The 52,482-nt window shown below is 69.1% G+C and carries 69 protein-coding genes (2 of these 69 cut by a window edge); 21 read left to right on the forward strand and 48 right to left on the reverse strand.

The features are described 5' to 3' along the window. Positions 1 to 137 carry the 5' portion of a hypothetical protein gene (locus AB0N82_RS00710; RefSeq protein WP_363386963.1) on the reverse strand. The gene continues 118 nt to the left of window position 1, outside the view, so only the first 137 of its 255 coding nucleotides appear in the window; the start codon lies at positions 135 to 137; the stop codon falls past the left edge of the window. A gap of 1 nt (position 138) precedes the next feature. After that, complete coding sequence (locus tag AB0N82_RS00715) at positions 139 to 828, reverse strand: DUF998 domain-containing protein (protein WP_363386966.1); 690 nt, start codon at positions 826 to 828, stop codon at positions 139 to 141. A 529-nt stretch (positions 829 to 1,357) separates the two neighbouring features. On the opposite strand from AB0N82_RS00715, the gene AB0N82_RS00720 reads away from it, so the two are divergent. Then, positions 1,358 to 2,737, forward strand: coding sequence for a cell division initiation protein (locus tag AB0N82_RS00720; RefSeq protein WP_363386969.1), 1,380 nt, complete (start codon positions 1,358 to 1,360; stop codon positions 2,735 to 2,737). A gap of 36 nt (positions 2,738 to 2,773) precedes the next feature. Further along, complete coding sequence (locus tag AB0N82_RS00725) at positions 2,774 to 3,712, forward strand: aldo/keto reductase (protein ID WP_363386972.1); 939 nt, start codon at positions 2,774 to 2,776, stop codon at positions 3,710 to 3,712. Positions 3,713 to 3,724: 12 nt separating this feature from the next. On the opposite strand, the gene AB0N82_RS00730 is transcribed toward AB0N82_RS00725, so the two are convergent. Continuing rightward, positions 3,725 to 4,015 (reverse strand): hypothetical protein, encoded by a 291-nt coding sequence (locus AB0N82_RS00730; protein ID WP_363386975.1) that lies wholly within the window; start codon positions 4,013 to 4,015, stop codon positions 3,725 to 3,727. A gap of 139 nt (positions 4,016 to 4,154) precedes the next feature. Between AB0N82_RS00730 and AB0N82_RS00735 the strand changes: the two genes are divergently transcribed. Then, positions 4,155 to 4,376, forward strand: a complete 222-nt coding sequence (locus AB0N82_RS00735; RefSeq protein ID WP_315993575.1) for a hypothetical protein — start codon at positions 4,155 to 4,157, stop codon at positions 4,374 to 4,376. 139 nt (positions 4,377 to 4,515) lie between these two features. On the opposite strand, the gene AB0N82_RS00740 is transcribed toward AB0N82_RS00735, so the two are convergent. Then, the gene (locus tag AB0N82_RS00740; protein ID WP_363386978.1) at positions 4,516 to 4,893 is read right to left on the reverse strand and encodes a hypothetical protein; all 378 of its coding nucleotides are present in this window, start codon (positions 4,891 to 4,893) and stop codon (positions 4,516 to 4,518) included. Positions 4,894 to 5,058: 165 nt separating this feature from the next. Between AB0N82_RS00740 and AB0N82_RS00745 the strand changes: the two genes are divergently transcribed. Genes AB0N82_RS00745 through AB0N82_RS00755 form a run of 3 tightly spaced genes read left to right on the forward strand, consistent with a single transcriptional unit; the run spans position 5,059 to position 8,234 of the window. Next, positions 5,059 to 5,541 carry a MarR family transcriptional regulator gene (locus AB0N82_RS00745; RefSeq protein ID WP_363386981.1) on the forward strand — a complete coding sequence of 161 codons (483 nt, stop codon included), beginning with the start codon at positions 5,059 to 5,061 and terminating at the stop codon, positions 5,539 to 5,541. Continuing rightward, positions 5,538 to 6,332 carry a transglutaminase family protein gene (locus AB0N82_RS00750; protein WP_315993578.1) on the forward strand — a complete coding sequence of 265 codons (795 nt, stop codon included), beginning with the start codon at positions 5,538 to 5,540 and terminating at the stop codon, positions 6,330 to 6,332. The genes AB0N82_RS00745 and AB0N82_RS00750 overlap by 4 nt, the downstream gene beginning before the upstream one ends. Positions 6,333 to 6,383: 51 nt before the next feature. Then, a complete protein-coding gene (locus AB0N82_RS00755; RefSeq protein ID WP_363386985.1) occupies positions 6,384 to 8,234 on the forward strand; it encodes a DUF2207 domain-containing protein in 1,851 nt (616 codons plus the stop codon). 9 nt (positions 8,235 to 8,243) lie between these two features. On the opposite strand, the gene AB0N82_RS00760 is transcribed toward AB0N82_RS00755, so the two are convergent. Beyond that, complete coding sequence (locus AB0N82_RS00760) at positions 8,244 to 8,936, reverse strand: alpha/beta hydrolase (RefSeq protein ID WP_363386988.1); 693 nt, start codon at positions 8,934 to 8,936, stop codon at positions 8,244 to 8,246. Between the two features lie 120 nt (positions 8,937 to 9,056). Between AB0N82_RS00760 and AB0N82_RS00765 the strand changes: the two genes are divergently transcribed. Both AB0N82_RS00765 and AB0N82_RS00770 read left to right on the forward strand, forming a co-directional pair. After that, complete coding sequence (locus AB0N82_RS00765; RefSeq protein ID WP_363386991.1) at positions 9,057 to 9,305, forward strand: hypothetical protein; 249 nt, start codon at positions 9,057 to 9,059, stop codon at positions 9,303 to 9,305. Beyond that, positions 9,302 to 10,747: a glycosyltransferase gene (locus AB0N82_RS00770; protein WP_363386994.1), complete on the forward strand. Its 1,446-nt coding sequence runs from the start codon at positions 9,302 to 9,304 to the stop codon at positions 10,745 to 10,747. Before AB0N82_RS00765 ends, AB0N82_RS00770 begins: the two co-directional genes overlap by 4 nt. A gap of 150 nt (positions 10,748 to 10,897) precedes the next feature. Here AB0N82_RS00770 and AB0N82_RS00775 read toward each other — a convergent pair whose 3' ends face one another. Beyond that, on the reverse strand, positions 10,898 to 11,113 hold the full coding sequence (locus tag AB0N82_RS00775; protein ID WP_315993583.1) for a hypothetical protein: 216 nt from the start codon (positions 11,111 to 11,113) through the stop codon (positions 10,898 to 10,900). A gap of 87 nt (positions 11,114 to 11,200) precedes the next feature. Next, entirely contained in the window at positions 11,201 to 13,810 is a 2,610-nt protein-coding gene (locus tag AB0N82_RS00780) for an MMPL family transporter (protein ID WP_363386997.1), read from the reverse strand. Between the two features lie 117 nt (positions 13,811 to 13,927). On the opposite strand from AB0N82_RS00780, the gene AB0N82_RS00785 reads away from it, so the two are divergent. The 3 genes from AB0N82_RS00785 to AB0N82_RS00795 all read left to right on the forward strand — a co-directional run bounded on the left by AB0N82_RS00785 (position 13,928) and on the right by AB0N82_RS00795 (position 16,850). Beyond that, positions 13,928 to 14,500: a TetR/AcrR family transcriptional regulator gene (locus AB0N82_RS00785; protein WP_315993585.1), complete on the forward strand. Its 573-nt coding sequence runs from the start codon at positions 13,928 to 13,930 to the stop codon at positions 14,498 to 14,500. 243 nt (positions 14,501 to 14,743) lie between these two features. Further along, complete coding sequence (locus AB0N82_RS00790; protein ID WP_315993586.1) at positions 14,744 to 15,766, forward strand: TerC/Alx family metal homeostasis membrane protein; 1,023 nt, start codon at positions 14,744 to 14,746, stop codon at positions 15,764 to 15,766. A gap of 118 nt (positions 15,767 to 15,884) precedes the next feature. Next, positions 15,885 to 16,850, forward strand: coding sequence for an LLM class F420-dependent oxidoreductase (locus tag AB0N82_RS00795; protein ID WP_315993587.1), 966 nt, complete (start codon positions 15,885 to 15,887; stop codon positions 16,848 to 16,850). 37 nt (positions 16,851 to 16,887) lie between these two features. On the opposite strand, the gene AB0N82_RS00800 is transcribed toward AB0N82_RS00795, so the two are convergent. The 4 genes from AB0N82_RS00800 to AB0N82_RS00815 form a co-directional block, all read right to left on the reverse strand. Beyond that, positions 16,888 to 17,805 carry a helix-turn-helix domain-containing protein gene (locus AB0N82_RS00800; protein WP_363387002.1) on the reverse strand — a complete coding sequence of 306 codons (918 nt, stop codon included), beginning with the start codon at positions 17,803 to 17,805 and terminating at the stop codon, positions 16,888 to 16,890. Between the two features lie 106 nt (positions 17,806 to 17,911). After that, entirely contained in the window at positions 17,912 to 18,289 is a 378-nt protein-coding gene (locus AB0N82_RS00805) for a PPOX class F420-dependent oxidoreductase (RefSeq protein WP_363387005.1), read from the reverse strand. Further along, positions 18,283 to 18,825: a 2'-5' RNA ligase family protein gene (locus AB0N82_RS00810; protein ID WP_363387008.1), complete on the reverse strand. Its 543-nt coding sequence runs from the start codon at positions 18,823 to 18,825 to the stop codon at positions 18,283 to 18,285. Before AB0N82_RS00810 ends, AB0N82_RS00805 begins: the two co-directional genes overlap by 7 nt. A 7-nt stretch (positions 18,826 to 18,832) precedes the next feature. Further along, complete coding sequence (locus AB0N82_RS00815; RefSeq protein WP_315993591.1) at positions 18,833 to 19,210, reverse strand: hypothetical protein; 378 nt, start codon at positions 19,208 to 19,210, stop codon at positions 18,833 to 18,835. A 170-nt stretch (positions 19,211 to 19,380) separates the two neighbouring features. Here AB0N82_RS00815 and AB0N82_RS00820 point away from each other — a divergent pair, with 170 nt between their 5' ends. After that, on the forward strand, positions 19,381 to 19,674 hold the full coding sequence (locus AB0N82_RS00820) for a hypothetical protein (RefSeq protein ID WP_315993592.1): 294 nt from the start codon (positions 19,381 to 19,383) through the stop codon (positions 19,672 to 19,674). A gap of 27 nt (positions 19,675 to 19,701) precedes the next feature. On the opposite strand, the gene AB0N82_RS00825 is transcribed toward AB0N82_RS00820, so the two are convergent. Further along, complete coding sequence (locus AB0N82_RS00825; protein ID WP_315993593.1) at positions 19,702 to 20,031, reverse strand: hypothetical protein; 330 nt, start codon at positions 20,029 to 20,031, stop codon at positions 19,702 to 19,704. 186 nt (positions 20,032 to 20,217) lie between these two features. Between AB0N82_RS00825 and AB0N82_RS00830 the strand changes: the two genes are divergently transcribed. Continuing rightward, the gene (locus AB0N82_RS00830; protein WP_315993594.1) at positions 20,218 to 20,673 is read left to right on the forward strand and encodes a MarR family transcriptional regulator; all 456 of its coding nucleotides are present in this window, start codon (positions 20,218 to 20,220) and stop codon (positions 20,671 to 20,673) included. 5 nt (positions 20,674 to 20,678) lie between these two features. Here the strand turns inward: AB0N82_RS00830 and AB0N82_RS00835 are convergent, their stop codons facing one another. Continuing rightward, complete coding sequence (locus tag AB0N82_RS00835; RefSeq protein ID WP_315993595.1) at positions 20,679 to 20,993, reverse strand: ATP-dependent DNA ligase; 315 nt, start codon at positions 20,991 to 20,993, stop codon at positions 20,679 to 20,681. A 76-nt stretch (positions 20,994 to 21,069) separates the two neighbouring features. Here AB0N82_RS00835 and AB0N82_RS00840 point away from each other — a divergent pair, with 76 nt between their 5' ends. After that, positions 21,070 to 22,095, forward strand: coding sequence for a glycoside hydrolase family 6 protein (locus AB0N82_RS00840; RefSeq protein WP_363387014.1), 1,026 nt, complete (start codon positions 21,070 to 21,072; stop codon positions 22,093 to 22,095). 145 nt (positions 22,096 to 22,240) lie between these two features. After that, positions 22,241 to 23,194 (forward strand): response regulator, encoded by a 954-nt coding sequence (locus AB0N82_RS00845; protein ID WP_315993597.1) that lies wholly within the window; start codon positions 22,241 to 22,243, stop codon positions 23,192 to 23,194. 91 nt (positions 23,195 to 23,285) lie between these two features. Here AB0N82_RS00845 and AB0N82_RS00850 read toward each other — a convergent pair whose 3' ends face one another. Further along, a complete protein-coding gene (locus AB0N82_RS00850; RefSeq protein ID WP_363387018.1) occupies positions 23,286 to 24,764 on the reverse strand; it encodes a glycosyltransferase family 2 protein in 1,479 nt (492 codons plus the stop codon). A 143-nt stretch (positions 24,765 to 24,907) separates the two neighbouring features. On the opposite strand from AB0N82_RS00850, the gene AB0N82_RS00855 reads away from it, so the two are divergent. Next, entirely contained in the window at positions 24,908 to 25,984 is a 1,077-nt protein-coding gene (locus AB0N82_RS00855) for a hypothetical protein (protein ID WP_363387021.1), read from the forward strand. A 19-nt stretch (positions 25,985 to 26,003) separates the two neighbouring features. On the opposite strand, the gene AB0N82_RS00860 is transcribed toward AB0N82_RS00855, so the two are convergent. Beyond that, entirely contained in the window at positions 26,004 to 26,813 is an 810-nt protein-coding gene (locus AB0N82_RS00860) for a fructose 1,6-bisphosphatase (RefSeq protein WP_363387024.1), read from the reverse strand. A 175-nt stretch (positions 26,814 to 26,988) separates the two neighbouring features. Here AB0N82_RS00860 and AB0N82_RS00865 point away from each other — a divergent pair, with 175 nt between their 5' ends. Then, positions 26,989 to 28,656: a PAS domain-containing sensor histidine kinase gene (locus AB0N82_RS00865; RefSeq protein ID WP_315993601.1), complete on the forward strand. Its 1,668-nt coding sequence runs from the start codon at positions 26,989 to 26,991 to the stop codon at positions 28,654 to 28,656. Then, positions 28,656 to 29,771 (forward strand): hypothetical protein, encoded by a 1,116-nt coding sequence (locus tag AB0N82_RS00870; protein ID WP_315993602.1) that lies wholly within the window; start codon positions 28,656 to 28,658, stop codon positions 29,769 to 29,771. The genes AB0N82_RS00865 and AB0N82_RS00870 overlap by 1 nt, the downstream gene beginning before the upstream one ends. On the opposite strand, the gene AB0N82_RS00875 is transcribed toward AB0N82_RS00870, so the two are convergent. After that, positions 29,772 to 30,410 (reverse strand): hypothetical protein, encoded by a 639-nt coding sequence (locus AB0N82_RS00875; RefSeq protein WP_315993603.1) that lies wholly within the window; start codon positions 30,408 to 30,410, stop codon positions 29,772 to 29,774. 77 nt (positions 30,411 to 30,487) lie between these two features. Here AB0N82_RS00875 and AB0N82_RS00880 point away from each other — a divergent pair, with 77 nt between their 5' ends. Continuing rightward, positions 30,488 to 32,260, forward strand: coding sequence for a DUF4012 domain-containing protein (locus AB0N82_RS00880; protein WP_363387029.1), 1,773 nt, complete (start codon positions 30,488 to 30,490; stop codon positions 32,258 to 32,260). A gap of 160 nt (positions 32,261 to 32,420) precedes the next feature. Continuing rightward, on the forward strand, positions 32,421 to 32,975 hold the full coding sequence (locus tag AB0N82_RS00885; RefSeq protein WP_363387032.1) for a hypothetical protein: 555 nt from the start codon (positions 32,421 to 32,423) through the stop codon (positions 32,973 to 32,975). A 61-nt stretch (positions 32,976 to 33,036) separates the two neighbouring features. Here the strand turns inward: AB0N82_RS00885 and AB0N82_RS00890 are convergent, their stop codons facing one another. The 32 genes from AB0N82_RS00890 to rpsJ all read right to left on the reverse strand — a co-directional run bounded on the left by AB0N82_RS00890 (position 33,037) and on the right by rpsJ (position 51,074). Next, positions 33,037 to 33,729 (reverse strand): endonuclease/exonuclease/phosphatase family protein, encoded by a 693-nt coding sequence (locus tag AB0N82_RS00890; protein WP_363387035.1) that lies wholly within the window; start codon positions 33,727 to 33,729, stop codon positions 33,037 to 33,039. A gap of 68 nt (positions 33,730 to 33,797) precedes the next feature. Beyond that, complete coding sequence (truA, locus tag AB0N82_RS00895; RefSeq protein WP_363387038.1) at positions 33,798 to 34,655, reverse strand: tRNA pseudouridine(38-40) synthase TruA; 858 nt, start codon at positions 34,653 to 34,655, stop codon at positions 33,798 to 33,800. Positions 34,656 to 34,771: 116 nt separating this feature from the next. Further along, positions 34,772 to 35,329, reverse strand: a complete 558-nt coding sequence (rplQ, locus tag AB0N82_RS00900; RefSeq protein WP_363387041.1) for a 50S ribosomal protein L17 — start codon at positions 35,327 to 35,329, stop codon at positions 34,772 to 34,774. Positions 35,330 to 35,372: 43 nt separating this feature from the next. Continuing rightward, entirely contained in the window at positions 35,373 to 36,362 is a 990-nt protein-coding gene (locus tag AB0N82_RS00905; protein WP_058230893.1) for a DNA-directed RNA polymerase subunit alpha, read from the reverse strand. A 175-nt stretch (positions 36,363 to 36,537) separates the two neighbouring features. Next, positions 36,538 to 36,936, reverse strand: coding sequence for a 30S ribosomal protein S11 (gene rpsK / locus AB0N82_RS00910; RefSeq protein WP_013583990.1), 399 nt, complete (start codon positions 36,934 to 36,936; stop codon positions 36,538 to 36,540). A gap of 36 nt (positions 36,937 to 36,972) precedes the next feature. Continuing rightward, positions 36,973 to 37,347: a 30S ribosomal protein S13 gene (gene rpsM, locus AB0N82_RS00915; RefSeq protein WP_076673723.1), complete on the reverse strand. Its 375-nt coding sequence runs from the start codon at positions 37,345 to 37,347 to the stop codon at positions 36,973 to 36,975. A 143-nt stretch (positions 37,348 to 37,490) separates the two neighbouring features. Further along, on the reverse strand, positions 37,491 to 37,607 hold the full coding sequence (rpmJ, locus tag AB0N82_RS00920) for a 50S ribosomal protein L36 (RefSeq protein ID WP_005050492.1): 117 nt from the start codon (positions 37,605 to 37,607) through the stop codon (positions 37,491 to 37,493). Positions 37,608 to 37,667: 60 nt separating this feature from the next. Next, positions 37,668 to 37,889: a translation initiation factor IF-1 gene (gene infA / locus AB0N82_RS00925; protein WP_013583992.1), complete on the reverse strand. Its 222-nt coding sequence runs from the start codon at positions 37,887 to 37,889 to the stop codon at positions 37,668 to 37,670. 140 nt (positions 37,890 to 38,029) lie between these two features. Then, a complete protein-coding gene (locus AB0N82_RS00930; protein WP_363387046.1) occupies positions 38,030 to 38,734 on the reverse strand; it encodes a thioredoxin domain-containing protein in 705 nt (234 codons plus the stop codon). Further along, positions 38,734 to 39,573, reverse strand: coding sequence for a type I methionyl aminopeptidase (gene map, locus AB0N82_RS00935; protein ID WP_315993610.1), 840 nt, complete (start codon positions 39,571 to 39,573; stop codon positions 38,734 to 38,736). Before map ends, AB0N82_RS00930 begins: the two co-directional genes overlap by 1 nt. Before the next feature lies 1 nt (position 39,574). Continuing rightward, positions 39,575 to 40,162, reverse strand: a complete 588-nt coding sequence (locus tag AB0N82_RS00940; RefSeq protein WP_363387050.1) for an adenylate kinase — start codon at positions 40,160 to 40,162, stop codon at positions 39,575 to 39,577. Then, a complete protein-coding gene (secY, locus tag AB0N82_RS00945; protein ID WP_315993612.1) occupies positions 40,159 to 41,481 on the reverse strand; it encodes a preprotein translocase subunit SecY in 1,323 nt (440 codons plus the stop codon). The genes AB0N82_RS00940 and secY overlap by 4 nt, the downstream gene beginning before the upstream one ends. A 109-nt stretch (positions 41,482 to 41,590) precedes the next feature. After that, positions 41,591 to 42,124 (reverse strand): 50S ribosomal protein L15, encoded by a 534-nt coding sequence (rplO, locus tag AB0N82_RS00950; protein ID WP_264629984.1) that lies wholly within the window; start codon positions 42,122 to 42,124, stop codon positions 41,591 to 41,593. Further along, positions 42,124 to 42,309, reverse strand: coding sequence for a 50S ribosomal protein L30 (rpmD, locus tag AB0N82_RS00955; RefSeq protein ID WP_013583998.1), 186 nt, complete (start codon positions 42,307 to 42,309; stop codon positions 42,124 to 42,126). The genes rplO and rpmD overlap by 1 nt, the downstream gene beginning before the upstream one ends. After that, entirely contained in the window at positions 42,309 to 42,965 is a 657-nt protein-coding gene (gene rpsE, locus AB0N82_RS00960) for a 30S ribosomal protein S5 (protein WP_235561317.1), read from the reverse strand. Before rpsE ends, rpmD begins: the two co-directional genes overlap by 1 nt. A gap of 20 nt (positions 42,966 to 42,985) precedes the next feature. Beyond that, positions 42,986 to 43,345 carry a 50S ribosomal protein L18 gene (gene rplR / locus AB0N82_RS00965; RefSeq protein ID WP_043361012.1) on the reverse strand — a complete coding sequence of 120 codons (360 nt, stop codon included), beginning with the start codon at positions 43,343 to 43,345 and terminating at the stop codon, positions 42,986 to 42,988. A gap of 2 nt (positions 43,346 to 43,347) precedes the next feature. Beyond that, positions 43,348 to 43,884, reverse strand: a complete 537-nt coding sequence (rplF, locus tag AB0N82_RS00970) for a 50S ribosomal protein L6 (RefSeq protein WP_136585941.1) — start codon at positions 43,882 to 43,884, stop codon at positions 43,348 to 43,350. Between the two features lie 6 nt (positions 43,885 to 43,890). Continuing rightward, a complete protein-coding gene (rpsH, locus tag AB0N82_RS00975; RefSeq protein ID WP_013584002.1) occupies positions 43,891 to 44,289 on the reverse strand; it encodes a 30S ribosomal protein S8 in 399 nt (132 codons plus the stop codon). A 92-nt stretch (positions 44,290 to 44,381) separates the two neighbouring features. Beyond that, positions 44,382 to 44,972 (reverse strand): 50S ribosomal protein L5, encoded by a 591-nt coding sequence (rplE, locus tag AB0N82_RS00980; protein ID WP_315993613.1) that lies wholly within the window; start codon positions 44,970 to 44,972, stop codon positions 44,382 to 44,384. Positions 44,973 to 44,974: 2 nt separating this feature from the next. Further along, positions 44,975 to 45,334: a 50S ribosomal protein L24 gene (gene rplX / locus AB0N82_RS00985; RefSeq protein ID WP_076673708.1), complete on the reverse strand. Its 360-nt coding sequence runs from the start codon at positions 45,332 to 45,334 to the stop codon at positions 44,975 to 44,977. A 2-nt stretch (positions 45,335 to 45,336) separates the two neighbouring features. Continuing rightward, positions 45,337 to 45,705 (reverse strand): 50S ribosomal protein L14, encoded by a 369-nt coding sequence (rplN, locus tag AB0N82_RS00990; protein WP_013584005.1) that lies wholly within the window; start codon positions 45,703 to 45,705, stop codon positions 45,337 to 45,339. 35 nt (positions 45,706 to 45,740) lie between these two features. After that, entirely contained in the window at positions 45,741 to 46,067 is a 327-nt protein-coding gene (rpsQ, locus tag AB0N82_RS00995) for a 30S ribosomal protein S17 (RefSeq protein ID WP_076673706.1), read from the reverse strand. Further along, positions 46,067 to 46,381 (reverse strand): 50S ribosomal protein L29, encoded by a 315-nt coding sequence (rpmC, locus tag AB0N82_RS01000; RefSeq protein WP_058623969.1) that lies wholly within the window; start codon positions 46,379 to 46,381, stop codon positions 46,067 to 46,069. The genes rpsQ and rpmC overlap by 1 nt, the downstream gene beginning before the upstream one ends. Then, a complete protein-coding gene (gene rplP / locus AB0N82_RS01005) occupies positions 46,381 to 46,800 on the reverse strand; it encodes a 50S ribosomal protein L16 (RefSeq protein ID WP_013584008.1) in 420 nt (139 codons plus the stop codon). The genes rpmC and rplP overlap by 1 nt, the downstream gene beginning before the upstream one ends. Next, positions 46,800 to 47,558, reverse strand: coding sequence for a 30S ribosomal protein S3 (gene rpsC / locus AB0N82_RS01010; protein WP_058230882.1), 759 nt, complete (start codon positions 47,556 to 47,558; stop codon positions 46,800 to 46,802). The genes rplP and rpsC overlap by 1 nt, the downstream gene beginning before the upstream one ends. Further along, positions 47,558 to 47,956 (reverse strand): 50S ribosomal protein L22, encoded by a 399-nt coding sequence (rplV, locus tag AB0N82_RS01015; protein WP_136585944.1) that lies wholly within the window; start codon positions 47,954 to 47,956, stop codon positions 47,558 to 47,560. Before rplV ends, rpsC begins: the two co-directional genes overlap by 1 nt. A 22-nt stretch (positions 47,957 to 47,978) precedes the next feature. Continuing rightward, a complete protein-coding gene (gene rpsS, locus AB0N82_RS01020; RefSeq protein WP_013584011.1) occupies positions 47,979 to 48,260 on the reverse strand; it encodes a 30S ribosomal protein S19 in 282 nt (93 codons plus the stop codon). 12 nt (positions 48,261 to 48,272) lie between these two features. Beyond that, positions 48,273 to 49,112 (reverse strand): 50S ribosomal protein L2, encoded by an 840-nt coding sequence (rplB, locus tag AB0N82_RS01025; RefSeq protein ID WP_013584012.1) that lies wholly within the window; start codon positions 49,110 to 49,112, stop codon positions 48,273 to 48,275. 24 nt (positions 49,113 to 49,136) lie between these two features. After that, complete coding sequence (gene rplW / locus AB0N82_RS01030; RefSeq protein WP_013584013.1) at positions 49,137 to 49,436, reverse strand: 50S ribosomal protein L23; 300 nt, start codon at positions 49,434 to 49,436, stop codon at positions 49,137 to 49,139. After that, a complete protein-coding gene (gene rplD / locus AB0N82_RS01035) occupies positions 49,433 to 50,095 on the reverse strand; it encodes a 50S ribosomal protein L4 (protein ID WP_076673700.1) in 663 nt (220 codons plus the stop codon). Before rplD ends, rplW begins: the two co-directional genes overlap by 4 nt. A gap of 2 nt (positions 50,096 to 50,097) precedes the next feature. Further along, positions 50,098 to 50,757 carry a 50S ribosomal protein L3 gene (rplC, locus tag AB0N82_RS01040; protein ID WP_076673698.1) on the reverse strand — a complete coding sequence of 220 codons (660 nt, stop codon included), beginning with the start codon at positions 50,755 to 50,757 and terminating at the stop codon, positions 50,098 to 50,100. Between the two features lie 8 nt (positions 50,758 to 50,765). Continuing rightward, positions 50,766 to 51,074 carry a 30S ribosomal protein S10 gene (rpsJ, locus tag AB0N82_RS01045; RefSeq protein ID WP_013584016.1) on the reverse strand — a complete coding sequence of 103 codons (309 nt, stop codon included), beginning with the start codon at positions 51,072 to 51,074 and terminating at the stop codon, positions 50,766 to 50,768. Between the two features lie 485 nt (positions 51,075 to 51,559). Between rpsJ and AB0N82_RS01050 the strand changes: the two genes are divergently transcribed. Next, positions 51,560 to 52,482 carry the 5' portion of a PqqD family peptide modification chaperone gene (locus AB0N82_RS01050; protein WP_363387064.1) on the forward strand. It continues 163 nt past the right edge of the window, so the window shows 923 of its 1,086 coding nt (coding positions 1–923); the start codon lies at positions 51,560 to 51,562; its stop codon lies off the right edge, out of view.

A 52,482-nucleotide genomic window follows, 5' to 3' on the forward strand; every position in this document is an offset into this window, starting at 1 on the left:
AGGGGGATTCCGGCCCCTCGCACGACCATCAGCACGACGACCAGAGCCGCGACGGGCAGGAGGACGCCCGCCGCCCGCTTCAGCTGGCGAACCGTCAGAAGACCCTTCGCCCGGCGGCGCGGCGGGCGGGACCCCACGTCAGAACCCGCGTCCATCGGGCGTCGATTTCCGCAGCTCGCTCGCGATCTGCGATCCGAACACGCCGAACCAGGCGATCGCCAATGTCGCGGCCGTGAACTCCAGGTTGCCGCCCAGCACGGTGTCGCCCCGGAACAGGGCGAGCATGGCGCCGGTGAGAGAGGTCGCTCCGACCGCGACGAGGATGAAGACGCTCGCCCCCCGCATCCACGGGCGCCGCCGCACCAGGGCGACCTGCCCCATCGCGACGATCGCGAGCAGGAAGCCGATCACGGCGAATGTGATGTGCACGAGATCCTGCGGGAGCGCTCCGGGCGTGAAGGGAACCGGACACCCCGGCGAGCAGGTGACGGCCGACGCGACACCGAAGCACAGGCCGCACAGGAGAAGAGTCGTGGCGATGGGCCACCCGACACGATAGGCGCCATCCGGGATCCGGTGGAGAGCCCGGTCGACGAGGACGGCCGCGACGGCCAGCAGCAGCAGCGCGAGGTTGAACACCGGGGCCGTCGGCATCCCGGTCGCCCCGAGCTGACTGACGTAGTGCACGCTCGGGTCCCACAGGCGGCAGACCCAGATGAGCGCCGCACTCACGAACGCAGCGGCGGCGCCGCCCGCGGCCTGGGTGACGTGTCGGCGTGCGATCGCGGTCGGGCGGATGCCGGCCAACCGGTCGACGGTCTCGGTCATCGGCTCCTCCTGGATCGGGCTCCGCCACATTACCGTTCGACCGGTCCCCCTTCCGCGGGGTGGGGGTGATGTGCGCATCATCATGGGTGATTTTCCGGGGGCGGTCCGCGGACCCGATCCCGCCCGCGTCGGATGCTGGGCGTGCGGGCAGAGCGACAGCGTCATCGTGCGAGCCGGGGGGCCGCACCGTCGGACCGTCGCTCTGCCCGCACCCCCTGCGCGCACGCCGGGCGGGCGGATCGCTCAGCGCGGCACGCGTGCAGCCCCCGCAGGCAGGCGAACCCGCGGGTGAGAAACGGACCTCTCCGACGGCGCGCATCGCCCCCGACTGGGAGGCTCGGAGAGAGCGGATGCCGAGTGGCTCTCCCCCAGAACCTCACTCTCCCGTGGCTCTGCTCGCTCACGGATGCGCGGCCCCGGTCACGGCACCCGGCCGCAGGGCCGCGCATCCTCCACCCCCTCGAATCCATGACCACCATGACCGATGAGGTCGGGTCGAGGCGCGGGTGGCGATCATCAGGAGGCACACGTGACCGAGCGACCCGACCGCAGCCCGGACGCCCTCGGCGACGACCGCCCGTCCGAAGCCGCAGCGGATGACTCCGTGCTCGACGCGCTGCTGAGGGCGGTCGAGAGCGATGCCGGTCCCGTCTTCCCCGTCGGGTTCCGCGGATACGACCGGGATTCCGTGGACGAAGCCGTTCGCGAACTCGGCGAACGCGTGCGGCGCAGTGCCGAGGAGGCGCACGATGCGCAGCTCCGGGCCGAGGCGAGGTTGGCGAAGCAACGGGCGGAGCACGATCAGGAGCTCGCGGAGGCCATCCGTCGACACACGGAGGAGAACAGCGCGCTCCGCGAGCAGGTGCGCGAGGCCTCTGCCCGCGCGGCGGCGGCGGAGACGCAGATTTCGGCGCTCTCGAGCGAATTCGCGGGCCGCCGCAGCGACGACGACCCCGAGCAGGGCCGCCAGCAGTTCGACGCGATCTTGCGCGTCGCCGAGGAGCAGGCGTCGGTCCTCGTTCAGAACGCCGTCGGGCAGGCGGAGCGGCTGCTCGCGAGCGCGCACGCCGAGGCCGCGACGATCCGCGACGACGCGGTGACCGAGCAGGCCCGCCTCCGCGCGGAGGCGCAGCACGATGCCGATCAGATCCGTCTCCGCATCGAGACCGAGGCGACCGCGCACGCGGCGCGGCTGGAGCGGGAGGCGGCTCACGCGGCCGAGCGCGTCTCGCAGGCCGAGCGAGAGGCCGTCGCGGTGCGCACCGAGTCGGAGAAGGGGGCGGCCGCGCTGCGCTCGCTCGTGTCGAGGGAGACCGCCGACCTCCGCGCCAAGGCCGAACGCGACGTGCGGGAGATGACGGCGCGGGTGCTCGAGTTCGAGGAGTCCCTCACCCGGCGGCAGGACGAGGCCCAGCAGGAGTTCCTCGTCTTGCACGACCAGGCCGTGGCCCACGCCGAGCGGATCACCTCCGACGCGAGCGAGCAGGTCGCCGCGGCGCTGGAACACGCGCGACGCATCGCGGCCCGGGCCGACGACTACGAACGTCTCGCTCGCGCGCAGGCCCAGCAGGTCGAGGCCGATGCGCAGGTGCGCGCTCGCGAGGTGCTGGATGCCTCACGCGAACGGGCGCAGACGATCGCCGACACGATCACCCAGCACGCCGCCTCGGTTCTGCGCGATGCGGAGGACCGCAAGCGCGACCTGCGCTGGCAGCAGCAGCAACTCGGTAGCTTCATGGCCGAGATGAACGAGATGCTCCGCGCGGTTCCGCGAGGCGGATCGGGCGGGCGCGACCTCGGCGACGACGACGGCACGAGTCCGTCCGGGCCCGGCGTCGCCGACGGCGATGCGGCCGACGCGCTCGACGACGCAGAGGGTCTCGCGGCATCCTCCGATCACGGAGAGTGAGCGCCGAGCCGCTCCTGCTCCCACTAGCGTGGAGCGATGCGCACCGTTCCCCTCGGCTCCTCCGGTCTCTCGGTCCCCAACGTCGTGGCGGGCATGATGCGGATCGACGACAAGAGCGACGCGGAGGTCCGCGCGCTCTACCAGGCGTCTCGTGACGCCGGCATCGACTTCTTCGACCACGCCGACATCTACGCACGGTCCCTGCACTCCGCGGAGGAGCGGTTCGCGCAGGCCCTGTCCTTGAGCGACACGGAGCGCGCCGAGATCCGCCTGCAGACCAAAGCGGGGATCGTGCGGGAAGGGCCGTACTTCGACTTCTCGTACGAGCACCTCGTGTCGTCGGTCGAGAGCTCGTTGCGGGCCCTGCGTACCGACTACGTGGACGTTCTCCTGCTGCACCGACCCGACGCGCTCGTCGAACCCGATGAGGTGGCCCGGGCGTTCGATCACCTCGAGGAATCCGGAAAGGTGCGGGCCTTCGGAGTCTCGAACCACACGCCCCGCCAGATCGACCTCCTGCGGACGGCGGTCCGCCAGCCGATCGTCGCCAACCAGATTCAATTGTCCATCGCGCACGCGCCCGTCATCACGCAGGGGCTCGCGGCGAACATGGAGAGTGCTCGGCAATCGGTCGTCCTCGACGGCGGCGGTCTCGTCGAGTATTGCCGCATCGAGGGCATCACGATCCAGGCCTGGTCTCCGCTGCAGGGGACGCGTGGAGGCGGCGGGGTGTTCCTCGGACACCCCGAGTACGACGAACTCAACGCGGTCATCGACTCTCTGGCCGCCCGATACCGCGTCACGCCCATGGCGATCGCGGTGGCATGGATCACGCGGCATCCCGCGGGGATGCAGGTCGTCCTGGGCACGACGACACCGGGGCGGGTCACCGAGGCTGCGGAGGGCTCGGACATCGAGCTCACCCGGGCGGAGTGGTACGCGCTCGTGCGTGCCGCAGGTTACGTCGTTCCCTGAGCGCGTCGCTCGTCAGTCGCCGCGACGACGGCGTCGGCCTCGGGAGATCACGACGATGGCGCCGATGACGACGATGGCCGCACCGAGAAGCGGGATCAGGACGAAGGCGAGACGCCCGGCTTCCGCCTCGGAATCCGGTTGAGCCTGCTCGGCGACGACGGCGGAGACCGAGGAGGCCGTGACCGCGACGTCGCCCTGCACGCTCGCCGACCCGGTTGGTGAGGCGAACGCGGGCATGGGTGCCAAAGCGATCGCGGTGGCGAGCACCGCCGAGGTGATCAGGGGGGATTTTCCGGTGCGCACAGCGTTCCTTCCGTCGGATCGCCCAGGCTACGCACGCTCCGGCCGGTCAGCCCGACGGTAGACGAGAGTGTCCGGGGAGGATATGGGGCACGGCCTGTCGCCTAGGCTGGCACCGACCGCTGACGAGACGAGGCCACGAATGTCGCGATCCCGACGCCCGTGGGGAGCCGTCTTCAGCGGCGTCGCGGCGGTGATCCTGGCAGCCCCGACCCTGGTCTTCCCCGCGGATTCGCCGACGGAGCCGAAACTCGGTTTCCTGGCGGTCGGAACGGTCGTGTTCGCCGTCTCCGTGGTGCGGATCCGGGCGGAAGGGATCGAACGCATCACCGCCCCGCCGGAGGAGCCCGTCACCGAGGAGTGAGCGCCTCCAGGGCGTCCGCGGTGATCACGGAGATCGGTTCGGTGGGCAGTTCCCACGAGGCGAGGGGTTCCATGCAGTTCTTCCGTTCGTGGGTGTCTGAGTTCGGGCGGCCGTCCCGGGTCGACGAGCGACGTGAAGGTCAGGCGGCGCGGGCGAGGCTTCGCGTGACCTTGTGGCCCTGAGGGGCAGTGCGAGCGGACGAGGATGCCGTCGCGGGCTCGTCGAGCGCGATGTCGAGGCTGAGCCCGCGCGAGGAGTTGGCGTCGTTCGCCAGGCGCTTCAGGAGGTTCTGGTCGAGCGCCTCGGGCTGCTCGGAGTCGAAGACGAAACGCAGCGGGATCGAGGGCTGCAGCCAGATCGTGGACCGGCCGACAGGCTGATCCGGACCGTGCACCCAGGACAACGTGAAGCTCTCCCCCCGGCGGAGCTTGGTCGCGACGACCACCTTCACGTGCGCCAGCATGCGGTCGTCGATGTCGATCGGCTCCGTCGAGGTGCCGTAGAAGAGCTTCGCCATGGTGATTCCCCTTTGCTCGTTGCTCACGGATGAACTTACTAGGTAGACTAGCGAATAGGCAAGCGAGATATTAGGAGAGCGATGACAATCGACACCCCATCGCCCCCGTCGTATTGGTACAGCGAGAGCTCGGACGACGAGCGTGGCGCACGGATGATGGAGGCGATGCGGGCATATCGTTCCGCCGAGATGGCGATGCGCCGGCGCACCCAGGAGTCCATGGCGATGGGCGAGAACGAGCTGCTCGTCCTCCGCTTCCTGACACGATCGGCCGCAGCGAACTCCGCCGTCACTCCGATCGACCTCGCCCGGCATCTCGGCGTGTCGACGGCATCCATGACCGCCCTCCTCGACCGGCTCGAGAAGTCGGGGCATCTCCAGCGCCGCCCCCACCCGTCCGATCGGCGGAAGGTCCTCGTCTCGAGCACGACCCATGCCGACGACGAGATGCGCGACACCCTGACCGGCATGCACGCGCGCATGATGCGGGCCACCCGTGGCATGACGGAGGAGGAGACGGTCGCGGTCACGGGCTTCCTCGACCGGATGCGGTGCGCCGTCGCCGACCTCTGCGGCCGAAGCGGAACGTGCTGTCCGCCGGCACGGGCTCAGCACTCCTCCCCCCTTTCGTCGGACGCTGCCGCGTGAGGACCTCCGTCGGTGTCGGGATCGTCCTGCACACCGAGGCCGAGGCGGACGTCGTCCTCTCGATCACCCCCGCGGACGGGTGGGCCCACGACGAGACCCTGACGGTCGACACGGACGGACGGGCGATCCCCGCGGTCGAGGTCGCGGACGCGCACGGTACTCGCGCGCATCGCGTCGTCCTCCCCGCGGGGCGGACCCATGTCACCTATCGCGGTTCCGTCTCCCCTCCTCGCGCGCCCGCCCCCTCCGACGAGATCGACCCCGTGCGCTACCTGCGACCCAGCCGCTACGCGCCGTCGGACGATCCGCGCCTTTCGGACCTGGCGCCCTCGCGGTCCTCCTCGGCGCGGGAGCGCGTACGCGAGATCACGCAGTGGGTTTCAGAGAGGCTCGATTACGTCTCCGGCGTCAGCGGCCCCACCGATACCGCTCTCGACACGCTCCGCGAGGGCGCCGGAGTCTGCCGCGACTACGCGCACGTGACCATCGCCCTCCTGCGCGCCGCGGGGATCCCCGCGCGACTCGTGTCCGTCTTCGCCCCGGGACTGGACCCGATGGACTTCCACGCCGTCGTCGAGGCGTTCGTCGACGGCCGGTGGGAGGTCGTCGATGCCACACGCCTCGCACCCCGTGCGCACTTCGTCCGCATCGCGACCGGTCGTGACGCCGCCGATACCGCCTTCCTCACGACTGTGTCGGGCACGGCGACGTTGGAGTCGGTCGAGGTGACGGCAGTGGCCGTCGGCGATCTCGTCCCGGACGATCCCGACGCGTCGATCCTGCTGCGCTGACTCCGTCTCGAGACGGAGGCACGGTCACGCCACCCCGGGTAGCGTCGGGGCATGGACCTCATCGTGCGGTCGCCTCGCCTGCTCCCCCGTCTCGTCGTCGGACTCGTCGGACTCGCTCTCGTGGTTCTGAGCGCGATGGCCGTTCCCGCGCCGGCGCGCGCAGACGTCGGCGACTTCATCTTCGACTCGTTCTCGGCCGACATGACGCTCTCCCGAGCCGACGACGGACACGCGGAACTCGCGGTGACCGAGACCCTGGTCGCACGTTTCCCCGACGAGGATCAGAACCGCGGCATCATCCGCTCCCTCCCCGATGACTACGACGGGGTCCCCCTGCACACGCGGGTGGTCTCGGTGACCGATGCCTCCGGCGCCCCCATCCCTTACGACGTCGAGACGGACCGGCGCGAGGTGCGGGTGCTCACGGGCGACGACTCCTTCGTGCGCGGCGTGCAGACCTACGTCATCTCGTACACCCAGCGCGACGCCATCCGTTCCTTCGCCGACACGAACGCCGACGAGTTCTACCGCGACATCAACGGCACGCAGTGGGAGCAGCCGTTCGGTGCGGTGAGCGCTCGCCTCCGGGTCGACCCCGCCCTGACGGATGCCGCCCTCGACGGCGCCGCGGCGTGTTACGTCGGGACGCAGGGATCATCGCAGACGTGCACCCTCGACCGCACGACGGACGGGGGCGGCCTCGTCTTCGAAGCGGGGGCCGAAGGGCTGGCCCCGGGAGAGAACGTCACGATCGCCGTCGGTTTCGCGCGCGGCACCTTCGTCCCGGGTGAGGTGGTCCGCACGCCGCTCGAGCAGTTCTCCGTCGATGCGGCCCCGCTCCTGGCCGGTTCGTCGCTCGGCGCCGTGGGTGTCGGCGCCCTCGGTGTGGCCGCAGCGGTCATGGCTCGGCGTCGCGGACGCGACGCCGAGGGGCGCGGCATCATCGTCGCGGAGTACGACCCGCCGGCGGGAGTCGACGTGCTGCAGGGCGCGGAACTGGTGGCGCGTCGCGGGACCGGCATCCCCGCGGCCATCGTCGACACCGCTGTGGCGGGGCACCTCCGCATCGTCGACGACGGCGACGCGCGGAGCCTCTCGCTCGAGCTCGTCACGGCCGAGGGAGCCGATGCGCTGCACGGGGCGATCCTCGGAGCCGTCTTCGGGGCGCACGCGCGCCCGGGAGCTCGCGTATCGCTGGGCCCCGAGCGTCAAGACGTCGCGAAGGCCCTGCAGCGGCTCCCCCTCGCCGCCGCGTCCGAGCTGCGCGCTCGCGGGTGGAGCGAGAAGCAGCGTCTCGGACGCTCCCTCGCCGCGGCGGGTATCGCCGTGGGCGCGTTCGTCGTCGCGGTGCTGGCCCTCATCCTCGCCGCGATGGGGACGACCCCGGCGTGGTGGCAGATCGCTGCGATCCCGGTGACGGTGGTGCTCGGCATCCTGAGTTTCACACTGCTGCGCTACCGCGATCGGATCACGGATGCCGGGGCCCCGGCGCGCGACCATCTTCGGGGGCTGCGCGAGTATCTGCAGCTCGCGGAGGCGGACCGACTGCGCGTGCTGCAGAGCCCCGAAGGGGCGGAGCGACGACGGATCGATGCGGGCGACGCGCGCCAGGTGCTGCACCTCTACGAGCGCCTTCTGCCGTGGGCGATCGTGTGGGGCGTCGAGAAGGAGTGGTCCGAGGCGCTCGACACGCGGGTCCGCGAGAGCGGCGACGACCTGCGCTGGTACCGGGGCGGCGGCGGGTTCTCCTCCGCCGCTCTGATGTCGACGATGGGGACGCTGCGCACGGCGAGCACCCCGGTCACGACGACCACGAGCGGCTCGGGGAGCTTCTCGGGCGGCTCGTTCGGGGGCGGATTCTCGGGTGGGGGCTCGGGTGGCGGCGGAGGCGGCGGACGCTGAGTCGACCGGTCACTCGGCGACGCGCACGACCTCTGCGATGACGCGCGGGTCGGCGAGCACGCGGAAGTGCCCTCCGCTGGCCAGTTCCACGTTCCGGGCACCGGCGAGCTCGCTGCCCTCGGGGATGTGCGGGTCGAAGGGGCCGTAGACCGACACGATCCTCGCGTTCGCGTCGGCCGCCGCCGCGAGCGCGCGCATGGTGGCATCCCCCGAGGCGAACGCGCGCAGCGAGGGCGTGGGCATGAGGCGGCTGTACCGAGACCCGCCGAAGGGCGTCGCGACGGCGACCATCGCCCGCACCCGAGCCCCCTCCGGGTCGAAGGCCATCAGGTGCTTGCCGATCAGTCCGCCCTTGCTGTGGGCCACGAGGACGACGTCGTGCAGGTCGCGGGACGACAGAAGAGCCGCGACGCGACCGGCCGACTCGGCGATGGGACGACGATTGTCGCCCAGCTCCGTGACCACGTGCACCGGGTGTCCGCGCTCGTGCAGGGCGCGGGCCAGCGGCTCCAGAAAGCGCCAGGTCTCGTAGATCCCGGGGAGGAGCACGAGGGGGCGGCCGGAGCCCTCGCGAAGGTCCTCATCGACTGCACGCCCCCAGGCCGCGCGCACCTGCGCTCGCACGGCGTAGGCGTAGTCCTTCGCCCACCACGAGAGGTCACGCGCTCCGGTCCGCACGGCGGTCACGGCATCCATCGGCATCCCCCCATCCTGCGGGCTCGGACGCGGGCCGTCTGCGGGGTTGCGGCGACGGTGCCGCACACCCGCACAGCGGGCGCAACCCCGGGATCTCGGCGCTCGAGGCCGCCCTAGGCTCGGGCCATGGACATCTCTGACATCCGCTGGAACGAGCCCGCACGGCAGAAGATCCTCGACGACGCCGACAACGTGCTGCGGGAGGCCGTCGTGGCGATCGCGCGCGAGAACGACGGGATCTCGTCGGACGAGGCCTTCGCGCAGATCAACGCGCGGATCAAGGACCGCTTCATCGACTACGAGCCGGGCCCGGATATTCGCACCTACGCCGACGCGATCGCCGCCGGGGAGATCCCCACCGACGACGCCGGATGACCCGCGGCACGATCCTGCCGCCCGGGCGCCAGTTCGTCCTCACCTGGGGCGTTCCGCGCGAGTACGGCGGGCTGACCGCCGCGCTGCTGCAGCGGTCCCGTCTCTTCGCCGGTCGAGGGGCGACGCCGGTGCACATCTTGACGTGCGACGACCGGGACGACCGCGACGCGGTCAGCGCCGAGCTGACCCGCCGCGACGCCCTCGGCGCCGGGGTGCGCGTCACCAACCTGTGGGATTGGCTGCGCGAGAACGAGCTGCGCGGGCGTCCGGTCTCGAGCGGCGCCGGATTCTCGCCTCTCCCCTCCGACGCGGAGGAGGAGTTCACGGGCGATGTTCTCGTGCGGCGTCTCCGCAGGGATGCCGACGGCACGGTGCTGCAGATCGACCACCTGCGCCCGGACGGAACGCTCGCGGCGAGCGATCGTCGGGACGTCCCCCACTCGTCCGCACGAGCGCGACGGATCATCGTGACGTGCGACGCGAGCGGGGCCCCCCGTGCCGTGTGGCGCGGGGTGCGCCAGCTCTACGCCGCATGGCTGGACCGCCTCACGGCGGGCGAGCGGTCCTTCCTCCTCGTCGACAGCAAGGCGATGGCGCGGTTCGCCGCCGGCTATCGCCGGCCGGGGGTGATCGTGCTGCACGTCGTGCACGGTTCGCACCGCACCGACGACGGCACGGCGATCCGCCCGTCCCGCGCCGAGGTCTTCTCGCGGTTGAGCGCCTTCGATGCCGTCGTGTTCTGCACCGCGCGGCAGGCCGGGGACGTGCGACGCGAGGTCGGCCCCGCGCCCCTTCTGGCCGTCGTGCCCCACCCCGTCGCCGCCGCGGGAGACGTCGACACGCGCAGCCCGCGCCAGGGCGCGGTCGTGCTCGCGCGACTGGAGCCCATCAAGCGGGTGGAGCATGCGGTGGATGCCGTGTCCCGCGCCCGCGAGCGCATGCCGTCCCTGACGCTCGACGTCTACGGCGACGGCCCGGACCGCTCGCGTCTGGAACGGGGCGACGCCGAAGGCGTCCGCTTCCACGGCTTCGACCCCACGGCGCGCGACGCCCTCCGCCGGGCATCGGTCCTCCTGCTGACGAGCCGCTCGGAGGCCTTCTCGCTCGTGGTCGCCGAGGCGATGGCGGCGGGGTGCCTGCCGATCGCGTACGACGTGCCCTACGGTCCGCGTGAGTTGATCCTCGACGGCCGCACGGGGTGGCTGGTGCCCGCCGGCGACATCGACGCCCTCGCCGAGGCGGTCGTGCGGGCGGCATCCCTCGATCCGACGACGCTCTCGCGGATGCGTCGACAGGCGGTGGAGCGTGCGCGGCTCTACGACGAGTCGCGGGTGCTCACCAGGTGGGCCCTGACCCTGTCGCGCGCCGCACGGCGTCACCGCCTGCGCGAGGCGACCTGGCGAATCCGCGAGGTCGTCCGGCGCCGCCTTCGGATCGGCTGAGACCCCTGCCGCACGCGCCCGAGCGGGCGTACGCTGCCTCTACCCGGCCCCGGCATCGCCGGCGCGGATGACGCCGATCCGGCGTCCCCGACGACTCCCGCCCGTCGAGCCTGTCCCCCACACGGCTCCGGACGGGAGTCGTCGTCCGGGTCAGCGGTCCTCGCCGTAGCCGCGGATGCTGCGGAGGTCGTCCTTCAGGTCCTCCTTCGAGGCGTCGCCCGGGACGATGTCGTTCTGCGGCGCGCCGTCCTGAACGGCCGCGTCCGCCGCCTGCTGTTCCTCCGCGCCGTCCTTCTTCTCCTCGACGCCCGCGTCCGTGGCGCCGTCCATGACGGGGGCGTCCTGCGTCTCTTCGCGATCGGTCATCGTCGTCCTCCTCGGTGACAGTGTTACGGCATCCTGACCCCTGCATGCCGCCGGGAACCGGGGCTTGCGCCGCTCGGCCCGGAATGCTCAGACGCCGTGGTGCGCGGGGTGACGCCGCTCGAGGGCGGAGCCCTCGACATCGACGTTCGGCACGATGCGGTCGAGCCAGCGCGGCAGCCACCAGACCGACCCGCCGAGCACGTGCATGAGCGCCGGCACGAGCAGCATGCGCACGACGAACGCGTCGAACAGCACGCCCAGGGCCAGCCCGAGTCCCATCGATTTGATGATCACGGAGTCGGAGGCGATGAAGCCGGAGAACACCGCGATCATGATGATCGCGGCAGCCGTCACGACGGTGCGGCCCGCGCGGAAGCCCTGGGCGACGGCCAGGCGCGGCGCCGCGCCGTGAGCCCAGGCCTCGCGCATCCCGGATGCGAGGAACAGCTGGTAATCCATGGCGAGCCCGAAGAGGATGCCGACGAGGATCACGGGCAGGAAGCTCAGGATCGGGCCGGGATTGTGCACGCCGAACAGGTCGCCGAGCCAGCCCCACTGGAACACCGCGGTCACCGCACCATAGGTCGCGAACAGCGACAGCACGAAGCCTCCTGTGGCGATGAGCGGCACGAGCAGCGAGCGGAACACCGCCACCATGATGAGGAACGACAGGCCCACGACCACGACGAGGTAGATCGGCAGGACGTCGGCCAGCCCTTCCGAGATGTCGATGTTGATCGCCGCTGCTCCGGCCACGCCGAGGGCGATATCGCCGTTCACGGGCGGCAGCGCGCGAAGGTCGCGCACCAGCTGCTCGGTCGACACGGCGTTCGGCCCCTCGGCGGGGATGACCTGGAACGCGGCGAGGGTGCGGTCGTCGGAGACGGCGACGGGGGCGACCGCCGCGACGTCGTCCTGCGCGAACAGTTCGCGGGCCACGTCGAGCTGCAGGCCCTGGACGTCGGCTTCGGCGGTGCCCCCGGGGAGGGCGGCGGTGACGAGCAGCGGCGCGTTCGCGCCGGCACCGAAGGCATCCTCTGTCCACGTGAACGCCTGGTAGGCGGTGGAGTCCTCCGCCTCGGACCCTCCGTCGGGCAGCCCCAGACGCATCGACAGGGCGGGGATGGCGACGACGAGGAGGGCGACCGTGGCGACGAGCATCGTGACCACCGCGCGCACCGTCGACATCGGCCGAACGGGGCGACCGGTCGTCGCGACGGATCCGGTCTCGATCCGGGCCGCGCGCCGGGGGTGCTCGTCGGCTTCGATCGCCGCGGTGCGAGCGGTGCGACGGGGGTGCTCCGCGGCATCCGCGGCGGCCGCGGCGCGGGCACGGGCCGCGCGACCGAGGACGCGCATCCCCGCGCGGCCCAGGAGTGCCGGCGTCAGCGACACCGCGATCAGCACGGCGACGAGCACACTGACGGCGCCCGCGGTACCCATAAGCCCGAGGAACGGGATGCCCGTGATGTTGAGCGCGAGCAACGCGACGATCACCGTCATCCCGGCGAACACGACCGCATTGCCGGCGGTGCCGTTGGCGAGACCGATCGATTCGACGACGTCCGCGCCCTGGAGCAGCTGCCGTCGGTGACGGTAGAGGATGAACAGTGCGTAGTCGATACCCACGGCCAGTCCCAGCATCACGCCGAGGATCGGGGTGACGGATGCCATCTGCACGAGGCCCGAGAACGACAGCGTCGCCATGGCGCCGATGGCGACCCCGACGAGCGCCGTGATGATGGGGAACGACGCCGCTAGGAGCGACCCGAGCACGACGACGAGGACGATCGCCGCGATCGCGACGCCGATGGCCTCACCGACTCCGAGGATCTCGGGCACGCCCTGGGAGATCTCCGTGTTGAAGGCGACGTCCACGCCCGCGACGGGGTCGGTAGTGAAGTGCTCGACCACGGCCTCCTTCGACGCCTCGGCGAGCTCGAGCCGGGGCTGATCGAACGAGACGTTGACGATCGCGGTCGATCCGTCATCGGAAACGAGCCGGATGGCGTCCGCGAAGGAGAGGAGTTCGGCGCCGTCGTCGAGCTGCGCCTCCTGCGCGGCGATCTGCGCGAGACCGTCGGCCACCTGGGTCTGCTGCTGTTCGAGGGCGCTGCGCTGCTGGTCAAGCTGCGCCTGCTGCGCGTCGAGGGCGTCGAGCTGCGCCTGCTTCTGTGCGGCCGGGAGGGGTGCGGCTTCGAGCTGCGCGCGGGCCGAGTCGAGTTGCTGCTGACCGGCGTCCAGCTGCGCGGCGCCCGCGTCGAGCTGCTGCTGGCCGGACTCGGCCTGCGAGCGCGCATCGGCGAGCTGCCCGCGGCCGTCGACCACCTGCTGGCGCTGATCGTCGAGCTGCTGCTGGGTCGCGAACGGATCGGTGACGCGGGCGACGTCGGGGAGGTCGCTCGACGAGTCGACGAGAGAGGTGATGGCGCTCTTCTGGTCGGCCGTCAGAGCCGAGCCGTCCGTCGTGCGGAACACCACCGCTCCGGAAGCGCCGCTGAAGTCCGGGAGCTCGTCCTGAAGTTCCGCGATGACGTCGCCGGATGCCGTGCCGGGGATGTCGAAGCTCGAGCTCAGGCCTTTGAAGCCGACGAGGAACCCGCCGACGACCACGCCGAGGATCACCACCCACGCGACGATCACGGCCCAGGCGCGCCGGGCGGCGAAGGTTCCGAGACGGTGCAGCAGTTCGGCCATGCGGTGTTCCTCTCGTGCGGTGCACGCGGAAGAGCACCGTCGGCTCCGACCAGTCCCGGCAAAGATAACACGGACCGTCTCGTCTTGTTCGACCGCGTCATCCCCCAGAATGAGGGCATGGTTCTATCGCGAAGCGGACCGGTCCGAAGCGAAGCGGCGCACCAGGCCATCCTCGATGCCGCGGTGGCCCTCTTCGCCGAGCGCGGCTACGACCACCTCACCATGGAGGGCATCGCTCGGCGCGCCGGGGTGGGGAAGCAGACGATCTACCGGTGGTGGCCGAGCAAGGGCGACGTCCTCGCCGAGGCGATCCTCGAGGGACGCCTGCTCGGCCGCGAACGCGACCTGCCCGACACGGGGGACGCGCGCAGAGACCTGGCCACCTGGCTGAACGGACTGTTCACGCTACGGGCCAGCGCCGACGGCGAGGGGTTGCTGCGCTCTCTCGTCGCCGCGGCCGCGGGGAGCGCGGAGACGGGTCGACGACTGCGCGCGGAGATCCTCGCGGCACCGCTCGTCGAGCGACTCTCCACCGCGATGGCCGGAACGACGGGACCTCGACTCGACGCGGCGGCCGACGCCCTCCTCGGCGCCGTGATCCTGCGCGCGCTCAGCCGTGAGGAGTTCGACTTCGACGACATGCTGCACCTGGTCGACGCCGTGATCGGCACGCCGACACCCCGCCGCTGACGCACACCGCTCGCCACCCCGCGGCCGTCAGCACCCTGATCTCTACCACGCGGCGCTGACCGGCGTCCAGACCGGGAACGCTCAGCCGCGTCCCGTACACTGGAGGGAGCAAGGGGAGTACTCCCATCGCGACGATCTCGTCAGTACGGTCCACGTCATCGTGAACCCGGGACGTCGGCCCATCTCGCCGGGTGGAGGAGACCTTGGTGTCTTGTCGTGCACCTTTCTCCCTTGGAGGCCGCCATGGGCGTCACCCCCCTCATCTGGATCATCACGATCGCGATCACGGTCGCGTTCTTCGTCTTCGAGTTCTTCGCGCACGTGCGGAAGCCGCATGAGCCGTCGATCGCCGAGTCCGCCCGCTGGTCGGCGTTCTACATCGGGCTCGCGCTGCTGTTCGGTGTCGGCATCGGCGTGGTGTCGGGCTGGACGTACGGCGGCGAGTACTTCGCCGGGTACCTGACCGAGAAGGCCCTGTCGATCGACAACCTGTTCGTGTTCCTGATCATCATGACCGGGTTCGCGGTGCCGAAGATTTACCAGCAGAAGGTGCTGATGATCGGCATCGTCATCGCGCTCATCATGCGCGGGGCGTTCATCGCGGTGGGCGCCGCACTGATCGAGAACTTCTCCTGGATCTTCTACCTCTTCGGCGCCCTTCTGCTGTTCCTTGCGTACCGTCAGGCGTTCTCGCACGGCGAGAGCGACCCCGCCAACGGCAAGTTCATGCAGTTCGTCCGCCGCGTGCTCCCCGTATCCGAGGAGTACAACGACGACAAGCTCACCGTTCGTAAGAACGGCAAGCGCTTCGTGACGCCGATGCTGCTGGTCATCATCGCGATCGGCTTCATCGACCTGGTCTTCGCCGTGGACTCGATCCCCGCGATCTACGGCCTGACGAACGAGGCGTACATCGTCTTCACGGCGAACGCCTTCGCCCTCATGGGCCTGCGCCAGCTGTACTTCCTCATCGGCGGCCTGCTCGAACGCCTCGTCTACCTGGCGCAGGGACTGGCCGTCATCCTGGCCTTCATCGGTGTGAAGCTCGTGTTCCACGCCCTGCACGTCAACGAGGTCCCCTTCATCAACGGGGGCGAACCGCTGCTCTGGGTGCCCGAGATCCCGATCTGGTTCTCGCTGCTCTTCATCGCCGCCACGGTGGCCGTCGCGACGATCGCGAGCCTGCGCAAGACCCGGAACGACGATGAGAAGAAGAAGCGCGAGACCTTCGACGGCGAGAAGGTCATCCACGCTCCCGAGGACTGACCCTCCGAACCGATGACGGGCTCGCGGCGTTCGCCGCGGGCCCGTCGTCGTCTGCCGCATCCGACCGACGAGCGCAACCCCGGCGAGACGCTCCGGTGGTCGTCCTACCGTGGCCGACATGACGCGATTCGGCTACACCCTCATGACCGAGCAGAGCGGCCCGCGGGCGCTCGTCGACTACGCCGTCGGTGCCGAGCGCGCCGGCTACGACTTCCTCGTCTCCAGCGATCACTACTCGCCGTGGCTCACCAGCCAGGGCCACGCCCCCTATGCCTGGACCGTTCTCGGCGCCGTGGCGCACGCCACCACCGACGTCGAGCTGATGACCTATGTGACCTGCCCCACCGTCCGATACCACCCCGCGGTCGTCGCCCAGAAGGCGGCGACGCTGCAGCTGCTGTCGGAGGGCCGCTTCACTCTCGGTCTCGGATCCGGCGAGAACCTCAACGAGCACGTCGTCGGCGAGGGATGGCCCGCGGTCCATGCCCGTCAGGACATGCTCGTCGAGGCGATCGAGATCATCCGCGCGCTGCACACCGGCGACCTCGTCACCTACGACGGCGAGTACTTCCGCGTCGACTCCGCCCGCGTGTGGGATGCCCCCGACGGCGGGGTCCCGATCGGTGTGGCCGTTTCCGGCGAGCACTCCATCGAGCGCTTCGCTCCGCTCGGCGATCACCTCATCACCACGGAGCCCGACGGCGACCTCATCAGCGGGTGGGATTCCCACCACGACGGAGAGTCGCGCAAGATCGGTCAGATCCCGATCAGCTGGGATCCCGACAAGGATGCCGCCATCGCACGCGCTCACGACCAGTTCCGCTGGTTCGCGGGGGGATGGGCCGTCAACGCCGACCTCCCGACGCCGGCGGGCTTCGCGGGGGCTTCGCAGTTCGTCCGACCGGAGGACGTCGCCGACTCGATCGCCTGCGGCCCGGATCTCGACGAGCTCGCGGAGAGCGTGCGTCCCTTCATCGATGCCGGCTTCACCGACATCGCCATCGTCCAGGTGGGCGACGAGCAACAGCAGCGATTCGTCGATGAGATCGCCGCTCCGCTGCTGGAGAAGCTCCGCGCCCTGTGACCGGCGGCGGGGCGCGCCCGACGGCGCGTCCCGCGGCTCACCGGCCGATGCGTCCCGTCTCGGCGACCCACTGTTCGAGGCGCCAGACGGGGAGGCGGAAGACGCGGGCGACCGCGACCGCCGTGAAGCGTCCTTCGACGACCGCGGCGATGGCGAATTCCCGCAGCGACGCGAACTCGCGACCGGCGAGGGCCCCCTCCCGCAGTTCCGCGAACGTGCGGGGCTGGCGCGTCGCGACGGGTCCCGAGGCATCCAGGACGTAGGGCGATCTCGCCTCGACGGCTCGGCGATGCGGATGCGGACGCTCGGACGCTGACGGAGCCGGTTCCGGCGCGCCGGTAGGCGCGGCCTCGATCGCGACCGGCCCGCGGGTCCGCGTCCACGGCGCCGGCGGTAGCTCGCCGCCCCAGGTGACCTCCGTCGCCGGCACGACGGCTCCTGCCTGCTCGCGCAGAGGCCGCCCCTCGGGAGGGGCGATGACGATCGACTCCCCGATCGGTTCGGGCATCGTCGGCGCGGCTCTCGCAGACGTCCATGGCGCTACGGGGAGCTCACCGCCCCAGACGACCTCGCTCGGCACCACGTACGAGCTCGCGACGGGAGGGGCCGGCGCGGTCTCGAGCCAGGGAGCCGGAGGCAGGTCTCCGCCCCACACCACGTCGCTGGGAACCACGTAGGCGCTCTGCGGGGCCACGAACGGCTCGGCGGGGGCGGGGACGGCATCCCCGAACAGCTCGCCGACCTCGACCTCGAACGTCTCGGCGAGCGCGACCAGCGTCGCCAGCGACGCCGTGGTGCGGCCCGCTTCGATCGCCCGCACGCGGGACTCCGACAGCCCCGCCTCGAACGACAGGGTCAGTACCGTCAGGCCGCGCTCTTCGCGCAACCGGCGCACGTGACGGGCCAGCGTGCGCAGCACCTCGTCGAGACGCCCGTCGAGGGGTGCCTGTGTCATCCGGTCCTCCCGTAACCGAGGATGCCAACCTGTGTCCGGGGGAGACAGTGAACAGTACCGCGTTCGCGGCGGGCAGCGCGGCACGCCGTCGGCGGCGCGCCGCCCGTCAGCCCCGCAGCCCGGTCGAGCCCAGGACGCGCTCGACGACGATCTCCAGCACGACGCGCTCGGGGTTCACACGAGGCCGGCGATACCGCGCGGCGTAGAGCTCGACGGCGTGGGCCACGGCATCCGGATCATCACTCACGCGGGCGGTGCCTTCGAAGCTCATCCAGCGGGCCCCGTCGACCGAGCACACCGCGGCGCGCCCGCCGCGGACGGCGTTGACGAACTTCTGCGTCCCACGCGATCCGATCACGCGGACGACGCCGTCCTCGTAGGTGAAGCCGACCGGGACGGCATGGATCCGTCCCGACCGACCGAGGGTCGAGAGGGTGGCCAGGTGGTATTCGCTCAGGAAGGCGAGGGCGTCATCGGTCAGCACCCCTCCAGCGTGCCACGCGAGACGACCTCCGACACGGTCTTGGTGGCCGTCTCCCATCGACGGATGCCGACGGCTCGGACCGTCCTCTCGAGGGGGGCGTCGGCGGCGAGCACCCGCAGCGCGTCGCCGAGGCGCTCCAGCGGAACCCGGCGGGCGAGCGTGACGTGCGGCGTCCACGCTCCCGGTCGCGTGTGGTCGCCGTCGTCTCCCGCCCCCGCAAGGTCGTGCACCCGCGCGTGAAAGTCCAACAACGCGGCCGAGGGGACCACCGAGCGCGCGATCACCCGCGTGCGCCCCGTGCCGAACAGCACGGGAGCCCCGAGGGTCATCCCCCGGGGAAGGGCGTCCGCGAGCAGTGCGCCGTCCACGTCGGCGAGGGTCGGGCGCACCAGCAGCGTGATGTGGGGACGGTTGCTCTCTCCGGTGTGGCGCGCCTGACTCGGCAGGTCGGCTGCGACGAGGGCATCCCATTCCCCGCGGATCGCCGCGTCAGATTCGTCGTCGAAGACGAGCTCCAGACTGACGATGTCGCTCACGGTCGGATCACCGGGTCGACCACCACGCCGCCGCCACCAGTGCCGGCTGGAAGAAGAGTCGTCCGAACCGCTTCTGGTCGGTGTCGAGGCCGAAGGCCGACCGCCCCTTGCGCCATTGATCGATGTTCCCCGGGAAGATCGCGATGAAGAAGGCCGCCAAAGCGGCGCCGACACGGCGACGCTCCTTCGGCAGCGCGACGAGCGCGAGCCCGAACGCCGCCTCCACCACTCCGGAGGCCACGACCACCGCGTCTCGATCGAGCGGGCCGTGCTCTACGAGGGCATCCGGCACCTGCGCCTGGAAATCCCGCCGAGCGAAGGTCAGGTGCGAGATTCCGGCGAACATCATTGCCAGGGCCAACGCCCAGCGCACGAAGGTCTTCATGGCAGCACGCTAGATCGCGATCGTTCGCCCCCCGGCGGGCTTGACGACGCACGTCCGGGCTCTTCGCCCCCTCGAACCGGGCGCTACGACACCGGTCCGGTTCACGCAACCCCCGGCCGCTGACGACGCGTCGCGCTTGACTGGGAACACGTCAGACGAGGAGGTGCCCCATGACGATGACAGACGCCGGATCCCCGTCGATCCGCGAGGAGGATCTCGATGCGCTGCTCATTCGGGCCGCCTCCGGCGACTGCGACGCATTCGTCGCCTTCTACGACGCGACGGCGCCGCGCATCTACGCCACCCTGCTCGCGCTGACGGGTGTGGCCGCGAAGGCCGAGCTGCTGCTGGAGGGGATCTACGTCGAGGCGTGGGAACGCATGCGCGGCCGTGACGCTCCCCCGTGCCCGGGTATGCAGTGGGTGTCGGCCATCGCGCATCGGCACGCATCCGGGCGGGCCTGAGGCCGGAGCCAGGTGGACCGTCGCTGTTCAGGAAGCGTCGACGGGGGTTGCGATCACGCCGTGCGTCTCGAGATCGACGGTCAGACCGCTCGAGGAATTCGCAGAGTTGGCGTACGTCTGGAGGAGGGCGGGATCGAGCATCTCGGGCTCGACCGCTCCGAAGACGAAGCGCAGCGGGATCGACGGCTGGATCCAGATCGTGCTGCGACCGGTCGCCTCACCCGATGGATGCCGCCACGACATCGTGAAGCTCTCCCCGCGACGCAGCTTGGTGGCGATGACGACCTTCACATGCGCGAGGACACGATCGGGGATCTCGATCGGGCGCTCGGAGGAACCGTAGAACAGTGAGCCCATCAGCTCCTCCTTCCGAGGATGCCATCTTCGATTATTTTACTAGGTTGGCTAACTATCGCCAAGTGAATTCGCGGAGAATCTGCGGGGAATCGAATTGTTGGACGGGGGCGCGAATTAGTTCGGTCCTCTGGAATCTCGGGGACCGAACTACAATGGCGCCACGGGGGCCCGACCCGGAGGAGACGTATGACGATCGAGACCGCTCACGACCCCGCATCCACCACCGCTCGAGCGGTCGAACGCCTCCGCCTCGCCGAAGCCCGTCTCGCGCGGCGGCGCCAGACGGAGTGCGGTCCGAGTGAGAATGCGCGGGCCGCGATGCGCCTCATCCTCGAGCGCGCGGACGCCGGCGCACGCATCACGCCGACGGAGATCGCCCAGTCGCTCGCCATCTCCACGGCATCCGTCACCGGAATGCTGGACCGCCTGCATGCCGGTGGACTGATCTCCTTCGAGGCGAACCCCGCCGACAGACGCAGCAAGTTCGTGATGCCGTTGGATCGGGACGCCGATCCCGATGCCGTCGACCCCGTCACGGCTCGCATCCGGGAGTTCGCGCTCGATCTGCCCACCGACACCGCCGGTCAACTCGTGCAGTTCCTCGACCGGGTTCGCGAAGTCGTCGACGCCGAATGTCGCTGACGGCGTCAGGTCGCCGCGACCGCCTCCGGCTCGGGCTCGTTCGTGATGCTCAGGCCCCCGGGCGAGCTCGCCTCGTTCATGAGGTCGTCGATCCATCGACGATTCAGCTGCGGGGATCGGCTGCCGTAGAAGTGGAAGACCAGCGGGATCGACGGCGAGATCCACAGGCTGCGCGTCCCGCTGCCGTCACCGAGCGGGAAGTGGAACATGAAGGGCTCCCCGCGACGCAGCTTGTTCATGAACACCATGCGCAGGTGGGACAGGGTTCGATCCTCAATGTCGAACGAGTGACCCAGGGTGTTGTAAACCAGTTTTCCCACCATGACAGCGTACCGCGCTCCACCCGGTTAACTACTGCTCGACAGCTTCTCTCGGGCCTCAACTAGAGTGCTCAGCGTGCCCCGACTCCCGCGTTCCCTCCGCACCCGGCGCCGGGTTCCCCGCGCCGTGCTGGTGGCGCTCGCCGCGGTGGCGGCTGTCGCCGTCATCGCCCTGATCGCGGTCGTCGGCAACCTCGTCACGACCCTCTTCCAGACGTTGGCCGCCCGCCCGCCCGCCGTGGACACGCGCATCGTGGCGCCCGACGAATCGAAGGCCACGCAGGCGGCGAGCGCCCCCGACGGCGACGCCACCGAGCAGGCCGCGGCGCAGTGGCTGGCCTCGCAGCCGACCACCTACTGGCTCACCCCCGAGATCGACCCCGTCGACGAGGTGTGGGACCGCGTCGCACACCTCGCCGCAGAGGCCCGCGATCAGGATGCCGCCCTCTCCATCGCGGTGTACGGCCTTCCCGATCGCGACTGCGGCAATCACTCCGCCGGCGGTCTCGACCCGGAGTCGTATCGCGCGTGGACGCAGCGCATCGGAGACGCGCTCGGCAACGCGTCGGACATTCAGAAGATCGTGGTGCTCGAGCCCGACAGCATCGCCCTGTCGTCGACGTGCGGCACACCGTCCGACCGCGCCGGCTACCTCAAGGAGGCCGTCGACAACATCCGCGGGACCAACACGTGGATCTACATCGACGGGGGCCATTCGTCCTGGCATCCGGTGAAGGAGATGGCCGACCTGATCCGCGCGACCGGCCTTCTGCCCGACGTGCGCGGCGTCGCCCTCAACGTCTCCAATTACCAGGACACAGCGGCCGAGTTCGACTACGCCCACGCATTGTCCGACGAGCTGGGCGGCACGCACGCCGTGATCGACACGTCCCGCAACGGCGCCGGCCCGGCGGGGTCCGAGTGGTGCAACCCGGCCGGTCGTCTCGTGGGCAGCCCCGGCGGCTCGTTCGGCGACGGCGTCGTCGACACGAATCTGTGGATCAAGCCGCCCGGCGAGAGCGACGGCGAGTGCAACGGAGGGCCCACCGCGGGCACCTGGTGGCCCTCGGCGGCCGTGGAACTCACGCGCGACCAGCGCTGACCGCGCACCCGCAGTCCGCGCCGCGCGCAACCCGTCGGTCGTCATCGTCGGGAAGTGTGTCAAGATTGCGCTCGTCGCTTCGCGACACCGCGTCTCGGGGGAGTACGCGGGCACGATCCCGTGCGAAGCCGGAAGAGTGGGTGAAATGAGCGACAGCTCCGAGTTGCTGAAGACCGCGGTCATCGTCGAAGACGATCCCGACATCCGTCACCTCCTCGTCGAAGTGCTCGAGTCCGCCGGGTTCTCGACCGTCTCGGTCGGAAACGGCATCGACGGTGTCCGCGCGGTCCTCGCCTACCAGCCGTTGATCACCACCCTCGACGTGAACATGCCCGGCATCGACGGGTTCGAGGCGGCCCGCCGCATCCGTCAGCAGAGTGACACGTACATCATCATGTTGACCGGCCTCGAGGAAGAGGCCGACGTGGTGCTCGGACTCGGCGCCGGCGCCGACGAGTACGTGGTCAAGCCGTTCCGTCCGCGCGAACTGCGCGCCCGCATCGAGGCGCTCCTCCGACGCCCCCGCGGCGGGGAGTCTCACGCGAGCACCGCACCTCGGCAGGACAGCGTCGGCCGCTCCTTCCCGAACCCCCGCCCCGAGGCGACCACTCCCCCGGTCACCTCCTCGGCACCGAGCGCTGCGGTGATCGTGCCGTCGTCGCAGGGACCCGAACCCCGCGCCGAGGCGCAGGTAGCCCCCGCCGCACGGACGGAGCTCGTGCCCCGTCCCGCCGCCGGCGACCTCACCCCCACCGGTGGAGCGTGGATCGCGCACCGCGACCTGCAGCTCGACCCCGACAGCCGTCTCGTCCGCGTCGGCGGCGAAGAACTCGAGCTCACGCGCACCGAGTTCGACCTGCTGGCCACCCTCATGGAGTCCAAGCGCCGCGTGCGCAGCAAGGCCGATCTCACGCTCGTCCTCCGCGGGGAGTCCTACGTCACGAGCTACTTCGTCGGCGAGGCCGACAAGAGGGCGATCGAGGCGCACATGACGAATCTGCGCCGCAAGCTCGGCGACAACCCGGCCAATCCGCGCTACATCGAGACCGTGCGCGGCGTCGGTTACCGCCTGACCTCGGAGCTGCTGGCCACGCCCTGAGCCCCCTGCGAATAACGGATGCCTCGGCCCTCCCCAGGGCCGAGGCATCCGTGTCTCTGATGCGTTCGGGCGCGATCAGATCGTGTGTTCGTCAGACCTTGAAGCCGTGCTGGCGACGAACGAGCTTGGAGAACATGAGGAGGGTCTGCAGCACGGTGACCACGCCGACGATGGGCCATCCGATCCACAGGATCGAGGACTGCACCATCGGCCCGACCATGACCCAGATCACTGCGAGGGCGATGGCGACGGCGATGAGGACCACCATCGGGGTCCAGTGCCCCAGTCCGCCACCGCGCTCAGCCTTGGCCTGCATCGCCCAGTTGTCGACCTTCTTGCGCGAGAGGAAGCGGGTCCACGAACGCACGAAGTGGCTGATGCGGATCCACATGAACAACTCGGCGGGGAAGAACAGCACGGCGAAGAGGACGTCGCTGCGGTTGCAGTTCTTCATGGTCTGCGCGATGCGCAGGTTCAGCAGCATGGCGATGACCGGCGGGATCAGCCACAGGGGCGAGAACACGAAGGCGCCGATCGACAGCGAGCCCGCGAGCAGCGTGAGGAACGCGACGCGCACGAACAGGTTGGTCAGCATGCCGAAGTTCTCGAACCAGCGCAGACGCAGGTTGGGGTGGAAGGGCTGGCCTTTGGTGTCACCGCGCTGCCCCGGCCACATGAGTTCGATCGCGCCGTAGGTCCACTTGACCTGCTGGGCGTCGTAACCCGACAGCGTCGTCATGCCGCCCACGTCGGCCCGCGCGTACGGGCTGATCTTGGTGAGGTAGCCGGCGCTCTTGATCTGCAGCGAGAGGAGCGAGTCCTCCACCTCGGAGTCCTTCACCCAGGGGGTCGACTGGTGGTTCTGCTTCATGGCGTCGCGCAGGGCGTTCGTCGAGAAGATCGAGAACTGTCCACCCAGGACGGCCATGTTGCGCCCGCGCAGCATGTTCTGCAGGTTGAACGCGGCGAACTGCGTGCGCTGCCCGGCGGTCAGGAAGCGGGCGATGGCGCCCTTGATCGGCTTGTCGTCGATCGTGTAGATCGCCGAGATGCCGCCGATGCGGGAATCCGACACGGCCTCGGTCTCCAGGTACTCGACGGCCTTGGTGTCGGCGATGGTGTCGCCGTCGACGCCGAGGAGGTAGTCGTATCCCTCGACGAGCGAATACCCGTAATTGAGCGCACCCACCTTTTTGTCGGGGTTCTTGCCGATGTCGTGCACGAACACCTCGGTGAACTGCTCGCCCAACTCGGTCTGCAGCTCGTGCGGCCCGCTGTACTCGGAGGCGATCTTGACGGTCGCGTCGGAGGTGTTGTTGACGACGACGTGGATGACGTCGGGCACACGGGTCTGCGCGAGCAGCGCCTCGATCACATCGGCGATCGACTCCTCCTCGTTGTACGCGGGGATGACGCAACCGATCGTCGAACGGTGCACCGAGGTGTGCTCGAGTACCGCGGCGAAGTCGTCGGCGAAGCCGTGATCCTCCGCCGACACCGACGCCGCCAGCTCGCCCTGGTGGAGGTTGAATTCCCGGGCGGTGGGGGTGAAGCTTCGCGCATCAGTCATGGCGGTGTCTTCCTGTCGGTGTAGCGGCGGATCGGCCATGTCCCACTCTGGTAGGTTCACCGCAAGGCGACCACCGCACACGACCACCGTCCCCGCAAGATTTCCGCAAGATTTGCGACGGACACCCGAAGGAGACGCGCCCCGTGATCTTCCTGGCGCTGCTGGCATCCATCGTCGCTGCGGGCATCGCGCTGACCATGCTGTTCCTCACCCATGGTCGACCGGACGACGACCGCGGCGGCCAACGCGCCGACATGGTCCGCTACTTCGGGATCGCCGCGGTCGCGGCCCTGCTCTGCGGCACCATGAACGTCCTCGAGACGGCCGGAGCCGGCGAAACGGCGGCGGCGGTGGGCAACGCCACGAATCTGGTCGCCGTCGGCCTGCTCTGGGCGGGCGCGCGGCGGCTGAACCACCGCCGCGCGATCGGGGCGGTCAGCACCGCCGCGGGCGCCGTGCTGATGCTGGGCTTCACGTTCCTGATCCCCCTGGAGGATGCGACGCTGCTGAAGACCGCCGGCCTCACCGTCTACGGCGCCCTGAGCGCACTCGAACTCTCGCGGCGGCCCCTCGGCGCCCTGTCCGGCGCACAGATCTTGTCGTGGACGCTGGGCGTCTATGCGGCATACAACCTCTGCCGACTCGTGGTCGCCGCCGTCATGGGGCTGGAGCCCCTCGTCGGGAGCGGCCCCGTCTCGGCCGAGGCGACCGCCGCCGTCAGCGCCGTGGCCATCGCCCTCGTCTCCGTCGCGGCCGTGCGCTTGGGACGCCAGCTCGACGACGCACCGGCACCGGGCACCCGTGCGCACGACCGGGGCTCCCTCCGCCGCGAGGCCGCCCGGATGATCGCGGGGAACTCGCCCGTGCGGGCCACGCTCGTCCGCGTGCCCGAGATCGACCTGATCCGCGCCGCCCACAGCACCGGACGAGCCGAGACGATGCTGCGCACCGTGGCAGCGGCGCTCGATGACGCGATCGACGACGCGGCGTGCGGGATGCCGTCACGCGACACGGTCTTCGCCGTCGCTCCCGCCGTCCTCGACGCGGCGGAGCTCGAGCAGGCGGTCCGCCGCGCCTTCGCCGGACGCATGCCCGGGATCGACTACGACGACGTTCCCGACCTCGTCTTCGAGCACTACCTCGTGGGCGACGTCGACGACCTCTCCCTCCTGATGGAGAGCACCCGCCAGCGCCCGCGGCAGGAGCACCGCGACGACTGAGGCCGACCCGTCGACGGCGTCAGTTCGAACCGGTGCTCTGCCCCCACCCGGGGGCACGGCCGGTGCTCGACGAGGTTCCGGTCGTTCCGGCACTGGCGCCCTGGCCCTGATCGGTGAAGATCGCGATCGGCAGGTACTGGTAGACCGTCTGCTGCGAGAACGACGAGTCGGTGTTCGCGGTGCCTTCGACGGCGACGTTGAGCGCGAACTCGAGGGTGATGCCGTACGTGTCGTTGGGCAGTTGCCGGATGGAGGTCGTCGGCACCAGCAGGCCGCCCTGGAAGCTGTTCAGGAGCAGGCCGCGGTCGGAGCGCAGGGTGTCCGAGGGAACCAGGGTGCGGGGATCGGCACTGAACTGGAAGGGGTTGGAGACCTGACCGCTGGTCTGGGCGGTCTGCGACGAGATCGACACGGAGGACAGGTAGACGCGTCGCTTCTGCGTGAGGACGGCCTTCTCGTCGACGCGGTTGTCGACGACGTTGATCGCGAAGCCGAACTGCTTCTCGTTCGTCGACGACCACTCCATCGTGCGCTTGGGGTTGACCGCCCAGACGTCCAACCGCACCTCGAGACCGTCGGCCACCTCGGAGGTGAGCGAGACGGATCCGTCGTAGGTGAACTGCGAGTCGAACGGCTTGGATGACGCCGACGCCGCCGGTTCGGGGGTGGCGACGACGACGGACTGCCCGCCCGCTCCGCCGGCCTGGCCGGGCAGCGCGGCGAACAGATCGGCGACCTGGGTGCAGCCGGTCAGCGTCGCGGGAAGGACGACGGCCACGGCCAGGGCCGCGGCGATTGCGCGCGCGCGACGGCGAGAGGTCTTGCTCACGGGATTCTCCTGAGGATCAGCGCGAGATCGCGCAGAGGTCGATGAACGACCATCACGCTGCGGGATGCAGGCCTCAGGGGGAATCTGACCGGGCGTCGTGACACGTGTTCACGCGCGGCGAGCAGAGACAGGATGGCGCGCTGAACATTACACCACTCTCTATACACTCGATGACATGGCATCCGCGAGGAGCGTCCCCCCGGCGGTCGTCGCGGGAGGCGCACACGACGAAGACGGCGCGAGCCCCAGCAGTCGCACGCGCTCCGTCTGGCTCCTCCAACTGGTGCTCGGCGCCAGCGTGGTCATCACCGTCCTGCTCGTCCAAGCGCTCGAGCCCTCCCTGTTCTCCCTGTGGTCGTTCTCGTCTGGCGTCGGCGTGGTCATCGCGCTCACCGCGGTCGCGATCGTCGTACCGTGGCAGCGGCTCCCTCGCGCGGCGGTGGCCGCGGTCCCCTTCGGCGACATCATCGGCATCGGGTTGCTGAGCTTCGGGACCGACCTCCGATTCGGGTTCTTCTGGGTGTTCCCGATCATCTGGATCGCCACCCACTTCGCCCTCGCATACCTCGTCTCCGCCCTCGGCACCGTCGGTGCGCTGATCGTCATCGACGCCGCCGTGAACGCCACGGGGCCCGTGACGGCTCTGCGCCTGATCGTGGTGCTCCTGTCGCTGACGTTCATCGCGATCACGTCGTTCCTCTCCGCCCGTCAGACGCGGGCGTTCAAACAGCTCCTCCGCCGCCAGGCCAGCCGACTCCAGGGCACGCTTCAGCGCGTGTCCGGTCAGGAGCGGCGCGTCTCGCAGATGCTGAACGGTCTCGACACCGGTATCGCGCGCCTCTCCGTCGACGGCGAGGTGCTCGCCCTCAACGACACGTACGTCGACCTGTACGGCGTGGAGCGGGACGAGCCCCAGCGTCCCGGCGGTGCCGTCGAGTACGCGAACCTGCGCGGCGAGCCGCTTCCGGAGTCCGAGCGGCCGTTCGCCCGCGCAGCCAGAGGCGAGCAGTTCGACGACGAGAGGGTGTGGCTCTTCGACACGCACGGCGAATGGCACGCCCTGTCCGTGTCGACCCGTCGCCTGATCTCCTCGGACGAGGCGGAGAGCACGCTGCTGATCGTGCACGACATCACCGCGCTGATCGAGTCGGAGCGCGCACGTGAACGACTCGCCGCCACCGTCTCGCACGAGCTGCGCAATCCGCTGACGGCCATCATCGGACACGCCGATCTCGCCCTCGACGACCCCGGGCTGCCCCCGAAGGTCCGAGACCAGCTGGAGGTCATCGCGGGAGCCGGCGAGCGCATGCAGGCGCTGATCTCGGAGATCCTCGCCAATTCGCGCGGTGTCTTCAAGGATCAGAGCGCCCCTGCCACCGCGGACGCGAGCCGCATCATCGCGTCGTCGCTCGCCTCCTTCCGTCCCGCCGCCGCGGCGCGTCGCGTCAACGTGATCGACGAACTGCCCCCGTCGGCCGACGTCCTCGGCGACGCCTTCCGTCTGCGCCAGGCCTTCGACAACATCCTCAGCAACGCCATCAAGTACACCCCGGCCGGCGGCACCATCCGCATCTCCGGCGAGGTGTCCCCCGACGATGTCATCCTGCGCTTCGCCGACACGGGGATCGGCATCCATCCCGATGATCTCGCCCGTGTCTTCGATCCGTATTTCCGCGCCCAGAGCGTGCGCGACAGTTCCACCCCGGGCACGGGTCTGGGAATGGGGATCATCCGCACCATCGTGGAGGACCAGGGCGGTTCGCTGTTTCTGGACAGCGAGCTCGGCGCCGGCACCACGGTGACCGTCATCCTTCCGGTGCGCAGCGAGGCGGAAGCCGCATGATGCCCGACGACGTCCTGTCCAATCTGGGCCTGGCGCAGGCGACGGTGGCCACGCTCGGCACCGTGATGATCATCGGGCTGGGGTTCCTCCACCGGCCCTCCCGCTCCGCGTTGCTGTGGTCGCTCGCCTTCGTCCTGGCGATGACCAGCACCTGGGTCTCCGTGACCGGCGCGATCCTCGACGACGAGACCGTGCGGAGGGCCGGTCTGGGGCTCATGCTGGGCGCCCCGGCGCTGATCTGGTCGGGGTTCCGCGCGCGTCGCGGGGTCGCCTCGCTGCCGTGGATCGGCGGCCTGCAGGCCATCGTCACGGCGATCGTCTTCGTGTCCGTCGTCGATGTCAGCGCCTACGGGCTCGCGTTCCGACTCGCGTTCCTCGCTGCGGCGGTGTTCGCCGGCCTCACGCTCGCCGAGCTGCGTCGCGCGGCCGACCGGCTCGAGCGCATGGCCCTGCCCCTCACGATCGTCTCCGCGGCATTCGTCGCCCTGGGCGCCGGCATCCTCATCTCCGGGCTCTCCGCCCCCGCGACGATCGGCGACCTCGCCCTGCCGCGTGTGCTCAATGGTCTGGCGATGCTGGTCTTCCTCGTCTGCGCCACGGTGTCGCTGCTGTATTTCACGTCGGTGTCGCCCAGTGGGCGGCGGGCGGCATCCTCGTGGCCCCACTTCGTCGTCACCGCGTCCGACCGCCTGCGCCGCGCGGCTCAGGCCCGGGAGGAGTCCTGGGCGGTCCTCACCGTCCGACTGGACGACCCTCAGCAGTTGCGCAGCGCCGCCGGCGAGAACGCCTGGATGCGACTCGTCGAGGACTTCGAGAGGGTCGTCGTCGAGACATTCCCCGCCGAAGCCGATCTGGGCCGAGAGACGCGCGGTCGGGTGGTGGTCGTCCTGGCGCGTCCGGACTCCGTCCTTCGCGAACAGGTGCGCACGGTGCTGCGACGCATCACCGAACTCGATGGATCGGCATCCGTCGGCGTCCAGCTCTCGGCGAGCGTGGGATGGGTCGCCGCGGAGATGGGCGGTTTCGACCTGCCGACCCTCATCGCGGATGCCGATCGCGCGGCCGCCGAGGCGACCCTGCAGGGCGGGGACCGCTGGCAGCGCGTGCGCGCCTGATCAGCCGCCGGATCCGGTCTCTCCGCCGCCGGCGATCGCGACGGTGAGGGTGTCACTGGCGGTCTGCTTGGCGAACTCGTTCGATGTCGGGGTGGTCTGCACCAAGAACTCAAAGGTGAACTGGAGGGTGACGAACGTCGCCTCCGCCGGCACCTCCCCGACATTGAACGTCTGCGAATAGCTGTACGGAGACAGGACGAGATAGCCCGGGGCATCGGTCTGATCGGTCTGCGCCGCCAGCGGTGAGAACGACTGCGCCGCGTTGCCGGGGACGGCCGTCATGGTGGCCCGTTGCAGGTAGACCTTCTGCCCGTCATCCGGGGAGACCGTGGTCATCATCGACAGGCTCACGGGCTTCAACGCCGTCGGCGTCCAGCGGTCCATCGACAGCGTCGACCAGTAGTCGACCGTGGCGCTGACGGCCCCCGCGGTCAACGGCCGCTGCGTCGAGCCGCTGCTCAGGTCGTTGCGGACGGGCTGCGGAGCGGAGGATGCCGTGGGCGTCGGCGAAGCCGAGGCCGTCGCCGGTCCTCCTCCCTGGGCCCACGGAGGAGCGCCGCATCCGGCGAGAGCGAACGCACCCGCGACCAGCAGTGCCGCGGCACCGACGAGCCTGCCGCGCCTCGTTGCGAGCCCCATTCGTCCTCCCCCGGATCGTTCCCTTCAGTGTAGGTGTCCGAGGACGGGTGGCTGCCGCCGGTGTCTAAGGTATGCGCGTGCAACGCTCGTCCCCTTCGGTCCCTCGCCGTCGTGCGCCCGCCGTCTTCGCGGCCGTGGTGCTCGGCGTGTTCATCGTCGGCCTCGGCTGTGCGGTCTGGATCGGGCTTCGGGGCGCGTCGGCCGTGCAGCACCTGCGGTCGGCGCAGGCGACGGTCGGCTCTGCGACGACCGAGGTCGCCGATCCGGCGGGAGCGATCGAGCGCCTCGGCGAAGCCGCCCCCGACACCTCGGCCGCGCGCGCCCTCACCGGCGACCCGGTGTGGAGGGGCGCAGAGATCCTGCCCTGGATCGGACCGCAGCTCGCCGCTGTGAGGACCCTCGCCGCGTCGGTGGACGACGCGGCATCCACCGCCGTCCTCCCTCTCCGAGCCGCCGCCGCCGTTCTCGCACCCGGCGCCCTCCACACGCCCGATGGGGCCATCGACGTGGCGCGGATCGCGGCCGCGCGGCCCGCGGCCGCCGATGCGGCGACGCGGCTGCGGATGGCCGTCGACCGTATCGCCGAGATCGACCACGAGCCTCTCCTCGGGGCCGTGTCCACGGCCGTCTCCTCGACCTCCGCCGCGCTGGATAGGGCGGCCACCGCCGCCGAGGCGCTGGAGCGCGCGACGACCCTGGTCCCTCGCATGCTCGGGGCCGACGGCCGACGCTCCACCCTCCTGCTCTTCCAGAACAACGCCGAGTGGCGATCCCTCGGCGGGGTGGTCGGGGCCGTGGCCCAGGTGGATGCCGATGCCGGGCGCCTCGCCCTCGTCGCTCAGGCGTCGAGCGCCGATGTCACCGCCTTCGTCGACGACCCGGTCCTGCCTCTGCCCGACGATGTGCGCGGCGTCTTCGACACGCGTCCGGCCCGGTACCTGCAGAACACCACCCAGGTTCCCGATTTCGCCGTCGGTGCCGCTGTCGCCCGTGAGATGTGGCGTCGCACGCACGGCGAAGAGGTCGATGCGGTCGTCGCGCTGGACCCGGTGACGCTGTCGTATCTGCTGCGGGCGACCGGACCCGTCACCCTCCCCACGGGCGAGGTGATCGACGGCGACGATGCCGTTCCCCTCCTCCTCGACGAGGTGTACCGCCGCTTCGCTGATCCGCGCGAACAGGACGCCTTCTTTCAGGGCGCCGCCGCCGCGGTCTTCGGGGCGCTGGCGGAAGGACGCGGCGACTCGACCGCTCTCGTCGAGGCCCTGACGCGGGCGGGCGACGAGCGCCGCCTCCTGGTGTGGAACGCGGATGCCGCCGACCAGGCCGTGCTCGACGGATCGACGCTGCAGGGCGCTCTTCCCGTATCCGATGACACCCGCACAACGGTCGGGGTCTTTCTCAACGACGGCACGGGCTCGAAGATGGACTACTACCTGCACCCCCGCACGGCGATCGGATGGTGCGCAGACGGCCTGGCGACCCTCCGGGTGAGCCTGCGCAACGACGCGCCCGAGCCCTCCACGCTCCCGCCCTACGTGACGGGTGGGGGCGAGTACGGCGTCCGTCCCGGCGACGCGCTGACCGGCGTGTACGTCTACCTTCCGCCGGGGGCCGAGGTCGTCGACAGACGCACGTCGTCCGACGGAGCCGTCGCGCCGGGCTTCGCGGGCGGTCTGCACGACGGCCGGGCCGTGGTCAAGTGGTCCGTGCAGCTGTCCCCCGGCCAGACGGGCGTCCTGGACCTCGACATCCGGATGCCGACCACCCCCCGCCTCGAGATCCTGTCCACGCCGACGCGGGATCCACGCGAGACGCCCGACGTGGGGGCGTGTCCGGCCGCTGGGTGACCCCTCTTCGGCGGCTGCGGGTGAAGTCGCGAGGCACGGGGCGTGAAAGGGAACGGGACACGCCGCACCGAGTACTCCTCCTCCGCGAGACTCCCCGGTGGAGCGGCGCGTTCCGCTTTTCGAACACCGGCTCGACCACGCCAAGCAGATGGGGCACACCATGAAGACCACGATCATCCGGGCCGTCGCGGCGCTCTCGCTCGCCGCCGCCGCTGTGCTGGCGCCCGCGGCCGCCAACGCCTACACCGACCCCGCCGTGATCTCGGTGACGCCGCCCGTCGTCGCTCCGGGCGGCAGCGCGACGTTCACGACCGATCGCGAGGGCTTCGACGGTGATGAAGACGTCGCCATCTCGATCACCGGTGTGGCCGCGAAGGGCGTGGCCCTCGCGTCCATCGCGACCGAGACCAACGATTCGCTGCGGACGAAAGCCGTCGATGGCAAGATCCACGCGCAGGTTCGCTTCCCGGCGAACGCGACGGGCGTCTACTCGTTCACCTTCACCGGCACCCGCAGCGGCGTGGTCCTCCACTCGAGCGTGACCGTCACCCCGGTCGGCGCACCGAGCGCACCCGCCCAGGGCGGTCTCGCGGTCACCGGCTTCGATGCGGGCACCACGACGGGCCTCTGGCTCACCGGCGCGGCCCTCCTGGTCGGCGGTTCGGCCGTCGGCATCGGAACCGCCATCCGCCGCCGCCGCGCTTCGAAGAGCTGACCCTCCTGACACGAAGAGGGGGCCGTCCTCGGACGGCCCCCTCTTCGGCGTTGCCGAGCACTCAGTCGAGGGCGCCCGCACGCGATGGGGTGACCTCCGCGGTGATGAGAATCGGGAGGTGGTCGCTCTGTCCCTGGGGCAGCGTCTTGATGTGGGCGATGTCGAATCCCATCGACGTCGCGAAGTCGTAATGCCCGCGGAAGAAGCGGTACCGCGTGTACGTCCGTGTGTCGCTGAGCGTCAACTCGTAGCCCTGATCGCGCACCTTCTGCCCGAGGTTCTCCTTGAAGACGGGGTAGTTGTAGTCGCCGACCATCAGCGCGGGCAACCCCGGGCCGAGGTTCTGCAGCTCCGTGAGCGCCGTCCGGATCTGATGGCGGCGGAGCGAATTGAGCGCGGTCAGGGGCGCGGCGTGGAACGAGGCGACGATGACGTCTCGCCCGTGGTCGATGTCGCGCAGGCGCACGCCGAGCATCCGTTCCTCGGCCGGTTTGAGCACGTAGTCGTGAAGCGACTTCTTCAACGCGATCGCCCGGACCTCTTCGGCGCGGAACGTGTTCTCGCGGTAGTACAGCGCGAGACCGAGCCGATTGCGCTGGGTGGCATCCGCCAATCGGAGGCCGCCGATCCGCTCCGGAATGTCCGTGGAGTCGCACTCCTGCAGGCAGAGCACGTCCACCTCGTGCTGCTCGACGAGCGCGGCGAGCTCACCCGCAGCGCGGTGCTTGTTGAGGTTGTACGAGATGACCTTCATGGCGGAGCCAGCCTACGACTCGCGCCGATGCCGCTCCTGAGGGGTTGCGCAGCCGCCGTGAGGTCGATTCAGGATGCCGACTCGTCGGCGTCCCGTCGGTTCCGCGTCTGCTCCGCGCGCGCCGCGAGCAGGTCGTCGGCGGGGTATCCGACCTCGGCGAGGACGAGCCCCCGGGCCGCGAGAACCTTCGTCTCCGGGATCCGCGTGCGAGCGTCGCGGATCGCCACGACGTCGTCGATCGCGATGCGCCCCTCCCCCACCGCGACGCACGCGCCCACGAGCGCGCGGACCATGCTGTGGCAGAAGGCATCGGCGCGCACGTTCGCCACGAGGACGCCGTCGTCGCCACGGTGCCAGTCGTATTCGAGGAGGGTGCGGATGGTGGTCGCCTCTTCGCGGGCCTTGCAGTAAGCGGCGAAGTCGTGGAGCCCGATGAGGCGACCGGCGGCGGCATCCATCGCCTCGACGTCGAGAGCGCTGCGAACGGTCGTCGTCCTCGAGCGATCGAGCGGGTCGTAGTCCGTTTCCGCGTCGGCCAGCCGGTAGGAGTATCGACGCCACACCGCCGAGAAGCGGGCGTCGAAGCCCTCCGGCGCGAGAGACGTGCGACGGACCGTGACATCCGGGTAGGCTCCGAGGACGCCGCGGACACGACCGGCCAGGGCGGCGACCGCGTCACCCTCATCGTTGTCACGACGCCGTCGCGGCAGGCGGGTGATCTGCGCGTCGTCGAGGTCGAGATGCGCCACCTGGCCGGAGGCGTGCACTCCCGCGTCGGTGCGCCCGGCCACGACGAGACGGGGCGAGCCGCCGATGATGCGTTCGAGCGCCCCTTCGAGTTCGCCCTGCACCGTCCTCAGCCGCGGTTGCCGCGCCCATCCCCGGAAATGCGTGCCGTCGTAGGCGATGTCGAGACGTATGCGCACAGGTCCAGCCTACGAGCGCCGCAGCCGGGGAAATGACGCATCCCCCGGTCGGGGACGGCCGAGAAAACCACGGAGCCCCCACCCTGATGGGTGGGGGCTCCGTGCGAGCAGGAAGCTCAGGCCTTGGCGTCGTCCCGAACGGCGTCATCGGCGGCGGCCTCAGCAGCCGCGCCTTCCTCGGGCGACTCGGCGCCGGCGTCGGCGGCCTCGTCGGTCGAGGTCTCCTCGACGGCGGGCTCCTCCGCAGCGGGCTCCTCGGCGGCCGGGGCGGCAGCGGCAGGAGCCGCAGCGGCCTTCGACGACGCCTTCTTGGCGACGGGCTCGAGGACGAGCTCGATCACGGCCATGGGGGCGTTGTCGCCCTTGCGGTTGCCGACCTTGGTGATGCGGGTGTATCCGCCGTCACGCTCGGCCACCAGGGGCGCGATCTCGGTGAAGAGGGTGTGCACGACCTCCTTGTCACCGATCACGCTCAGCACGCGACGACGCGCGTGCAGGTCGCCGCGCTTGGCGAAGGTGATGAGACGCTCGGCGAGCGGACGCAGGCGCTTGGCCTTCGTCTCGGTCGTCTTGATGGACTTGTGCGTGTACAGGGCTGCCGCGAGGTTCGCGAGAAGCAGACGCTCGTGGGCCGGGCCGCCTCCGAGGCGGGGACCCTTCGTGGGCTTAGGCATGTCGTGTTACTCCAGTGAAAGGTTCGGTCGGGTCCGACCGGGGTCAGACGGTCTCTTCGTCGTAGCCGCTGTAGAACTGGGCGCCGTCGAAACCGGGCACCGAGTCCTTGAGCGACAGTCCGAGCGAGGTGAGCTTGTCGCGCACCTCGTCGACCGACTTCTGACCGAAGTTGCGGATGTTCATCAGCTGCGTCTCGGAGAGGGCGACCAGCTCCGAAACGGTGTTGATGCCCTCGCGCTTGAGGCAGTTGTACGAGCGGACCGACAGGTCGAGGTCTTCGATCGGCATCGACAGCTCGTTCGAGAGGACGGTCTCGACCGGCGCGGGGCCGATCTCGATGCCCTCGGCCTCGACGTTCAGCTCGCGAGCGAGACCGAACAGCTCGGTGAGGGTGCGGCCAGCCGAAGCGACGGCGTCGCGCGGCGCGATGGACGCCTTCGACTCGACGTCGAGGACGAGCTTGTCGAAGTCGGTGCGCTCGCCGGCACGGGTGGCGTCGACGCGGTAGCTGACCTTGAGCACCGGCGAGTAGATCGAGTCGATCGGGATCTGACCGGCCTCGGCGTACTCGTTGCGGTTCTGCGTGGCCGAGACGTAGCCGCGGCCACGCTCGATCGTCAGCTCGAGCTCGAACTTCGCGGTGTCGTTGAGCGTCGCGATGACCAGCTCGGGGTTGTGCACCTCGACACCCGCCGGAGCGGAGATGTCGGCGGCGGTGACCTCACCGGCGCCGGTCTTGCGCAGGTACGCCGTGATGGGCTCGTCGCGCTCGCTCGAGACGACCAGCTGCTTGATGTTCAGGATGATCTCGGTGACGTCTTCCTTCACGCCCGGGATGGTGCTGAACTCGTGCAGGACGCCGTCGATGCGGATGCTCGTGACGGCCGCGCCGGGGATCGACGACAGGAGGCTGCGGCGCAGCGCGTTGCCGATCGTGTAACCGAAACCGGGCTCCAGCGGCTCGATGACGAAACGGCTGCGGAACTCCCCGATCTTCTCCTCGGTCAGAGTGGGACGCTGTGCGATGAGCACTATGTGTTCCTTTCGATCACGTGCCCGCTATATGACACGTGTAATGGGGTGAGGTGTTGAGTTGTACTCGCGGGATGATGCTCGACCTCGACGGTCTCGCGGCATCCGGAAGTCTGAGTCGCGCGTGAGCGCGGCGTTCCCGGGGAGCGACGAGCACTCCCCGGGAACGGACGCGTCAGACGCGGCGGCGCTTGGGCGGACGGCAGCCGTTGTGAGCCTGCGGCGTCACGTCCTGGATCGAGCCGACCTCGAGACCCGCAGCGGTCAGCGAGCGGATCGCGGTCTCACGACCCGAACCCGGACCCTTCACGAAGACGTCGACCTTCTTGACGCCGTGCTCCTGCGCCTGGCGAGCGGCCGACTCCGCGGCCATGCCGGCGGCGTACGGCGTCGACTTGCGCGAGCCCTTGAATCCGACACCGCCGGACGAGGCCCAGCTGATGACGGCACCCGAGGGGTCCGTGATCGAAACGATGGTGTTGTTGAACGTCGACTTGATGTGGGCCTGACCCACGGCGATGTTCTTCTTCTCCTTGCGGCGCGGCTTGCGCGCGGCGGACTTGGCCTGTGCCATGTGCGTTCTCCTGAATCCTGACGCTCAGCCCGCGGCTTAGCGCGCCTTCTTCTTGCCGGCGACGGTGCGCTTGGGACCCTTGCGGGTACGCGCGTTCGTCTTCGTGCGCTGACCGCGCACCGGGAGGCCGCGGCGGTGGCGCAGGCCCTCGTAGGAACCGATCTCAACCTTGCGGCGGATGTCGGCGGCGACCTCGCGACGGAGGTCACCCTCCACCTTGTAGGTGCCTTCGATGTGGTCGCGAAGCGCGACCAGCTGGTCGTCGGTGAGGTCCTTGACGCGGATCTCCTGGCTGATGCCAGTGGCGTTCAGGATCTCGACGGAGCGGGTGCGGCCCACGCCGTAGATGTAGGTAAGTGCGATCACCACGCGCTTGTCGCGCGGGATGTCGACGCCGGCGAGACGTGCCATGCGGCTCTCCTCAGAGTGTCGTGGAGGTGTGGAGCAGGATCGGTGCTCGGGCCTCCGCCCCGAGGTGTCCCCCACCCGCCTGCGCGGGAAGGATCTGATCCTGCCGATATGTATTCAGTTGGAAAAGGTGTCGAGCTGGAAGCTCAGCCCTGGCGCTGCTTGTGGCGCGGGTTGCTCTTGCAGATCACCATCACGCGCCCGTGACGACGGATCACCTTGCAGTGGTCGCAGATGGGCTTGACGGAGGGGTTGACCTTCATGATGTTCCTGTTTCGCTGTCTTCGAGACCGCGGGTGCGGCTCGTTACTTCTCGACCGGACTCAGCGGTAGCGGTAGACGATACGACCACGGGTGAGGTCGTACGGGCTCAGCTCGACGACGACGCGATCCTCGGGGATGATGCGGATGTAGTTCTGTCGCATCTTGCCCGAAATGGTGGCGAGCACCTTGTGACCGTTCGTCAGCTCGACACGGAACATCGCGTTGGGCAGTGCCTCGGACACCGTGCCCTCGATCTCGATGACACCGTCTTTCTTCGCCATAAACTCGCTCACGCTCAGTTGCAGACCGGCCGGTCTGCGGTGGATGGGGATTCGGTGCCTCGACACGCCAAGGATGGCGCAACGCACCAAAGATCAAGCATACGTGGTAATACTCGCCCCGGCAACTCGCGGGGCGCGCGTCAGCCGTTCAGTCGACCGACGATGTCCTTCTGCGGATCGCCGGTGAGGTCGGACTGGTTCGACAGCACCGTCCCGTCCACGGCGATGGTCGGCGTGGCGATTCCGCTCTGCCCGGGCTGCACCGGGGTCTTCTGCGTCATCGCCGTGACGAACTTCGAGTAGGTCCCGTCGTCGATGCACGAGGTCACGGCATCCGACGCACCCGCCGACGTCGCGATCGACGCCAGTGCGGCGTTGTCGAGACCCGAGGTGTTCTCCGTGGGCTGCTGCGCGTACATCGCCTTCACGAAAGCCGGGATGTTGGAGGCGTCGTCGACCGCCACGCAGTACGCGGCATTCGCGGAACGCGTGGAGTACTGCGTCCCCTGCGATGCGCGGTCGAGGATCGAGATCGGGTGGATGTTGAGGGTGATCTCGTTGTCGGCGACGAGCTGGTCGAGTGTCGGGCCGTAGCTCTGCTCGAACTGGTTGCAGATCGGGCACATGAAGTCGACATACGTGTCGACCGTCTTATCCCCCGTGCCGACGGAGATCGCGCCCGTCTCCGTGTTCACGGCCGACGACTGCGGAAGGGTTCCCGGCGAGGTCGCCTGACTGTTGGCGAACCAGACCACGCCGCCCACGACCAGCACGACCACCACGACCGCGGCCGTGATCCCGATCGCGAACCAGTTCGTGGACTTGCGGACAGCCGCCATCATCATCAGTCGATCTCCTTCGGCACCACACCGAACGGCGCCAGTTTCTCGGCACCGCCGTCGTGAGCGGTGAGGACCCAGATGCCCCCATCATGCACCGCGACGCTATGTTCCCAGTGGGAGCCGTCTGTGCCGTCGACGGTGGACACGGTCCACCCGTCGTCCTCGACCAGGGTCGCCTGGTCTCCGATGACGACCATGGGCTCGATCGCCACCGCCAGACCGGGGCGTACTTCCGGACCGCGGTCCTCGACCGCGTAGTTGAAGATGCTGGGCGACTCGTGCATCTTGCGCCCGATCCCGTGGCCGACGTAATCGCGCAGGATGCCGTAGCCGCCCTCGGGCGCGTGTTCCTCGATGTAGGACTGGATCGCGGCACCGACCTCGCCGAGGTGGGTCGCCCGGCTGAGAGCAGCGATGCCGGCCCACAGCGAACCCTCCGTGACCTCGGAGAGACGGCGGCGAGGGGCGACGAGCGCGTCCGGCGCATCGCCCGGCACGATCACCGTGAAGGCCGAGTCACCGTTCCACCCCTGGAACTCCGCACCGGCGTCGATCGACAGGATGTCGCCGGCCTGAAGAGGTCGTTCGTTCGGGATGCCGTGCACCACCTGCTCGTTGACCGATGCGCAGATGGTGTGGCGGTAGCCGCGCACCATCTGGAAGTTCGACTTCGCCCCCCGCGAGCCGATGAGACGCGCGGCCTCCGCGTCGAGCTGCAGGGTGGTCATACCGGGCTCGATGAGACGACGGACGGCATCCAGCGCGTCCGCCGTGATCAGCCCGGGCTCGATCATCGAGCGCAGCTGCGCCGGCTTCTTGTAGATCGAGGAGCGCAGTCCCACGTCAGCGAGCCGAGATGCCGCGCGCGTCGAGCGCCGCGAAGATACGAGCCGTGACCTCGTCGAGGCTGCCGACACCGTCGATCTCGTCGACGATGCCGCGCGTGCCGTAGACGTCGAGGATCGGGGCGGTCTCCCGCTCGTAGATCCCCAGTCGCGTCGCGATGGCTTCTTCGGTGTCGTCTGCTCGCCCCTGCTCCGCCGCGCGCGCGGTCAGGCGCGACAACGACTCCTCGCGGGGGACGACGAGCGCAATGACGGCGTCGAGCGCCTCGTCACGCCCTTCCAGGAACTCATCGAGGTGCAGCACCTGCGCGAGGTTGCGCGGGTATCCGTCGAGGAGGAATCCCTCGGCGGCATCCTGTTGCGCAAGGCGGTCGCGCACGACCGCGCTCGTGAGCTCATCGGGGACCAGATCACCGGCGTCGATGATCGACTTCACCTGGAGGCCGAGCTCGGTGCCGTCTTTGACGTTGGCGCGGAAGACGTCGCCGGTGGAGACGACGGGGATGCCCAGGGCTTCGCCGACGCGAACACCCTGCGTTCCTTTTCCGGATCCCTGCGGTCCGACGATCAGAAGACGCGCGGTCATCGCAGCAGCCCTTCGTAGTGACGCTGCTGGAGTTGCGCGTCGATCTGCTTCACCGTCTCGAGACCGACACCCACGATGATGAGGATCGAGGCCCCGCCGAACGGGAAGTTCTGGTTGGCACCGACCGTCGCGAGCGCCACCAGGGGCAGCAGCGCGATGAGGCCGAGGTAGATCGAGCCCGGGAGCGTGATGCGGGTCAGGACGTAGTCCAGGTACTCCGCCGTGGGGCGGCCCGCGCGGATGCCGGGGATGAATCCGCCGTACTTCTTCATGTTGTCGGCGACGTCGACCGGGTTGAACGTGATCGCGACGTAGAAGTAGGCGAATCCGATGATCAGGAGGAAGTAGATCAGCATGTAGAGCGGGTGGTCACCGCGCGTGAGGTACTGCGAGATCCACGTCACCCACGGCTGCGGCTCCTGGCCCGCCTGCGGCTGGTTGAACTGCGCGATGAGCGCGGGGATGTACAGCAGCGACGAGGCGAAGATCACGGGCACGACGCCGGCCATGTTCACCTTGATCGGGATGTAGGTGTTGGTACCGCCGTAGGTGCGGCGCCCGACCATGCGCTTGGCGTACTGCACCGGGATGCGCCGCTGCGACTGCTCCACGAACACGACGAGCGCCACGATGACGATGCTCACCGCCAGCACGAGGAGGAAGACCTCGACTCCGCGGGCGTTGAGGATGGAGATCATCGCACCGGGGAAGGTCGCGGCGATCGAGGTGAAGATGAGGATCGACATACCGTTGCCCACGCCACGCTCGGTGACGAGCTCGGCGAACCACATGACCAGGCCCGTACCGGCGGTCATCGTGATGATCATGAGCAGCTGCGCCCACCAGATGTCGTTGGTGAGCAGCTGCTGGCACTCGGGAACGCCGGCCGAACCGAAGAGCTGACCCGAGCGGGCGACGGTCACGAGCGTGGTCGACTGCAGCAGCGCGAGCGCGATCGTCAGGTAGCGGGTGTACTGGGTGAGCTTGGCCTGCCCTGCCTGGCCCTCTTTGTACAGCGTCTCGAAGTGCGGGATCACCACGCGCAGCAGCTGCACGATGATCGTCGCCGTGATGTACGGCATCACACCCAGCGCGAAGATCGACAGCTGGAGCAGCGCGCCACCCGAGAACAGGTTGACCAGCGAGAGCAGGCCCTCGGTGCCGCCCGACTGGTTCAGGCACTGCTGAACGTTGGGGAAGTCGACGAAGGGCGTCGGCACGTGGGCACCCAGCCGGTAGATGGCGATGATGCCCAGCGTGAAGGCGATCTTCCGCCTCAGGTCGGGCGTGCGGAAAACCCGCGCGATGGCGCTGAACAAGGGAGATTCCTCCAGAACGATCTCGGCGCGCGACGGGGCGCACACCAAATCAGACTAACCCAGAAGGGGCCGACGGCCGTAAGGCCGCCGGCCCCTGCGGGGTCGGGCGTCAGTTGACGGAGCCGCCTGCGGCGACGATCTTCTGCTCAGCGGAGCCGGAGACCTTGTCGACCGAAACGGTCAGCGCGACCGAGATGTCGCCGGTGCCGAGCACCTTGACCTTCTCGTTCTTGCGGACGGCGCCCTTGGCCACGAGGTCGGCGACGGTCACGTCGCCACCCTGCGGGTAGAGCTCGGCGAGCTTCTCCAGGTTCACGACCTGGTACTCGACGCGGAACGGGTTCTTGAAGCCGCGAAGCTTCGGGGTGCGCATGTGCAGCGGCATCTGCCCACCCTCGAAGCCGACCTTGACCTGGTAACGGGCCTTGGTTCCCTTGGTACCGCGACCGGCCGTCTTACCCTTGGAGCCCTCACCGCGACCGACACGGGTCTTCGCGGTGTGAGCGCCCGGGACAGGACGCAGGTGGTGGACCTTGAGCACGCCGGGGCGCGCCGCGGGGGCTTCCTTCTTGGCGGCCGTCTTACCGGCCGTCGCCTTCTTCGGGGCGTCGACCGTAGCGGTCTCGTCCTTCTTGGCAGCCATTAGTCGATCTCCTCAACCTTGACGAGGTGGGCGACGGTCTTGACGTAGCCGCGCGTCTGCGCGTCGTCGGGACGGACGACCGAGTCGCCGATCCGCTTGAGACCGAGCGAACGCAGCGTGTCACGCTGGTTCTGCTTCTCGCTCACCTTGGACTTGATCTGCGTGACCTTCAGACGCTCGGCCATCAGGCACCTACCTTCTGAGCGGCGGCCTCGGCGCGCACGAGGCGGGCCGGGGCGACCTGGTCGAACTCCAGGCCACGGCGGGCGGCCACGGCGCGGGGCTCCTCGAGCGCCTTCAGAGCCTCGACGGTCGCGTGCACGATGTTGATCGTGTTCGACGAGCCGAGCGACTTCGAGAGGACATCGTGGATGCCGGCGCACTCGAGGACGGCGCGGACGGGACCACCGGCGATAACACCGGTACCGGCGGCGGCGGGGCGCAGGAGCACCACACCGGCGGCGGCCTCACCCTGGACGGGGTGCGGGATGGTCGAGCCCGAGCGGGGGACGCGGAAGAAGTTGCGCTTGGCCTCTTCGACACCCTTCGAGATCGCGAGGGGCACTTCGCGGGCCTTGCCGTAACCGACACCCACGACGCCGTTGCCGTCACCCACGACGACGAGCGCCGTGAAGCTGAAGCGACGGCCGCCCTTGACGACCTTCGACACGCGGTTGATGGTGACGACGCGCTCGAGGAACTGGCTCTCGTTGCGGTCGCGCGAACCACGGTCGCGCTGGTTGGTGTTGCGCTCGCGACCACCGCGACGGGGCTCGCGCTCGCGCTCGGCGGGGGCCTGAGCCGCAGCCGCACCCTCAGCCGGTGCAGTCTGCTCGGTCACTTCGGTCTCCTTGTTGTCACTCACAGGTTCAGCCCTCCTTCGCGAGCTCCGTCGGCGATCGCCGCGACGCGTCCCGCGTAGCGGTTGCCGCCACGGTCGAACACGACGTCGGAGACGCCCACGGCCTTGGCACGCTCGGCGACGAGCTCGCCGACCTTGCGGGCCTTGGCGGTCTTGTCACCGTCGAAACCGCGCAGGTCGGTCTCGAGGGTCGAGGCGGAGGCCACGGTGTGGCCCTTGCTGTCGTCCACGACCTGGACGAACACGTGGCGCGCCGAACGCGTCACGACGAGACGGGGGCGCAGCTCGGTGCCGACGACCTTCTTGCGAAGGCGCGCGTGACGACGAGCACGAGCGACAGACTTTGTCTTGACAGCCATGGTCACTTACCACTCTTTCCGGCCTTGCGACGCACGACCTCGCCCGCGTACCGCACACCCTTGCCCTTGTACGGCTCCGGCTTGCGGATCTTGCGGATGTTGGCGGCGGCCTCGCCGACGGCCTGCTTGTCGATGCCGCTCACGGTGACCTTGTTGTTGCCTTCGACCGTGAGGGTGATGCCCGCGGGCGGGTCGATCAGGACGGGGTGCGAGAAGCCGAGGGCGAACTCGATCGAGCTGCCCTTCTGCGCCACGCGGTAACCCGTGCCGACGACCTCGAGGCCCTTGGAGTAGCCCTGGGTGACACCGATGATGTTGTTGTTGATGAGGGTGCGGGTCAGGCCGTGGAGCGACCGGGACTCACGCTCATCGTCGGGGCGGGTGACGAGAACCTGGTTCTCCTCGACCGACACCTCGAGGGGCTGGGCAACGGTGAGCGCGAGCTCGCCCTTGGGGCCCTTGACGTTGACCTCCCGGCCGTTCACCGAGACGGTGACTCCGGCGGGGATGTCGATGGGAAGACGTCCAATACGCGACATGTCAGATCACCACACGTAGGCGAGGACTTCCCCGCCGACGCCCTTCTGCTCGGCCTGACGGTCGGTGAGGAGACCGGAGGAGGTGGACAGGATGGCGACGCCGAGTCCGCCGAGGACCGTGGGGACCTCGGTCGACTTCGCGTACACGCGAAGACCGGGCTTGGAGACGCGCTTGATGCCGGCGATCGACCGCTCGCGGTTCGGACCGTACTTCAGCGTCATGTTGAGGGTCTGGCCGACGCGGGCGTCTTCGACGCTCCAGTCGGCGATGTAACCCTCCTGCTTGAGGATGGCGGCGATGTTCGTCTTCAGCTTCGAGCTCGGCATCGACACGGAGTCGTGGTGCGCCGAGTTCGCGTTGCGCAGACGGGTCAGCATGTCTGCGACCGGGTCTGTCATCGTCATGTGTTGCTTCTTTCTTTCATGAGGTTTCGGCTGCCGTTACGCGACAGCCGACCTTCGATGACGGGCCCCCGGAAACCCGGGGGCCCGAGGGGTCAGGCCTGCTGGTCGGCCGACTGGAAGGGGAACCCGAGCTGGCGGAGCAGCGAACGGCCTTCGTCGTCGGTCTTGGCGGTGGTGACGATGGTGATGTCGAAACCACGCACGCGGTCGATGCGGTCCTGATCGATCTCGTGGAACACGGACTGCTCCTGGAGACCGAAGGTGTAGTTGCCGTTGCCGTCGAACTGCTTGGCCGACAGACCGCGGAAGTCGCGGATGCGGGGTAGGGCGAGGTTGACGAGACGGTCGATGAACTCCCACGCACGGTCGCCGCGGAGGGTGACGTGCGCACCGATGGCCTGGCCCTCGCGCAGCTTGAACTGCGCGATGGACTTGCGGGCCTTGGTGACGACGGGCTTCTGACCGGTGATCTTGGTGAGGTCGTCGACCGCACCATCGATCACCTTGCTGTCGCGAGCAGCCTCGCCGACACCGGTGTTCACGACGACCTTGACCAGGCCGGGGATCTGCATGACGTTCTCGTAGCCGAACTCGTCCTGCAGCGCCTTCTTGATCTCGGCGTTGTACTTCTGCTTCAGGCGGGGCTGGATCTTGCCAGCCACCGCGGCAGTGTCGGTGCTCATATTCAGAGGTCCTTGCCGCTCTTCTTCGCGTAGCGCACACGGACGGTGCGCTTGACGCCGTCCTTCACCTGCTCCTCGACACGGTGACCGACACGGGTCGGCTTCTTGGTCGAGGGGTCGACGAGCGCGACGTTGGAGATGTGGATCGGGGCCTCGAACGTCTCGATGCCACCGGTCTTGGTGCCGCGCTGGGACTGACCCACGCGGTTGTGCTTGGTGACGTAGTTCACGCCCTCGACGATGACGCGGTTCTGCTCGGACAGGACCTCGAGGACCTTGCCCTGCTTGCCGCGGTCGCCGCCGCGCTCGGGCTTGGCGCCCGAGATGACCTGAACCAGGTCGCCCTTCTTGATTTTCGCCATGATCAGATGACCTCCGGGGCGAGCGAGACGATCTTCATGAACTTCTTGTCGCGAAGCTCACGACCGACCGGTCCGAAGATACGGGTGCCGCGGGGCTCCCCGTCGTTCTTCAGGATCACGGCGGCGTTCTCGTCGAACTTGATGTACGAGCCGTCGGGACGGCGGGTCTGCTTCACGACACGGACGACGACGGCCTTGACCACGTCGCCCTTCTTGACGTTTCCACCCGGGATCGCGTCCTTGACCGTGGCGACGATGACGTCACCCAGGCCGGCGTAGCGGCGGTTGGAGCCGCCGAGCACGCGGATGGTGAGCAGCTCCTTGGCGCCGGTGTTGTCGGCGACCTTCAGCCGGGATTCGTTCTGAATCACTTTTTACTCCTTGGGTTCCAAGCAAGCCGCGAGGCTTACTTGGCCTTCTCGAGGATCTCGACCAGGCGCCAGCGCTTGGTGGCGCTGAGCGGACGGGTCTCGTTGATGACGACCAGGTCGCCGATGCCCGCCGAGTTGGTCTCGTCGTGCGCCTTGACCTTGGAGGTGCGGCGGATGACCTTGCCGTAGAGCGGGTGCTTCACGCGGTCCTCGACCTCGACGACGATCGTCTTGTCCATCTTGTCGCTGACGACGTAGCCACGACGCGCCTTGCGGTAACCGCGGGCGTTCTCGTCGCGAACATCGTTCTCGGCGTGCTCGTGACCGGCGACCTGCGCCTCGGCCTTCTTCGCGGTAGCCATTACTCCGCCTCTTCCTTCGCGGCGTCGTCAGCGGCATCCGCCTTCTTCGCCTTGCTCTTTTTCGCCTTCGCCGGAGCCTCGACCGGAGCCGGGGTGGCGCGGATGCCGAGCTCGCGCTCACGGATCACGGTGTACAGACGCGCGATGTCGCGCTTGACTGCACGGATGCGACCGTGGCTCTCGAGCTGGCCGGTGGCCGACTGGAAGCGCAGGTTGAACAGCTCTTCCTTGGCCTTGCGCAGCTCCTCGACGAGGCGCTGGTCTTCGAACGTGTCGAGCTCGCTCGGAGCGAGCTGCTTGGTGCCGATCGCCATTACGCGTCGCCCTCCTCGCGCTTGATGATGCGTGCCTTCAGCGGCAGCTTGTGGATGGCACGGGTGAGTGCTTCACGAGCGAGTTCCTCGTTGACACCCGCGACCTCGAAGAGGACGCGACCCGGCTTGACGTTGGCGACCCACCACTCGGGGGAACCCTTACCGGAACCCATGCGGGTTTCGGCCGGCTTCTTGGTCAGCGGACGGTCGGGGTAGATGTTGATCCACACCTTTCCACCACGCTTGATGTGACGCGTCATGGCGATACGAGCGGACTCGATCTGACGGTTCGTCACGTACGCGGGGGTCAGCGCCTGGATGCCGAACTCACCGAACGACACCGTGGTGCCACCGGTGGCCTGACCCGAGCGACCGGGGTGGTGCTGCTTGCGGTACTTGACCTTGCGGGGGATGAGCATTACGCCGACGCTCCTTCTGCCACGGGGGCCTCGTTGCGCGGGCCACGACGACGGTCGCCACCGCGGTCGTCACGACCGCGCGACTTGGGCGCGTTGGCCTGCTCGCGGGCGAGCTCCTTGTTGGTGAGGTCGCCCTTGTAGATCCAGACCTTCACGCCGATGCGGCCGAAGGTCGTCTTGGCCTCGTAGAAGCCGTAGTCGATGTTCGCGCGCAGGGTGTGCAGGGGCACACGGCCTTCGCGGTAGAACTCGGAGCGGCTCATCTCGGCGCCGCCGAGGCGGCCCGACACCTGGATGCGGACACCCTTGGCGCCGGCGCGCTGAGCGCCCTGCAGACCCTTGCGCATCGCGCGACGGAACGCCACACGAGCAGACAGCTGCTCGGCGACACCCTGCGCGACGAGCTGAGCGTCGGCCTCGGGGTTCTTGACCTCGAGGATGTTCAGCTGGATCTGCTTGCCGGTGAGCTTCTCGAGGTCGGCGCGGATGCGCTCGGCCTCGGCGCCGCGGCGACCGATCACGATGCCCGGACGGGCGGTGTGGATGTCGACGCGGACGCGGTCACGCGTGCGCTCGATCTCGATGTTGCTGACACCGGCGCGGTCGAGCGACGTGGTCAGCAGGCGACGGATCTTGATGTCCTCGGCGAGGTAGTCGGCGTAACGCTGACCGGGCTTCGTCGAGTCCGAGAACCACCGCGACACGTGGTCGGTGGTGATGCCGAGGCGGAAGCCGTACGGGTTGACCTTCTGTCCCATTACTTGCTCGCCTTCTTGTTGGCGCGAGCCGGGGCTGCCTCAGCGGCCTCGGGCGTCGCGAGCACGACCGTGATGTGGCTCGTGCGCTTCTTGATCTGGAAGGCGCGACCCTGAGCGCGGGGCTGGAAACGCTTGAGCGTCGTGCCCTCGTCGACGTACGCGTTCTTCACGTACAGGTCGGCGTCATCCAGGTATTCGTTCGTCTTGTCGGCGGTGACGCGAGCGTTCGCGATCGCCGAGGCGACGAGCTTGTAGATCGGCTCGCTCGCGCCCTGCGGCGCGAACTTCAGGATCGCGAGGGCCTCTTCGGCCTGCTTGCCCTTGATGAGCGCGACGACACGACGAGCCTTCTGAGGGGTCACGCGGATGTGTCGCACACGTGCGATGGACTCCACCATTTCTCTCTCCTCCTCGGTCGCCTTAGCGGCGACGGCCCTTCTTGTCGTCCTTCACGTGGCCGCGGAAGGTGCGGGTGGGCGAGAACTCGCCCAGCTTGTGGCCGACCATGGTCTCGGTCACGAACACGGGGATGTGCTTGCGACCGTCGTGCACGGCGATGGTGTGTCCCAGCATGGCGGGGATGATCATCGAACGGCGCGACCAGGTCTTGATGACGTTCTTGGAACCGGCTTCGTTCTGCGAGACGACCTTGCGAAGCAGGTGCTCGTCGACGAAGGGGCCCTTCTTAAGGCTGCGAGGCATCTTCCTCTACTCCTACTTGCGCTTCTTGCCGGCGGTGCGACGGCGGACGATCAGCTTGTCGCTTTCCTTGTTCGCGTGGCGGGTGCGGCCCTCGGCCTTACCCCACGGCGAAACAGGGTGACGACCACCGGAGGTCTTACCCTCACCACCACCGTGCGGGTGGTCGACCGGGTTCATGGCGACACCACGCACGGTCGGGCGGACGCCCTTCCAGCGCATGCGGCCGGCCTTGCCCCAGTTGATGTTCGACTGCTCGGCGTTGCCGACCTCGCCGATCGTGGCGCGGCAGCGCACGTCGACGTTGCGGATCTCGCCGGAGGGCAGACGCAGCTGCGCGTAGGGGCCGTCCTTCGCGACCAGACGCACGGAGGCGCCGGCCGAACGGGCCATCTTCGCTCCGCCGCCGGGACGCAGTTCGATCGCGTGGATCACGGTACCGGTGGGGATGTTGCGCAGCGGCAGGTTGTTGCCGGGCTTGATGTCAGCGCCGGCTCCCGACTCCACGACGTCGCCCTGCGACAGCTTCGCGGGGGCGAGGATGTAGCGCTTCTCGCCGTCCGCGTAGTGCAGCAGCGCGATGCGCGCGGTGCGGTTGGGGTCGTACTCGATGTGAGCGACCTTGGCGTCGATGCCGTCCTTGTCGTTACGACGGAAGTCGATCAGACGGTACTGACGCTTGTGGCCACCACCGATGTGACGCGTGGTGATGCGGCCCTGGTTGTTGCGGCCACCGGTCTTCGACAGCGGGCGCAGCAGCGACTTCTCAGGCGTCGATCGGGTGATCTCGGCGAAGTCGGCCACCGACGAGCCGCGGCGACCGGGGGTCGTGGGCTTGTACTTGCGAATAGCCATTGTTCTTGTCCTCTATCCCGACCGTCAGCCGACAGACGTGAAGATGTCGATGGTGCCGGACTTCAGCGTGACGATGGCACGCTTGGTGTCCTTGCGCTTGCCGATGCCGAAGCGGGTCCGACGGGCCTTGCCCTGACGGTTCAGCGTGTTCACCGAAGCGACCTTGACGCCGAAGATCTTCTCGATCGCGAGCTTGATCTCGGTCTTCGACGAACGGGGGTCCACCAGGAAGGTGTACTTGCCCTCGTCGATGAGCGAGTAGCTCTTCTCGGAGACGACCGGCTTCAGGATGATGTCGCGCGGGTCCTTGTTGACGGTGGTCATGCCGAGACCTCCTCGGTGGCAGCGCTCTTCGACGCGACGAACGCGTCGTAGGCGGCCTTGGTGAAGACGATGTCGTCGGAGACGAGCACGTCGTACGTGTTGAGCTGGCCGACGGTCAGCACGTGGACGTACGCGAGGTTGCGCACGCTCTTGATCGTCAGCTCGTCGTCGCGGTCGATGACCACCAGGACGTTCTTGACGGCACCGAAGGCCTTCAGCGCGGCAGCGGCGGCCTTGGTCGAGGGCGCACCCTCGATGGCGAAGCTGTCGACGATGTGGAGGCGCTGCCCACGAGCACGGTCGCTGAGCGCACCCAGGAGGGCGGCGGCGATCATCTTCTTGGGGGTGCGCTGGCTGTAGTCGCGGGGCTTGGGCCCGTGGACGATGCCACCACCGGTCATGTGCGGCGCGCGGATCGAGCCCTGACGGGCGTTACCCGTGCCCTTCTGCTTGAAGGGCTTGCGGCCGGCACCCGAGACCTCGCCACGACGCTTGGTCGAGTGCGTGCCCTGGCGAGCCGCGGCACGCTGCGCCACGACGACCTGGTGGATGAGGGGGATGTTCGTCTTGACGTCGAAGAGCGCGGCGGGCAGCTCGACAGAGCCGGCCTTGTTGCCGTCGGCCTTCACGACGTCGAGCGCGAGAGTCGAGTCAGCCATGATCAGGCACCCTTCACTGCGTTGCGGACGTAGACGATGCGGCCACGAGCACCGGGGACGGCGCCCTTGACGAGCATCAGGCCCTTCTCGGCGTCGACGGCGTGCACCGTGAGGTTGAGGACGGTCACGCGCTCGCCACCCATACGGCCGGCCATGCGCATGCCCTTGAAGACGCGGCTCGGGGTCGACGAGGCGCCGATCGAACCGGGCTTGCGGTGGTTGCGGTGCGCACCGTGCGATGCGGAGACACCCTTGAAGTTGTGACGCTTCATGACACCGGCGGTGCCCTTGCCCTTGCTGGTGCCGACGACGTCGACCAGCTGGCCGGCCTCGAAGAGACCGTCGACGGTGAGCTCCTGGCCCAGCGAGTAGTCGGCGGCATCCGCGGTGCGCACCTCGGTGAGGTGGCGGCGCGGGGTGACACCGGCGGCGTCGAAGTGAGCCGTGAGGGGCTTGTTCACCTTGCGGGGGTCGATCTGGCCGTAGCCGATCTGAACGGCGTTGTAGCCGTCCTTCTCGAGCGAGCGCAGCTGGGTCACGACGTTCGGGGCGACCTCGATGACGGTGACGGGAACGAGCTTGCCGTTCTCGTCCCACACCTGGGTCATACCGAGCTTGGTGCCGAGGAGGCCCTTGGAGATCTTGGAGTTGATGTCAGCCATGTCGAACCTCAGAGCTTGATCTCGATGTTGACATCGGCCGGGAGGTCGAGGCGCATCAGCGAGTCGACGGCCTTGGGCGTCGGGTCGATGATGTCGATGAGGCGCTTGTGGGTGCGCATCTCGAAGTGCTCGCGGCTGTCCTTGTACTTGTGGGGCGACCGGATGACGCACACGACGTTCTTCTCGGTCGGAAGGGGAACCGGGCCCACCACGGTGGCGCCGGCACGGGTCACGGTGTCGACGATCTTGCGCGCCGACGAGTCGAGCCCGGCGTGGTCGTACGACTTCAGGCGAATGCGGATCTTCTGTCCCGCCATTGTCTGCTCTCTCTCTTTCAGCGTCTTACCCGACCTGGGGCATTGGACGCACGGTGGTGCTGACGCACCCTGGCACTTCCCCTCGCTTACGCGAGAGATGCTGCACCGCTGTTCAGCTGTCAAACCGGATGCCACGTCGTGGCCTCCGGCCCGCCCCGCGCACGCACGCATGCGAATCCCGTGAAGGATGAGGGGTTCGGTGTGGTGTTCTGCTGCCCGCGGCCCAGGACCCTGCGCTTCCGCGCCGCCTGTGCACTGCCGAGACAGTGATCCTGGCGCGCGCCGAGCGCACGCCGGAATGTGGAACTGGACTAGTCTACGGACCCCCGGCACGTGTCGCAAACCCGGGCGTGTCGCGTGCGGCGGATGCTCAGGATCACCCTTCGAACCCATCCCGAACCGGCGGAGCTGCGCCATAGGATGGTCGCGCCTGGGGGGCGATCACAACGACCATCGCGCGTCTCCGGCCGGACAGGAAGGCACGGATGAGTCCTGCTGACGACGGGTCTGCACCCGCGACCGTATGCACCGTCGACGCGATGGGCGTCGTCGTCGACATGCGCACCGACGCCCCCCTGCCGGACGGGATGCGCTCCCGCATCCTGGAGGCGTGGCGCGATTGCCGCGTCGGGGCCGAGGACACCCGCGGTCGTCGCGTGCTGGAGCTCCACCCCGACGCGTTCGTCGACCCCGACGGCGGGCTCTCGAACCTCTCCACCCTCGTCACACTGGAGGCGCTCGACGCCCTCCGCGGCACGCGGCTGCTCCTGCACGCTGCCGGGGTGGCCACCGAGGATGGCCGCACGATCGCGCTGGTGGGACCCTCCGGTCGCGGCAAGACCACGGCATCCCGTCATCTGGGACAGCACTTCAGCTACGTGAGCGACGAGACCGTGGCCGTCGCCGACGACCTCGCGGTGAGCCCCTATCGCAAGCCGCTCTCGGTCATCACCGAGGGGCTCGTCCACAAGGAGCAGATCGCGCCCAGCCACTTCGGGCTGAAGGGTCTGCCCGCTGTGCCGCTCCGGCTCGTCGGGCTCACGCTCATCGACCGCCGGCCCGGGTCCCCGACGGTCGGCCCCGAGGTCGTCGACCTCATCGACGCCGTCTGCGAGATGACCCCGCAGATCAGCTATCTGCCGGAGATGCCGGCCCCGTTGCAGCGGCTGGCGCGACTGTTCGACACGATCGGCGCCCCCACCCGGTTGATCTACCGGGATGCCACCGAGCTCCCGGCCCTCGTGCAGCAGATGTTCGATGCGCCCCCGCCGCGCGCCCAAGCCTGGACGCTCCCCCGCCGCACGGACTCCGTGGGTCCGTGGCGGGCCACCGCGTACGACGACGCGATCCTCGTGGACGGCCGCGCGTGCATCCTCCGCGACGGTGTGGTGACGGCGCTCGAGCAGCT

The sequence above is a fragment of the Microbacterium sp. NPDC089186 genome, assembly GCF_040685115.1.
GTDB lineage: Bacteria > Actinomycetota > Actinomycetes > Actinomycetales > Microbacteriaceae > Microbacterium > Microbacterium galbum.

What these genes read in the sequence shown, in the direction of transcription:
- AB0N82_RS00940 (WP_363387050.1), bottom strand. Translation starts at nt 40,162, where the DNA reads ATGACCGCGCGTCTTCTGATCGTCGGACCGCAGGGATCCGGAAAAGGA.
- AB0N82_RS00790 (WP_315993586.1), top strand. Translation starts at nt 14,744, where the DNA reads ATGGGCGTCACCCCCCTCATCTGGATCATCACGATCGCGATCACGGTC.
- infA (WP_013583992.1), bottom strand. Translation starts at nt 37,889, where the DNA reads ATGGCGAAGAAAGACGGTGTCATCGAGATCGAGGGCACGGTGTCCGAG.
- rpmJ (WP_005050492.1), bottom strand. Translation starts at nt 37,607, where the DNA reads ATGAAGGTCAACCCCTCCGTCAAGCCCATCTGCGACCACTGCAAGGTG.
- AB0N82_RS00760 (WP_363386988.1), bottom strand. Translation starts at nt 8,936, where the DNA reads ATGCCGATGGATGCCGTGACCGCCGTGCGGACCGGAGCGCGTGACCTC.
- rpsJ (WP_013584016.1), bottom strand. Translation starts at nt 51,074, where the DNA reads ATGGCGGGACAGAAGATCCGCATTCGCCTGAAGTCGTACGACCACGCC.
- AB0N82_RS00825 (WP_315993593.1), bottom strand. Translation starts at nt 20,031, where the DNA reads ATGGGCTCACTGTTCTACGGTTCCTCCGAGCGCCCGATCGAGATCCCC.
- AB0N82_RS00765 (WP_363386991.1), top strand. Translation starts at nt 9,057, where the DNA reads ATGGACATCTCTGACATCCGCTGGAACGAGCCCGCACGGCAGAAGATC.
- rpmD (WP_013583998.1), bottom strand. Translation starts at nt 42,309, where the DNA reads ATGGCCGAGCGTCTGAAGGTCACGCAGATCAAGTCCAAGGTGAGCGAG.
- rplO (WP_264629984.1), bottom strand. Translation starts at nt 42,124, where the DNA reads ATGGCTGCCAAGAAGGACGAGACCGCTACGGTCGACGCCCCGAAGAAG.
- rplB (WP_013584012.1), bottom strand. Translation starts at nt 49,112, where the DNA reads ATGGCTATTCGCAAGTACAAGCCCACGACCCCCGGTCGCCGCGGCTCG.
- AB0N82_RS00845 (WP_315993597.1), top strand. Translation starts at nt 22,241, where the DNA reads ATGAGCGACAGCTCCGAGTTGCTGAAGACCGCGGTCATCGTCGAAGAC.
- AB0N82_RS00775 (WP_315993583.1), bottom strand. Translation starts at nt 11,113, where the DNA reads ATGACCGATCGCGAAGAGACGCAGGACGCCCCCGTCATGGACGGCGCC.
- AB0N82_RS00865 (WP_315993601.1), top strand. Translation starts at nt 26,989, where the DNA reads ATGGCATCCGCGAGGAGCGTCCCCCCGGCGGTCGTCGCGGGAGGCGCA.
- rpsC (WP_058230882.1), bottom strand. Translation starts at nt 47,558, where the DNA reads ATGGGACAGAAGGTCAACCCGTACGGCTTCCGCCTCGGCATCACCACC.
- AB0N82_RS00725 (WP_363386972.1), top strand. Translation starts at nt 2,774, where the DNA reads ATGCGCACCGTTCCCCTCGGCTCCTCCGGTCTCTCGGTCCCCAACGTC.
- AB0N82_RS00785 (WP_315993585.1), top strand. Translation starts at nt 13,928, where the DNA reads ATGGTTCTATCGCGAAGCGGACCGGTCCGAAGCGAAGCGGCGCACCAG.
- AB0N82_RS00820 (WP_315993592.1), top strand. Translation starts at nt 19,381, where the DNA reads ATGACGATGACAGACGCCGGATCCCCGTCGATCCGCGAGGAGGATCTC.
- rpmC (WP_058623969.1), bottom strand. Translation starts at nt 46,381, where the DNA reads ATGGCGATCGGCACCAAGCAGCTCGCTCCGAGCGAGCTCGACACGTTC.
- rplF (WP_136585941.1), bottom strand. Translation starts at nt 43,884, where the DNA reads ATGTCGCGTATTGGACGTCTTCCCATCGACATCCCCGCCGGAGTCACC.
- AB0N82_RS00930 (WP_363387046.1), bottom strand. Translation starts at nt 38,734, where the DNA reads ATGATGATGGCGGCTGTCCGCAAGTCCACGAACTGGTTCGCGATCGGG.
- AB0N82_RS00735 (WP_315993575.1), top strand. Translation starts at nt 4,155, where the DNA reads ATGTCGCGATCCCGACGCCCGTGGGGAGCCGTCTTCAGCGGCGTCGCG.
- rpsH (WP_013584002.1), bottom strand. Translation starts at nt 44,289, where the DNA reads ATGACGATGACAGACCCGGTCGCAGACATGCTGACCCGTCTGCGCAAC.
- rpsS (WP_013584011.1), bottom strand. Translation starts at nt 48,260, where the DNA reads ATGCCTCGCAGCCTTAAGAAGGGCCCCTTCGTCGACGAGCACCTGCTT.
- AB0N82_RS00740 (WP_363386978.1), bottom strand. Translation starts at nt 4,893, where the DNA reads ATGGCGAAGCTCTTCTACGGCACCTCGACGGAGCCGATCGACATCGAC.
- AB0N82_RS00770 (WP_363386994.1), top strand. Translation starts at nt 9,302, where the DNA reads ATGACCCGCGGCACGATCCTGCCGCCCGGGCGCCAGTTCGTCCTCACC.
- AB0N82_RS00780 (WP_363386997.1), bottom strand. Translation starts at nt 13,810, where the DNA reads ATGGCCGAACTGCTGCACCGTCTCGGAACCTTCGCCGCCCGGCGCGCC.
- rplP (WP_013584008.1), bottom strand. Translation starts at nt 46,800, where the DNA reads ATGCTCATCCCCCGCAAGGTCAAGTACCGCAAGCAGCACCACCCCGGT.
- AB0N82_RS00745 (WP_363386981.1), top strand. Translation starts at nt 5,059, where the DNA reads ATGCGGGCATATCGTTCCGCCGAGATGGCGATGCGCCGGCGCACCCAG.
- rplD (WP_076673700.1), bottom strand. Translation starts at nt 50,095, where the DNA reads ATGGCTGACTCGACTCTCGCGCTCGACGTCGTGAAGGCCGACGGCAAC.
- AB0N82_RS00800 (WP_363387002.1), bottom strand. Translation starts at nt 17,805, where the DNA reads ATGACACAGGCACCCCTCGACGGGCGTCTCGACGAGGTGCTGCGCACG.
- rplQ (WP_363387041.1), bottom strand. Translation starts at nt 35,329, where the DNA reads ATGCCTAAGCCCACGAAGGGTCCCCGCCTCGGAGGCGGCCCGGCCCAC.
- AB0N82_RS00815 (WP_315993591.1), bottom strand. Translation starts at nt 19,210, where the DNA reads ATGAAGACCTTCGTGCGCTGGGCGTTGGCCCTGGCAATGATGTTCGCC.
- rplW (WP_013584013.1), bottom strand. Translation starts at nt 49,436, where the DNA reads ATGACCACCGTCAACAAGGACCCGCGCGACATCATCCTGAAGCCGGTC.
- AB0N82_RS00875 (WP_315993603.1), bottom strand. Translation starts at nt 30,410, where the DNA reads ATGGGGCTCGCAACGAGGCGCGGCAGGCTCGTCGGTGCCGCGGCACTG.
- rplR (WP_043361012.1), bottom strand. Translation starts at nt 43,345, where the DNA reads ATGGCTGTCAAGACAAAGTCTGTCGCTCGTGCTCGTCGTCACGCGCGC.
- AB0N82_RS00755 (WP_363386985.1), top strand. Translation starts at nt 6,384, where the DNA reads ATGGACCTCATCGTGCGGTCGCCTCGCCTGCTCCCCCGTCTCGTCGTC.
- AB0N82_RS00870 (WP_315993602.1), top strand. Translation starts at nt 28,656, where the DNA reads ATGCCCGACGACGTCCTGTCCAATCTGGGCCTGGCGCAGGCGACGGTG.
- AB0N82_RS00795 (WP_315993587.1), top strand. Translation starts at nt 15,885, where the DNA reads ATGACGCGATTCGGCTACACCCTCATGACCGAGCAGAGCGGCCCGCGG.
- rpsK (WP_013583990.1), bottom strand. Translation starts at nt 36,936, where the DNA reads ATGGCACAGGCCAAGTCCGCCGCGCGCAAGCCGCGCCGCAAGGAGAAG.
- rplE (WP_315993613.1), bottom strand. Translation starts at nt 44,972, where the DNA reads ATGAGCACCGACACTGCCGCGGTGGCTGGCAAGATCCAGCCCCGCCTG.
- rpsM (WP_076673723.1), bottom strand. Translation starts at nt 37,347, where the DNA reads ATGGCACGTCTCGCCGGCGTCGACATCCCGCGCGACAAGCGCGTGGTG.
- rplC (WP_076673698.1), bottom strand. Translation starts at nt 50,757, where the DNA reads ATGGCTGACATCAACTCCAAGATCTCCAAGGGCCTCCTCGGCACCAAG.
- rpsQ (WP_076673706.1), bottom strand. Translation starts at nt 46,067, where the DNA reads ATGGCTACCGCGAAGAAGGCCGAGGCGCAGGTCGCCGGTCACGAGCAC.
- AB0N82_RS00830 (WP_315993594.1), top strand. Translation starts at nt 20,218, where the DNA reads ATGACGATCGAGACCGCTCACGACCCCGCATCCACCACCGCTCGAGCG.
- AB0N82_RS00850 (WP_363387018.1), bottom strand. Translation starts at nt 24,764, where the DNA reads ATGACTGATGCGCGAAGCTTCACCCCCACCGCCCGGGAATTCAACCTC.
- rplV (WP_136585944.1), bottom strand. Translation starts at nt 47,956, where the DNA reads ATGGTGGAGTCCATCGCACGTGTGCGACACATCCGCGTGACCCCTCAG.
- AB0N82_RS00890 (WP_363387035.1), bottom strand. Translation starts at nt 33,729, where the DNA reads ATGAAGGTCATCTCGTACAACCTCAACAAGCACCGCGCTGCGGGTGAG.
- AB0N82_RS00885 (WP_363387032.1), top strand. Translation starts at nt 32,421, where the DNA reads ATGAAGACCACGATCATCCGGGCCGTCGCGGCGCTCTCGCTCGCCGCC.
- AB0N82_RS00715 (WP_363386966.1), bottom strand. Translation starts at nt 828, where the DNA reads ATGACCGAGACCGTCGACCGGTTGGCCGGCATCCGCCCGACCGCGATC.
- rplX (WP_076673708.1), bottom strand. Translation starts at nt 45,334, where the DNA reads ATGGCGAAAATCAAGAAGGGCGACCTGGTTCAGGTCATCTCGGGCGCC.